The 56,312-nt window shown below is 63.7% G+C and carries 58 protein-coding genes (1 of these 58 cut by a window edge); 51 read left to right on the top strand and 7 right to left on the bottom strand.

The genetic code is table 11. The features are described 5' to 3' along the window. The first annotated feature begins 7 nt into the window (after positions 1 to 7). The 6 genes from BS38_RS0103810 to BS38_RS0103785 all read left to right on the top strand — a co-directional run bounded on the left by BS38_RS0103810 (position 8) and on the right by BS38_RS0103785 (position 6,718). Positions 8 to 1,099, top strand: coding sequence for a GNAT family N-acetyltransferase (locus tag BS38_RS0103810; protein ID WP_028269594.1), 1,092 nt, complete (start codon positions 8 to 10; stop codon positions 1,097 to 1,099). After that, positions 1,081 to 2,187, top strand: coding sequence for a GNAT family N-acetyltransferase (locus BS38_RS0103805; protein ID WP_028269593.1), 1,107 nt, complete (start codon positions 1,081 to 1,083; stop codon positions 2,185 to 2,187). The genes BS38_RS0103810 and BS38_RS0103805 overlap by 19 nt, the downstream gene beginning before the upstream one ends. Before the next feature lie 8 nt (positions 2,188 to 2,195). Next, entirely contained in the window at positions 2,196 to 3,308 is a 1,113-nt protein-coding gene (locus tag BS38_RS0103800; RefSeq protein ID WP_028269592.1) for a GNAT family N-acetyltransferase, read from the top strand. A 298-nt stretch (positions 3,309 to 3,606) separates the two neighbouring features. Then, entirely contained in the window at positions 3,607 to 4,197 is a 591-nt protein-coding gene (rplJ, locus tag BS38_RS0103795; protein ID WP_028269591.1) for a 50S ribosomal protein L10, read from the top strand. A gap of 78 nt (positions 4,198 to 4,275) precedes the next feature. Further along, positions 4,276 to 4,650, top strand: a complete 375-nt coding sequence (gene rplL / locus BS38_RS0103790; protein ID WP_028269590.1) for a 50S ribosomal protein L7/L12 — start codon at positions 4,276 to 4,278, stop codon at positions 4,648 to 4,650. 226 nt (positions 4,651 to 4,876) lie between these two features. After that, the gene (locus BS38_RS0103785; RefSeq protein WP_028269589.1) at positions 4,877 to 6,718 is read left to right on the top strand and encodes a bifunctional metallophosphatase/5'-nucleotidase; all 1,842 of its coding nucleotides are present in this window, start codon (positions 4,877 to 4,879) and stop codon (positions 6,716 to 6,718) included. Positions 6,719 to 6,728: 10 nt separating this feature from the next. Here the strand turns inward: BS38_RS0103785 and BS38_RS0103780 are convergent, their stop codons facing one another. Further along, positions 6,729 to 7,244 (bottom strand): aminoacyl-tRNA deacylase, encoded by a 516-nt coding sequence (locus BS38_RS0103780; protein ID WP_028269588.1) that lies wholly within the window; start codon positions 7,242 to 7,244, stop codon positions 6,729 to 6,731. Positions 7,245 to 7,246: 2 nt separating this feature from the next. Next, the gene (locus tag BS38_RS0103775) at positions 7,247 to 8,446 is read right to left on the bottom strand and encodes an acetyl-CoA C-acetyltransferase (RefSeq protein ID WP_028269587.1); all 1,200 of its coding nucleotides are present in this window, start codon (positions 8,444 to 8,446) and stop codon (positions 7,247 to 7,249) included. A 288-nt stretch (positions 8,447 to 8,734) separates the two neighbouring features. On the opposite strand from BS38_RS0103775, the gene BS38_RS0103770 reads away from it, so the two are divergent. The 9 genes from BS38_RS0103770 to BS38_RS27805 all read left to right on the top strand — a co-directional run bounded on the left by BS38_RS0103770 (position 8,735) and on the right by BS38_RS27805 (position 26,289). Beyond that, positions 8,735 to 9,187 carry a hypothetical protein gene (locus BS38_RS0103770; protein ID WP_028269586.1) on the top strand — a complete coding sequence of 151 codons (453 nt, stop codon included), beginning with the start codon at positions 8,735 to 8,737 and terminating at the stop codon, positions 9,185 to 9,187. 302 nt (positions 9,188 to 9,489) lie between these two features. Next, positions 9,490 to 13,005, top strand: a complete 3,516-nt coding sequence (rpoB, locus tag BS38_RS0103765; RefSeq protein ID WP_028269585.1) for a DNA-directed RNA polymerase subunit beta — start codon at positions 9,490 to 9,492, stop codon at positions 13,003 to 13,005. 109 nt (positions 13,006 to 13,114) lie between these two features. After that, positions 13,115 to 17,014 (top strand): DNA-directed RNA polymerase subunit beta', encoded by a 3,900-nt coding sequence (locus tag BS38_RS0103760; protein WP_011692815.1) that lies wholly within the window; start codon positions 13,115 to 13,117, stop codon positions 17,012 to 17,014. Between the two features lie 381 nt (positions 17,015 to 17,395). Continuing rightward, a complete protein-coding gene (rpsL, locus tag BS38_RS0103755) occupies positions 17,396 to 17,770 on the top strand; it encodes a 30S ribosomal protein S12 (RefSeq protein ID WP_009358312.1) in 375 nt (124 codons plus the stop codon). Position 17,771: 1 nt separating this feature from the next. Next, positions 17,772 to 18,242: a 30S ribosomal protein S7 gene (gene rpsG, locus BS38_RS0103750; protein ID WP_026531948.1), complete on the top strand. Its 471-nt coding sequence runs from the start codon at positions 17,772 to 17,774 to the stop codon at positions 18,240 to 18,242. Between the two features lie 69 nt (positions 18,243 to 18,311). Then, positions 18,312 to 20,426: an elongation factor G gene (gene fusA / locus BS38_RS0103745; RefSeq protein WP_028269584.1), complete on the top strand. Its 2,115-nt coding sequence runs from the start codon at positions 18,312 to 18,314 to the stop codon at positions 20,424 to 20,426. A 231-nt stretch (positions 20,427 to 20,657) separates the two neighbouring features. Further along, a complete protein-coding gene (gene tuf, locus BS38_RS0103740) occupies positions 20,658 to 21,848 on the top strand; it encodes an elongation factor Tu (RefSeq protein WP_028269583.1) in 1,191 nt (396 codons plus the stop codon). Positions 21,849 to 22,030: 182 nt separating this feature from the next. Next, positions 22,031 to 26,122, top strand: a complete 4,092-nt coding sequence (locus BS38_RS24285) for a hypothetical protein (protein ID WP_051628708.1) — start codon at positions 22,031 to 22,033, stop codon at positions 26,120 to 26,122. A gap of 41 nt (positions 26,123 to 26,163) precedes the next feature. Beyond that, on the top strand, positions 26,164 to 26,289 hold the full coding sequence (locus BS38_RS27805) for a hypothetical protein (RefSeq protein ID WP_268760402.1): 126 nt from the start codon (positions 26,164 to 26,166) through the stop codon (positions 26,287 to 26,289). An 8-nt stretch (positions 26,290 to 26,297) separates the two neighbouring features. Here the strand turns inward: BS38_RS27805 and BS38_RS0103725 are convergent, their stop codons facing one another. Further along, entirely contained in the window at positions 26,298 to 27,725 is a 1,428-nt protein-coding gene (locus BS38_RS0103725) for a GH1 family beta-glucosidase (protein ID WP_028269582.1), read from the bottom strand. 412 nt (positions 27,726 to 28,137) lie between these two features. Here BS38_RS0103725 and rpsJ point away from each other — a divergent pair, with 412 nt between their 5' ends. The 28 genes from rpsJ to map all read left to right on the top strand — a co-directional run bounded on the left by rpsJ (position 28,138) and on the right by map (position 47,025). Beyond that, complete coding sequence (gene rpsJ, locus BS38_RS0103720; RefSeq protein ID WP_003803825.1) at positions 28,138 to 28,446, top strand: 30S ribosomal protein S10; 309 nt, start codon at positions 28,138 to 28,140, stop codon at positions 28,444 to 28,446. Positions 28,447 to 28,463: 17 nt separating this feature from the next. Next, positions 28,464 to 29,114 (top strand): 50S ribosomal protein L3, encoded by a 651-nt coding sequence (rplC, locus tag BS38_RS0103715; protein ID WP_011692809.1) that lies wholly within the window; start codon positions 28,464 to 28,466, stop codon positions 29,112 to 29,114. A 4-nt stretch (positions 29,115 to 29,118) separates the two neighbouring features. Next, positions 29,119 to 29,736 (top strand): 50S ribosomal protein L4, encoded by a 618-nt coding sequence (rplD, locus tag BS38_RS0103710; RefSeq protein ID WP_028269581.1) that lies wholly within the window; start codon positions 29,119 to 29,121, stop codon positions 29,734 to 29,736. Beyond that, the gene (gene rplW, locus BS38_RS0103705; RefSeq protein ID WP_018773664.1) at positions 29,733 to 30,038 is read left to right on the top strand and encodes a 50S ribosomal protein L23; all 306 of its coding nucleotides are present in this window, start codon (positions 29,733 to 29,735) and stop codon (positions 30,036 to 30,038) included. The genes rplD and rplW overlap by 4 nt, the downstream gene beginning before the upstream one ends. Before the next feature lie 29 nt (positions 30,039 to 30,067). After that, the gene (rplB, locus tag BS38_RS0103700) at positions 30,068 to 30,907 is read left to right on the top strand and encodes a 50S ribosomal protein L2 (protein ID WP_028269580.1); all 840 of its coding nucleotides are present in this window, start codon (positions 30,068 to 30,070) and stop codon (positions 30,905 to 30,907) included. 12 nt (positions 30,908 to 30,919) lie between these two features. Further along, a complete protein-coding gene (gene rpsS, locus BS38_RS0103695; RefSeq protein WP_011692805.1) occupies positions 30,920 to 31,201 on the top strand; it encodes a 30S ribosomal protein S19 in 282 nt (93 codons plus the stop codon). Between the two features lie 38 nt (positions 31,202 to 31,239). Beyond that, positions 31,240 to 31,605, top strand: coding sequence for a 50S ribosomal protein L22 (gene rplV, locus BS38_RS0103690; RefSeq protein ID WP_003803798.1), 366 nt, complete (start codon positions 31,240 to 31,242; stop codon positions 31,603 to 31,605). Further along, a complete protein-coding gene (gene rpsC, locus BS38_RS0103685) occupies positions 31,606 to 32,439 on the top strand; it encodes a 30S ribosomal protein S3 (RefSeq protein WP_028269579.1) in 834 nt (277 codons plus the stop codon). Next, positions 32,440 to 32,856 carry a 50S ribosomal protein L16 gene (gene rplP, locus BS38_RS0103680; protein ID WP_011692803.1) on the top strand — a complete coding sequence of 139 codons (417 nt, stop codon included), beginning with the start codon at positions 32,440 to 32,442 and terminating at the stop codon, positions 32,854 to 32,856. A 2-nt stretch (positions 32,857 to 32,858) separates the two neighbouring features. Beyond that, a complete protein-coding gene (gene rpmC, locus BS38_RS27800) occupies positions 32,859 to 33,188 on the top strand; it encodes a 50S ribosomal protein L29 (RefSeq protein ID WP_011692802.1) in 330 nt (109 codons plus the stop codon). Then, entirely contained in the window at positions 33,185 to 33,493 is a 309-nt protein-coding gene (rpsQ, locus tag BS38_RS0103670; protein ID WP_051628707.1) for a 30S ribosomal protein S17, read from the top strand. Before rpmC ends, rpsQ begins: the two co-directional genes overlap by 4 nt. 532 nt (positions 33,494 to 34,025) lie before the next feature. Further along, the gene (gene rplN / locus BS38_RS0103665) at positions 34,026 to 34,394 is read left to right on the top strand and encodes a 50S ribosomal protein L14 (protein WP_003803789.1); all 369 of its coding nucleotides are present in this window, start codon (positions 34,026 to 34,028) and stop codon (positions 34,392 to 34,394) included. A gap of 3 nt (positions 34,395 to 34,397) precedes the next feature. After that, positions 34,398 to 34,757, top strand: coding sequence for a 50S ribosomal protein L24 (gene rplX / locus BS38_RS0103660; protein ID WP_028269577.1), 360 nt, complete (start codon positions 34,398 to 34,400; stop codon positions 34,755 to 34,757). Next, positions 34,757 to 35,338, top strand: coding sequence for a 50S ribosomal protein L5 (gene rplE / locus BS38_RS0103655; protein ID WP_011692799.1), 582 nt, complete (start codon positions 34,757 to 34,759; stop codon positions 35,336 to 35,338). The genes rplX and rplE overlap by 1 nt, the downstream gene beginning before the upstream one ends. 86 nt (positions 35,339 to 35,424) lie before the next feature. Continuing rightward, a complete protein-coding gene (gene rpsH / locus BS38_RS0103650; protein ID WP_011692798.1) occupies positions 35,425 to 35,823 on the top strand; it encodes a 30S ribosomal protein S8 in 399 nt (132 codons plus the stop codon). An 18-nt stretch (positions 35,824 to 35,841) separates the two neighbouring features. After that, positions 35,842 to 36,378, top strand: a complete 537-nt coding sequence (gene rplF / locus BS38_RS0103645; protein WP_028269576.1) for a 50S ribosomal protein L6 — start codon at positions 35,842 to 35,844, stop codon at positions 36,376 to 36,378. 2 nt (positions 36,379 to 36,380) lie between these two features. Beyond that, positions 36,381 to 36,764, top strand: a complete 384-nt coding sequence (rplR, locus tag BS38_RS0103640; protein ID WP_028269575.1) for a 50S ribosomal protein L18 — start codon at positions 36,381 to 36,383, stop codon at positions 36,762 to 36,764. A gap of 26 nt (positions 36,765 to 36,790) precedes the next feature. Beyond that, positions 36,791 to 37,471, top strand: coding sequence for a 30S ribosomal protein S5 (gene rpsE / locus BS38_RS0103635; RefSeq protein WP_197024890.1), 681 nt, complete (start codon positions 36,791 to 36,793; stop codon positions 37,469 to 37,471). Between the two features lie 3 nt (positions 37,472 to 37,474). Further along, on the top strand, positions 37,475 to 37,681 hold the full coding sequence (gene rpmD, locus BS38_RS0103630; protein ID WP_028269574.1) for a 50S ribosomal protein L30: 207 nt from the start codon (positions 37,475 to 37,477) through the stop codon (positions 37,679 to 37,681). Continuing rightward, complete coding sequence (gene rplO / locus BS38_RS0103625) at positions 37,682 to 38,176, top strand: 50S ribosomal protein L15 (RefSeq protein ID WP_051628706.1); 495 nt, start codon at positions 37,682 to 37,684, stop codon at positions 38,174 to 38,176. A gap of 187 nt (positions 38,177 to 38,363) precedes the next feature. After that, positions 38,364 to 39,674, top strand: a complete 1,311-nt coding sequence (secY, locus tag BS38_RS0103620) for a preprotein translocase subunit SecY (RefSeq protein WP_028269572.1) — start codon at positions 38,364 to 38,366, stop codon at positions 39,672 to 39,674. Between the two features lie 5 nt (positions 39,675 to 39,679). Further along, positions 39,680 to 40,249, top strand: a complete 570-nt coding sequence (locus tag BS38_RS0103615) for an adenylate kinase (protein WP_197024889.1) — start codon at positions 39,680 to 39,682, stop codon at positions 40,247 to 40,249. Positions 40,250 to 40,456: 207 nt separating this feature from the next. Next, a complete protein-coding gene (locus BS38_RS0103610; RefSeq protein ID WP_028269570.1) occupies positions 40,457 to 41,491 on the top strand; it encodes a 3-oxoacyl-ACP synthase III family protein in 1,035 nt (344 codons plus the stop codon). Continuing rightward, positions 41,488 to 42,288, top strand: a complete 801-nt coding sequence (locus BS38_RS0103605; RefSeq protein ID WP_231511035.1) for a glycosyltransferase — start codon at positions 41,488 to 41,490, stop codon at positions 42,286 to 42,288. Before BS38_RS0103610 ends, BS38_RS0103605 begins: the two co-directional genes overlap by 4 nt. Beyond that, positions 42,285 to 43,514, top strand: a complete 1,230-nt coding sequence (locus tag BS38_RS0103600) for a cytochrome P450 (RefSeq protein ID WP_231511033.1) — start codon at positions 42,285 to 42,287, stop codon at positions 43,512 to 43,514. Before BS38_RS0103605 ends, BS38_RS0103600 begins: the two co-directional genes overlap by 4 nt. After that, positions 43,504 to 45,252 carry a class I adenylate-forming enzyme family protein gene (locus tag BS38_RS24280; protein ID WP_051628705.1) on the top strand — a complete coding sequence of 583 codons (1,749 nt, stop codon included), beginning with the start codon at positions 43,504 to 43,506 and terminating at the stop codon, positions 45,250 to 45,252. Before BS38_RS0103600 ends, BS38_RS24280 begins: the two co-directional genes overlap by 11 nt. Further along, entirely contained in the window at positions 45,249 to 46,160 is a 912-nt protein-coding gene (locus tag BS38_RS0103590) for an NAD-dependent epimerase/dehydratase family protein (protein ID WP_028269567.1), read from the top strand. The genes BS38_RS24280 and BS38_RS0103590 overlap by 4 nt, the downstream gene beginning before the upstream one ends. Positions 46,161 to 46,197: 37 nt before the next feature. Beyond that, on the top strand, positions 46,198 to 47,025 hold the full coding sequence (gene map, locus BS38_RS0103585; RefSeq protein WP_028269566.1) for a type I methionyl aminopeptidase: 828 nt from the start codon (positions 46,198 to 46,200) through the stop codon (positions 47,023 to 47,025). Positions 47,026 to 47,218: 193 nt separating this feature from the next. Here the strand turns inward: map and BS38_RS0103580 are convergent, their stop codons facing one another. The 3 genes from BS38_RS0103580 to BS38_RS0103570 all read right to left on the bottom strand — a co-directional run bounded on the left by BS38_RS0103580 (position 47,219) and on the right by BS38_RS0103570 (position 50,445). Then, a complete protein-coding gene (locus BS38_RS0103580) occupies positions 47,219 to 48,565 on the bottom strand; it encodes an ABC transporter substrate-binding protein (protein ID WP_028269565.1) in 1,347 nt (448 codons plus the stop codon). Positions 48,566 to 48,643: 78 nt separating this feature from the next. Beyond that, positions 48,644 to 49,498: a carbohydrate ABC transporter permease gene (locus BS38_RS0103575; RefSeq protein ID WP_028269564.1), complete on the bottom strand. Its 855-nt coding sequence runs from the start codon at positions 49,496 to 49,498 to the stop codon at positions 48,644 to 48,646. Next, entirely contained in the window at positions 49,495 to 50,445 is a 951-nt protein-coding gene (locus BS38_RS0103570; RefSeq protein WP_028269563.1) for a carbohydrate ABC transporter permease, read from the bottom strand. The genes BS38_RS0103575 and BS38_RS0103570 overlap by 4 nt, the downstream gene beginning before the upstream one ends. Positions 50,446 to 50,702: 257 nt before the next feature. Between BS38_RS0103570 and BS38_RS0103565 the strand changes: the two genes are divergently transcribed. From BS38_RS0103565 to truA, 8 genes are all read left to right on the top strand, one after another. Next, on the top strand, positions 50,703 to 51,785 hold the full coding sequence (locus tag BS38_RS0103565; RefSeq protein ID WP_028269562.1) for a P1 family peptidase: 1,083 nt from the start codon (positions 50,703 to 50,705) through the stop codon (positions 51,783 to 51,785). A 153-nt stretch (positions 51,786 to 51,938) separates the two neighbouring features. Further along, positions 51,939 to 52,160 (top strand): translation initiation factor IF-1, encoded by a 222-nt coding sequence (gene infA, locus BS38_RS0103560; RefSeq protein WP_009358723.1) that lies wholly within the window; start codon positions 51,939 to 51,941, stop codon positions 52,158 to 52,160. Between the two features lie 69 nt (positions 52,161 to 52,229). Then, the gene (gene rpmJ / locus BS38_RS0103555) at positions 52,230 to 52,343 is read left to right on the top strand and encodes a 50S ribosomal protein L36 (protein ID WP_009358722.1); all 114 of its coding nucleotides are present in this window, start codon (positions 52,230 to 52,232) and stop codon (positions 52,341 to 52,343) included. Between the two features lie 181 nt (positions 52,344 to 52,524). Beyond that, positions 52,525 to 52,899, top strand: a complete 375-nt coding sequence (gene rpsM, locus BS38_RS0103550) for a 30S ribosomal protein S13 (protein WP_003803743.1) — start codon at positions 52,525 to 52,527, stop codon at positions 52,897 to 52,899. Between the two features lie 50 nt (positions 52,900 to 52,949). Next, positions 52,950 to 53,351, top strand: a complete 402-nt coding sequence (gene rpsK, locus BS38_RS0103545) for a 30S ribosomal protein S11 (protein ID WP_011692779.1) — start codon at positions 52,950 to 52,952, stop codon at positions 53,349 to 53,351. A 132-nt stretch (positions 53,352 to 53,483) separates the two neighbouring features. Further along, the gene (locus BS38_RS0103540; protein ID WP_011692778.1) at positions 53,484 to 54,494 is read left to right on the top strand and encodes a DNA-directed RNA polymerase subunit alpha; all 1,011 of its coding nucleotides are present in this window, start codon (positions 53,484 to 53,486) and stop codon (positions 54,492 to 54,494) included. A gap of 77 nt (positions 54,495 to 54,571) precedes the next feature. Then, positions 54,572 to 55,288 (top strand): 50S ribosomal protein L17, sunset domain variant, encoded by a 717-nt coding sequence (gene rplQ / locus BS38_RS0103535; protein ID WP_028269561.1) that lies wholly within the window; start codon positions 54,572 to 54,574, stop codon positions 55,286 to 55,288. A 32-nt stretch (positions 55,289 to 55,320) separates the two neighbouring features. Next, positions 55,321 to 56,211: a tRNA pseudouridine(38-40) synthase TruA gene (truA, locus tag BS38_RS0103530; protein WP_197024888.1), complete on the top strand. Its 891-nt coding sequence runs from the start codon at positions 55,321 to 55,323 to the stop codon at positions 56,209 to 56,211. Positions 56,212 to 56,220: 9 nt separating this feature from the next. Here truA and BS38_RS0103525 read toward each other — a convergent pair whose 3' ends face one another. After that, positions 56,221 to 56,312 carry the 3' portion of a sensor histidine kinase gene (locus BS38_RS0103525; protein WP_028269559.1) on the bottom strand. 1,594 nt of this gene lie beyond the right edge of the window, so the window shows 92 of its 1,686 coding nt (coding positions 1,595-1,686); its start codon lies off the right edge, out of view — the gene reads right to left on this strand; its stop codon occupies positions 56,221 to 56,223.

Here is a 56,312-nt window from a genome sequence, read left to right as displayed (position 1 = left end):
TGTCCCCGTGAATGCAGCGGCTTACGTCATCGAACCCCTTGTCCTGCCCGACGCAATCGATTCCCCGGAGGCCGGCGAGTTCCTGGAGTTCGGAGCGCTCAGCGATGCCCTGGTGCTCGAAACCTGGGGTAACGCGGACCGCCTGGCACCGTTGGCCACGAGGCTTCATTATTGGCGGGACAGCCCCTACGCACAGGTGAGGCTCTTCTTCGTGCGGCTGCGCGGTCGGATGGTTGCGAGGTCCTGGATCCGCATGGGGGTCCAGGAAAACCTCCAGACCGCACTCCTGCACGTGACTGTGCTGAAGGAGTTCCGGGGCCGGGGGATCGGCCTGGCGCTGCTGGGCCACGCCGAGCAGCTGGCAGCATTGCACGGGCGCACCATACTTCAGACATTCACGGAGCACCCGGCAGACTTCGACGCCGACGGGTCCGGGCTGCTCCGGCCGGCAACGGGAACGGGCGGAGTGCCCGCAGACGCGGACGGTGTGCGTTTCGCCCTGCAGGCCGGCTACCGGCTGGAACAGGTGGAGCGCTTCAGCGCCCTGTCCCTCCCCACGGCGGACAGCAAGCTTTCTGCACTGGAAAGCGAAGCGGGGAAAAAGGCGGCGCAGCAGTACGAGTTGCTGCATTGGACGGACCGTTGCCCTGAGGAACATGCGGAACAACTCGCAGTCCTGATGTCCCGCATGAGTACGGACACGCCCGCGGGTGGCCTCAACTACGACGAGGAAACCTGGGACGTGACCCGGGTCCGGCACGTGGAGAAAACGTGGAAGAAGGCCGGCCTGAACTCCCTGGTGGCAGCCGCCCGGCACCGTTCGACCGGGGAACTGGCCGCGTACACCGTCCTTCAGGTGTCAGACGGGAAGCCGTGGCTGGCCAACCAGGACGATACCCTCGTGGCCCGCCATCACCGGGGGCACCGCCTGGGAATGCTGGTCAAGATCCTCAACATCCGCCGGCTGCTGGCCGGTTATCCGGAGGTGGAGCGAATCATTACGTTCAACGCCGCCGAAAACGACCACATGCTCTCCATCAACGTGGCGCTCGGCTTCCGTCCCGCGGGGTACGACGGTGAATGGCAGAAGACGCCGTGACCGGCCTGGCGATCACCGCCGTCGCCATCCCGCAGCCCGGGGACGAAGGGACGGAACGGGCCGCCAGCCTCCTGGCGTGCCGTGCGCTCCGCGACGGGCACCATCTGGCCAAGTGGGGAAACCTGGACCGCGGATCCACACTCCGGGAAGACCAGGAATATTGGCGCGGAACCGATTACGAGGAACGCCTGCAGTTCCTGGCAAGGCTGGATGGCGTCCCGGTGGGTACCTGTGCGGTGGTGCTGCCGCTCAAGGAGAACATGTCAGTGGCCTGGATCGACGTGCTGGTTGCTGCCCCGTATCGGCGGCGGGGGATTGGCAGGCGGCTGCTCGCGGTTGCAGAGGAAGCGGCCCACAGCCGCGGACGCAGGGTATTCGAAGGCTACTGCGAGGAGCCCGTCCAGGAGCAGCAGCCGGGCACGGAAGAACTCCCGGCGAAATCCGGGAGCGGCGGTGTTCCGCTGAACCTTGCCTCAACGTGCTTCGCCCTGGCCTCCGGTTATGAACTGGAGCAGGTGGAAAGGTCCGGCAGGCTGCGGCTGCCTGTGGACCCGGAGCTGCTGGACGGACTGGAAGCCGACGCCAGGAAGCACGCGGACGGCTACCGGGTGGTGGCGTGGCAGGGCAGCTGCCCGGAATCCCTCGTGGATGCCTACGCCGCCCTGAAACGGAGGATGAGCGCGGACGTGCCGACCGCCGGGCTGGAAGCCGAGGTCGAAGACTGGGACGCGGCGAGGGTGCGCGTTGAGGAACAAGGCTGGGAGCGCAGCGGTGTGGTGGCGCTGGTGGCCGCGGTCCAGCACTCGGGGACAGGAGACCTGGCAGCCTTTACGGTGCTGAGCTACCGTCCGGAGCGGCCCCGCGTTCTGATCCAGGAAGACACGCTGGTCGCGGCACCGCACCGCGGCCGCCGGCTGGGAATGCTGGCCAAGATCGCCAATATCAGGCTCGCCCTGGAGGCGTGCCCGGCTGCGGAGTCGGTCATTACATGGAACGCCAGCGAAAACCGGCATATGCTGGCGATTAATATTTCGCTTGGATTCAAGCCCGCCGGCTTTGAAGGTGAGTGGCAGAAACGACTGGAATGACGCCCTCTATGGTTAAAGACGTACGGATCGAACAACTCTGGATTCCCGATTCCCTCGACGGGCCCGACAGCGCCGATTTCCTGGCCGCCGTCGAAGTGAGCCGGAAGGTCCGGATGCAGACATGGGGGAGTGACGATCTCGCCTACACCCCGCTGGAAAAGCTCCTCGAACTTGCCGATCCCTACGAACGCCAGATCATCCTCGTTGCCAGGGTGGACGGCGAAATCGTGGGCACGGCAGACATCGCCCTGCCCCTGGCCGATAACCTGGACCTCGCGGAATTCACGCTGGACATCCTGCCCGAGTTCCAGCGCCAGGGAGTGGGACGCCAGTTGCTGGAAGCGGCGGAGCAGTTTGCCCGGGCTGAAGGCCGGACGTCGATCCTGATCGACACCAACCATCCCGGCGTCTCATTGAACAGCGAGGTCGATGACCAGCTGGTCCCGGGCTCCGGCCTTGGCTTCGTTCCGATGGGAAGCCGGGAAGTGGAGTTTGCCCGCAAGACCGGCTACACCCTGCAGCACATCGAGCAGTTCAGCTCGTGCCTGCTGCCGCTGGACACCAAGCTGGTCGCGGAACTGTCGGACGAAGCGGAGCAGGCCAACGCTGGCCGCTACCGGTTGCATCACTGGACGGACCGGTGCCCGGACCAGTGGCTGGACGCGGTGGCCGCCCTCGAAAACCAGGCAGGCGAGGACACTGAACCGTCGTCAAGGACCGACGAGCAGATGGTGTTCGACGGCGCCATGATCAGGAAAGCGGAAGAGGCCACCATTGCGCAGGGACGGCGCACGGTGGTCACCGCCGTCGAACACATCGCCACCGGGATGCTCGTGGGGCTGACCACCATCAGTGTCCTTTCGCAGCGGCAGGACGTGGTGTTCCAGGACGACACAGTGGTGATGCAGGAACACCGGGGCAACAAGCTGGGCCTGCTGATTAAGGTGGCCAACATGGAACGGCTCACCGAGCAGTTCCCTGATGCCAGGGTCATCTACACCTGGAACGCCCCGGAGAACAGGTACCTGCTCAAGGTGAACCAGCAGCTGGGGTTCACCACGGCGGGCGTCACGGGGATCTGGCAGAAGGACCTCCCGGACCTCGGGCCCAGCAGCAGCTGAGCCGCCCGATTTGGAGTACGGGCAGCCTTGCCCGTAAGCTTGAACTACCAAAGACCGTCGGTTGTTGGAAATCCACTCTCCTGAGCATCGCTCAATTCTGCAGTTGTGTGCGGGAGAGCCAGTGGATTTCCGGACGAAGGACCCTGAACATAGGGCGGCCGGCGCAGGTGAACGAAGCAAAGCTCCGCGGTTAGAACTGCGTTGAGCCAAGCCCCGTGCATCTGCGCGGGGCGTTTTTAGTTTTAGCTCACCTTGAGCGGGGACCCGGAATACCGGCACTATCCCCGGAAGGAGGGTTATGGCAACGCCTGCAAAGGTTTCAGCAGTAGCTGAGATCACAAACGATTTCAAGGAATCGAACGCCGCTGTCCTGACCGAATACCGTGGGCTCACTGTTGCACAGCTCAAGCAGCTGCGTGTTTCTCTCGGCCAGGACACCAAGTTCTCGGTCGTCAAGAACACCCTGACCGCCATTGCAGCCAAGGAAGCTGGTGTCGAAGCATTCGACGGACAGCTCGCCGGCCCCACTGCAATCGCGTTCATCAAGGGTGACGCAGTTGCGGCTGCCAAGAGCCTGACGGATTTTGCCAAGACCAACAAGCAGCTGGTCATCAAGACCGGTTACTTCGAGGGCAAGGCCCTGAACGCCAGCGAAGTTGCTGCCCTGGCAGCACTCGAGTCCCGTGAGCTGCAGCTCGCCAAGGTTGCAGGGATCCTCAAGGCTCCTGCTGCCGCCGCTGCACGCATCATCGACGCCCTGCGCCTCAAGCTTGAAGAAGAGAACGGTGCACCGGCAGCTGCCGAAGCGCCCGCCGCTGAAGAAGCACCGGCCGCAGAAGCAGCAGAGACCGAAGCTCCGGCCGAAGCCGCAGCCACCGAAGAGAACTAATTCTCTTTTAGACCAGACTCCGGTGCGAGGACTACGGCCCAGGCCGCCAAGCACCACCTATAGGAAGGACGCCACACCATGGCGAAGCTCACCAACGAAGAGCTCATTGAAGCTTTCAAGGAACTGACCATCATCGAGCTCTCCGAGTTCGTCAAGCTCTTCGAAGAGACCTTCGAAGTTACCGCTGCTGCTGTTGCCGTTGCTGGCCCCGCTGCCGGTGCTGCTGAAGAAGCTGAAGAGAAGACCGAATTCGACGTCGTTCTCGAATCTGCTGGCGACAAGAAGATCGCAGTGATCAAGGAAGTTCGCGCCATCACTTCCCTGGGCCTCAAGGAAGCTAAGGACGTTGTTGACAGCGCTCCGAAGGCCGTCCTCGAAGGCGTCACCAAGGAAGCTGCCGAGAAGGCCAAGGAGCAGCTCGAAGCTGCCGGCGCCACCGTTACCCTCAAGTAACACACGCTGCTTCACGGAAACCCCGTCCACTCCGGTGGGCGGGGTTTTCTGCGTCCGGAGCGGCATCAACAGCCGCACCAGCCGCCCCGCGGACACCCCGCACCACCCCGCACCAACAACCGGTGAAGTTCAGAAAAAGATTGTGGACTCTCCTTTTCATGCACTTCCCGCAGCCCTAGACTTTGGCTTTGTGCCCACCGGCCACCAACGTCAAGGAGCTCACACGATGACCGATCCGACCCCCTCGCCTTCCCGCCGCGCCATGCTTACCGCAGCCCTGGTCGGCGGGACCGCCGCCGCCACCACCTTCGCCGGAGCCCCCGCGGCGCAGGCCCGCCCGGCCCTCCGGCCAGAGGACAAGAAGCAGTTCACCCTGACCGTGCTCGGCACTACCGACCTGCACAACAACGTCTTCAACTGGGACTACTTCAAGAACACCAGCTACGCCGACGCTGCGGGCAACAAGATCGGCAACGCCCAGGCTTCCACCCTCATCAAGGCCATGCGGGCTGAATGCGGCGCAGCGAACACGCTGACCATCGACGCCGGCGACACCATCCAGGGCACGCCCCTTGCCTACTACTTCGCCAAGATCAGGCCCGTCTCCGATTCGGTCACCCACCCCATAACCCTGGCAATGAATGCCGTGGGCTACGACGCCGTCGGACTCGGGAACCACGAATTCAACTACGGCATCCCGCTGCTCCGCACCTGGGAGAAACAACTGGACTTTCCGCTGCTCGGCGCCAATGTCCACGACGCCGTGACCGGCCAGCGTGCATTCACTCCCTACGTACTCAAGCGCATCAAAACGGACAACGGGTGGCTGACCGTGGGACTGGTCGGATTCGTGACTCCCGGCTGCGCGCTGTGGGACCGGGACAACGTCCAGGGGAAGCTGGACTTCAACGGCATTGTGGAGGAAGCCAGGACCGTCATTCCGCAGATGAAGGCTGCCGGAGCCGACGTCGTGATCGTCTCCAGCCATTCAGGCGCGACGCCGGGATCCTCCTACGGCGACGCCCTGCCTTTCCCGGAAAATGCCTCCACCCTTCTTGCCGAGGAGGTCCCGGGCATCGACGCCATCCTGGTGGGCCACGCGCACGTGGAGATCCCGGAACGCTTCGTCACCCACAAGGCCACCGGCAAGCAGGTGCTCCTGACGGAGCCCCTGAAGTGGGGCATGCGGGTTTCCGTGATGGACCTCCGGCTGACCAAGGAGAGGGGCCGGTGGAACGTCACCTCGGCGTCCTCCCACCTGCTGGACGCCAAGACGGCTGAGCCGGATCCCGCCGTCGTCCGCGCTGTGCAGGCCGGGCACGAAGCGACCGTGAAGTATGTGAACGAGGTGATCGGCACGTCGACGGCGGCGCTGAGCACCGGAACCGCCTGCTGGCAGGACACTGCGGCTATCGACGCCATCAACTTCGTCCAGGCGAGCACCATCAAAGCAGAGCTTGCGGGTGGCGCAAACGCCGGCCTCCCCGTCTTGTCCATTGCCGCGGCGTTCTCCCGCGCCGTGGATGTAAAGGCGGGACCGCTGACCATCCGGGACGTCGCCGGGCTCTACATCTTCGACAACACCCTGCTGTCCATCAAGGTCACCGGAGCGCAGGTGAAGGCCTACCTCGAATGGTCGGCGCAGTACTTCAAACCGGTCACCGGCACCACTGCCGCCGCTGCCGACGTCACCAATTCCGTCACCCCGACGGCACCGGGCGGAACGCCCGACTACAACTACGACGTCGTCTATGGCCTGGACGCCCCGCTCACCTACGACATCGACCTGGCCCGGCCCGTGGGAAGCCGGATCTCGAACCTCAGCTACGGGGGAGAGGCCTTGCGCGCGGACCAGGAATTCGCGATGGCCATCAACAACTACCGCCAGAGCGGCGGCGGGAACTTCCCGGGCGTCAAAACCGCGCCCGTGCTCTCCAACAGCCAGCAGGAGATCCGGCAACGGATCATCGACTACGTTGTGGACAGCGGCACCCTTGACGCGGCACTGTTCAGCCGCAGCGACTGGCGGCTGGTGGTCAACGGCCAACCATTGACGGTCATTCCCTAAACGGTGCGGGCTAGGCGGGGTCGCTGATGTCCGCGACCACGGCGCCCAGCGCCGTGGTCAGGGCGTCGGCATCCACGAAGGCGCTGTATCCGTGCTGTCCGGCCCCCATGGAAATCCGGCGCCCTGCGATGGTCGCGTCCGCGTAGACGGGCCACGCCCTGATGCTTCCCAGCGGGGTGATGGTGCCGCGTTCATAGCCGGTGGCTTCCAACGCGACGTCCGCCGGCGGCAGCGAGAGCTTGTTGACGCCCAGCAGCCCCCTCAGCTTGGGCCAGGAGAACTGCCGGTCCCCGGGGACCAGGGCAAAGAGGAAACTGCCGTCCTTGTGTTTGACCACCAGGGACTTCACGATGTCCGCCGGCGTTATGCCCAGGATGCCGGCGGCCTCCTCAAGGCTCTTCGCTGCGAGCCGCTCCACTATCTCGACCTCGAGCCCGCGCGCGGCGGCGTCGGCCAGGAAACGCTCCCTGCCGACACCGCCGGAGGTGGTGCTGCTGCTGGTGGCCGCGTCTGGGGATGAGGCCACGGTCAGTCCCGGTACAGCAGGAGAGCTTCGCCCTGCCCGCCGCCGCCGCACAGGGATACGGCGGCCCTTCCGGTGCCCCGGCGTTTCAGTTCATGGGCTGCATGCCCGGCCAGGCGCGCACCGGAGGCTCCGATGGGGTGGCCCAGGGCGATGGCTCCGCCGTGGATGTTGCACTTCTCCAACGGGTACTTGAGGTCCTTGAGCGACTGCACCGCAACGGATCCGAAGGCCTCGTTGATCTCGATGAAGTCGAGGTCCGCGGTGGTCCATCCCGCCCGGTCGAGGGCATTCCTGATCGCGTGTGAAGGCTGCGAATGCAGCGAATTGTCCGGCCCCGCCACCTGGCCCGGCTTGCCCACCACCGCGAGGTAGTCCAGGCCGTTTTCTTCCGCGAACTTCCGCGTGCTCAGCACCAGGGCCGAGGCGCCGTCGGAGAGGGGAGAGGAGTTGCCGGCCGTGATGGTGCCGTCGCTGACGAATGCCGCCCGCAACCCGGCCAGCGATTCCACCGTGGTGTTGGGGCGCACGCCTTCATCCTCGGAGACAACAATGGGATCGCCCTTGCGCTGCTTGACGCTGATGGGTGCGATTTCGTCGTCGAAGACGCCGTTCTTGGCCGCCAGCGCGGCCCGCTGGTGCGACTGGGCCGCCACGTTGTCCTGCGATGCCCGGTCGATGCCAAGAACCAGGTTCTTGCTCTCGGTGGACAGCCCCATGGACTGTCCGTCGAACGCGTCCGTCAGGCCGTCGTGCGCGGCCACATCCAGCGCCTGGACGGTCCCGTAGGTCCAGCCCTGCCGGGACCCCGGCAGGATGTGCGGGGCCCGGGTCATGGATTCCTGCCCGCCGGCAACGACGACGGCGGCATCACCGCTGCGGATCATGCGGGCGGCGTCGATGACAGCCGTCAGGCCGGAAAGGCACACCTTGTTGATGGTGACAGTGGGGACGTTCCAGCCGATGCCAGCGCCGATGGCGCTCTGCCGTGCCGGGTTCTGGCCGGCTCCCGCCTGCAGCACCTGGCCCATGATGACCGCATCCACCTTGTCGGCGCCGACGCCGCTTGCGGCGAGGGCCGCCTTGATGGCATGCGCCCCGAGTTCCACCGCCGTGAAGCTGGCCAGCTGGCCGTTGAGGCGGCCCTGCGGCGTGCGTGCCGCAGCGAGGATGACAACATCGTTGTTGTCTGGGGAGTTGCTCATGGTTATCTCTTCCGATCTGTGACGGTGTAGGCCAAGGCTATCGTGAGCCGAATCACCTATCCATTCAAACGCACCTGGCGCAGGGTCCATTCCACCCGCCTTTCCTGCCGCCCGCCCCTCATCCGGCAGGGCGCCCCTCATCCGGCCGCCCGCCCCTCATCCGGCCGGGCGCCGGGTGCCGGCGGGGGTGACGACAGGGGAGAACTCCCCATGCACCGGAAATGCGGGTGCCCGCGGCGTTGCGTAGGGTGGAAGGAGTTTCAGCAACGGAAAACAGGGAGCAGCATCTTGAAGAACGTCCTCGCCGCGGCAGCCATGCTAAGCCTCGCCGGGCTCACGGCCTGTTCCGTGTCCACCCCGGCCCCGGGGGGCACATCGTCGTCGGCCGCAGCGACGTCCGCAACATCCGCGCCGTCTCCGTCCTCCAGCCCGGCGGCTCTCCAGTCCGGGGGCGCCAAAGAGGCCTGCGAGTTGTTCAACTCGCTGTACGCGGAGTATAGGGCCAGCGAGCCCACGTCCAACGCCTATGAAGCGATCTACTCCAAGGCATGGAAGGCCAAGGACGCCTACACAGGAAACCTGAGGGGACTGTTTTCGTCGCTAAGCGCTCTCACTATCAGCCACTCTGCCGTCGTCGAGAAGGGCGGCCAGCCGGACCAGTCGGCCAAGGACGCCGTGCGTGATGCTGTCTTTGCCAACGCCGGCGACTGCACCGCCGAGGGCGTGACGCTCACGCTGTAAAACCCAACTAGGTGCCTCCGGCAACAGTGCTTGCAATAACCGGGGAAGTGGGGTAGACACGCGCGCCGCTTTGCCGTATCGTAGATATTTGCGTCTTCCCTGTTTACCTTCAGCCTTCATATAGCGGTGGGCTTTGCCTAGCAGCTGTTCCATCGACGTGCCGTCCGAGACGTGCATCAACATGAACAGCCTGGGTCCCGGGTCATATAGCGGAACCGGACTGGTAGCGCTGCGGAGTCATTCTGCAGGGCTTGCAACGGGGGAGATCTGAAAACGCCTGAAGGTCTGTGGAAGGATCCCTCTTGGTCGCCTCGAGCACCTCTAATGTAAACAACGCTACCGCTATCAATGCCGACAGCACCGATGGTGCCACTCGCCGGCTCTCATTCGCAAAGATTCACGAACCTCTTGACGTTCCGAATCTGCTTGCCCTGCAAACGGACAGCTTTGACTGGCTGGTCGGAAACGAACGCTGGCAGGCACGCGTTGCGAAGGCTGTCGAAGAAGGCGACCTCAGCGTCGCCACTAGCTCCGGTCTGTCTGACATCTTTGAAGAGATCTCCCCGATCGAGGATTTCCAGGGCACCATGTCCCTGAGCTTCTCCGACCCGGAGTTCGCTGATCCCAAATACACCATGGCCGAGTGCAAGGACCGGGACGCTACGTACTCGGCTCCGCTGTACGTTAAAGCCGAATTCATGAACAACAACACGGGCGAAATCAAGCAGCAGACCGTGTTCATGGGTGACTTCCCGCTGATGACCGAGAAGGGCACCTTCGTCGTCAACGGCACCGAGCGTGTCGTTGTCTCCCAGCTGGTCCGTTCCCCGGGCGCCTACTTCGAGCGCACCGCTGACAAGACCAGCGACAAGGACATCTTCACTGCGAAGATCATCCCGTCCCGCGGTGCCTGGTTCGAGCTCGAGATCGACAAGCGCGACCAGGTCGGCGTTCGCCTTGACCGCAAGCGCAAGCAGTCCGTCACGGTGCTGCTGAAGGCCCTCGGCTGGACCGAAGGCCAGATCCTCGAAGAGTTCGGCCAGTACGACTCCATGCGCGCAACGCTGGAGAAGGACGCCACCGAAACCCGCGAAGACGCTTTGCTGGACATCTACCGGAAGCTGCGACCGGGCGAGCCGCCCACCGTCGAGGCTGCCCAGTCCCTGCTGGACAACCTGTACTTCAACTCCAAGCGCTACGATCTGGCCAAGGTCGGCCGTTACAAGATCAATCGCAAGCTTGGCATCGACCGCTCCCTTGGCGACAAGGAAGCTTCGGTCCTGCACGTTGAAGACATCGTTGCAATGATCAAGTTCCTGGTTGCCCTGCACGCCGGCGAGAAGACCCTCACGGGCAAGCGCGACGGCCAGGACCACGAACTGCGCGTCGAGATCGATGACATCGACCACTTCGGCAACCGCCGCATCCGCGCCGTCGGCGAGCTCATCGAGAACCAGGTCCGCACCGGCCTGTCCCGTATGGAGCGCGTCGTCCGCGAGCGTATGACCACGCAGGACGTCGAGGCCATCACGCCGCAGACACTGATCAACATCCGCCCCGTTGTGGCAGCCATCAAGGAGTTCTTCGGAACTTCCCAGCTGTCCCAGTTCATGGACCAGAACAACCCGCTGTCGGGTCTGACCCACAAGCGCCGTCTGTCCGCGCTTGGCCCGGGTGGTCTGTCCCGTGACCGTGCAGGCATGGAAGTCCGAGACGTTCACCCGTCCCACTACGGACGTATGTGCCCCATCGAAACCCCTGAAGGCCCGAACATTGGTCTGATCGGTTCGCTGGCTTCCTACGGCCGCATCAACCCGTTCGGCTTCATCGAGACGCCTTACCGCCTCGTGTCCGAAGGTGTCGTTTCCGATGAGGTCCAGTACCTGACGGCCGACGACGAAGCAGAGGTCCTGATTGCACAGGCCAACGCTCCGCTGGACGAGAACAAGAAGTTCGCCGAGGAGACCGTCCTGGTCCGCGCCCGTGGTGGTGGAGGCGAGCCCGTGCTGGTTCCCGCCGCCGAGGTCGAGTTCATGGACGTTTCCCCGCGCCAGATGGTGTCCGTGGCTACGGCCCTGATCCCGTTCCTCGAGCATGACGATGCTAACCGCGCACTCATGGGTGCCAACATGCAGCGCCAGGCTGTGCCGCTGGTCCGTTCCGAGGCGCCGTTCGTCGGTACCGGCATGGAGCGTGCCGCCGCCGTCGACGCCGGTGACGTTGTCATCGCGAAGAAGGCCGGTGTGGTCACCGAGGTGTCCGCTGAACTCGTCATCATGCTCAACGACGACGGCACGGAAACCAACTACCGCATCAACAAGTTCGCCCGTTCCAACCAGGGCAACTGCTATAACCACCGTGTCCTGGTGAGCGAAGGCCAGCGCCTGGAGGTCGGCGGCATCATCGCTGACGGCCCGGCAACGGACCAGGGTGAACTCGCCCTCGGTAAGAACCTGCTCGTGGCATTCATGTCATGGGAAGGCCACAACTTCGAGGACGCCATCATCCTCTCGCAGCGCATCGTTGCCGAGGACGTCCTTTCCTCCATCCACATCGAGGAGCACGAGATCGATGCCCGCGACACCAAGCTTGGTGCCGAGGAAATCACCCGTGACATCCCCAACGTGTCCGAGGAAGTCCTTGCAGGCCTGGACGAGCGCGGCATCATCCACATCGGTGCCGAGGTTGAAGCCGGCGACATCCTGGTCGGAAAGGTCACCCCGAAGGGTGAAACCGAACTGACCCCGGAAGAGCGCCTGCTGCGCGCCATCTTCGGCGAGAAGTCCCGCGAAGTCCGCGACACGTCCCTGAAGGTTCCGCACGGCGAGTCCGGCACCGTCATCGGCGTCCGCGTCTTCGACCGCGACAACGACGACGAGCTGCCCCCGGGCGTCAACCAGCTGGTCCGCGTCTACGTGGCCGCCAAGCGCAAGATCACCGACGGCGACAAGCTCGCCGGCCGTCACGGCAACAAGGGTGTTATCTCCAAGATCCTTCCGATCGAGGACATGCCCTTCCTTGCCGACGGTACCCCCGTTGATATCGTCCTGAACCCGCTGGGTGTTCCGGGCCGTATGAACGTCGGCCAGGTGCTCGAAACGCACCTCGGCTGGGTTGCCAAGACCGGTTGGAAGATCGAAGGCGAGCCCGAGTGGGTCAAGCAGCTGCCGAACCTGCCGCGCGAGAGTGGTTCGACCACTGTTGCAACGCCGGTCTTCGACGGTGCGCGTGAAGAAGAAATCACGGGCCTGCTCGACTCCACCAACGTGACCCGCGACGGCGACCGCCTGATCAACTCCTCGGGCAAGACCCGCCTGTTTGACGGCCGCTCCGGCGAGCCGTTCCCGGATCCGATCTCGGTCGGCTACATGTACATCCTGAAGCTCCACCACCTGGTGGACGACAAGATCCACGCGCGCTCCACCGGCCCGTACTCCATGATCACGCAGCAGCCGCTGGGTGGTAAGGCACAGTTCGGTGGCCAGCGCTTCGGTGAAATGGAAGTGTGGGCGCTCGAAGCTTACGGCGCCGCGTACACGCTCCAGGAACTCCTCACGATCAAGTCGGATGATATCCACGGTCGTGTGAAGGTCTACGAAGCCATCGTCAAGGGCGAGAACATCCCTGAGCCGGGCGTTCCTGAGTCCTTCAAGGTCTTGATCAAGGAAATGCAGTCGCTGTGCCTGAACGTGGAAGTGCTTTCCACGGACGGAACCACAATTGAAATGCGTGACTCTGATGACGCAGTCTTCACGGCTGCGGAAGAACTGGGCATCGATCTGTCTCGTGCAGAGCCCAGTTCCGTAGAAGAGGTCTAGAGTCCTCCGGAGCAGGGCAGCCGGCACGCCGCGCTGCCTTGCTCCGGGGCTCCCTCTTCCCGTAACCCAAGACTTCAGAATTTAGAGAACAAGAGAGAACAGGGACCATATGTCCAGCGAATCCTCCTTCGGCCTCATGCAGATCGGCCTCGCCACCGCGGAAGACATCCGTGGCTGGTCTTACGGCGAGGTTAAGAAGCCGGAAACCATCAACTACCGCACGCTCAAGCCCGAGAAGGACGGCCTCTTCTGCGAGAAGATCTTCGGCCCGTCCCGCGACTGGGAATGCTACTGCGGCAAGTACAAGCGCGTGCGCTTCAAGGGCATCATCTGCGAGCGGTGTGGCGTTGAAGTCACCCGCGCCAAGGTCCGCCGTGAGCGCATGGGCCACATCGAACTGGCCGCACCGGTCACGCACATCTGGTACTTTAAGGGTGTTCCGTCCCGCCTGGGCTACCTCCTTGACCTTGCACCGAAGGACCTCGAAAAGGTCATCTACTTCGCTGCCTACATGATCACGAGCGTCGATACCGACAGCCGCCACGAAGAACTGCCCAACCTCCAGGTTGAGCACGATATCGAGAAGAAGCAGCTGGTCGACAACCGCGACTCGGACATCGCCACGATCGCCCGCGACCTTGAGAACGAGCTTGCCCGTCTCGAAGGTGAAGGCGCCAAGGCTGCCGACAAGAAGAAGGCCCGCGACTCCGCGGACCGTCAGATGGCCAACGTGCGTAAGCGTGCCGACGCCGACATCGAGCGCCTTGAGCAGGTCTGGGACCGTTTCAAGAACCTGAAGGTCGCAGACCTCGAAGGTGATGAAGGCCTCTACCGCGAACTGCGTGACCGCTACGGCATGTACTTCGAAGGCTCCATGGGTGCCGAAGCCATCAAGAAGCGTCTTGAGAACTTCGACATGCAGGCCGAGTCGGACCTGCTGCGCGACATCATTGCCAACGGCAAGGGCCAGCGCAAGACCCGTGCACTGAAGCGCCTGAAGGTGGTCAACGCGTTCCTGACCACCAACAACAGCCCGCTCGGCATGGTGCTGGACGCCGTCCCGGTGATCCCGCCGGAACTGCGCCCGATGGTCCAGCTGGACGGTGGCCGCTTCGCGACCTCCGACCTCAACGACCTCTACCGCCGTGTGATCAACCGCAACAACCGCCTCAAGCGCCTGCTTGACCTCGGTGCTCCGGAGATCATCGTCAACAACGAGAAGCGCATGCTTCAGGAAGCTGTTGACAGCCTCTTCGACAACGGCCGTCGTGGCCGTCCGGTAACGGGTCCGGGCAACCGTCCGCTGAAGTCCCTGAGCGACATGCTCAAGGGCAAGCAGGGTCGTTTCCGCCAGAACCTGCTCGGCAAGCGCGTTGACTACTCCGGCCGTTCGGTCATCGTCGTCGGCCCGCAGCTGAAGCTGCACCAGTGTGGTCTGCCCAAGCAGATGGCCCTGGAGCTCTTCAAGCCGTTCGTGATGAAGCGCCTGGTTGACCTCAACCACGCCCAGAACATCAAGTCGGCAAAGCGCATGGTCGAGCGTTACCGTCCGCAGGTCTGGGACGTGCTGGAAGAGATCATCACCGAACACCCGGTGCTGCTCAACCGTGCACCTACCCTGCACCGCCTCGGCATCCAGGCCTTCGAACCGCAGCTTGTGGAAGGCAAGGCAATCCAGCTCCACCCGCTGGTTTGTGGCGCCTTCAACGCTGACTTCGACGGCGACCAGATGGCAGTGCACCTGCCGCTGAGCCCCGAGGCCCAGGCTGAAGCACGCATCCTGATGCTGTCCTCCAACAACATCCTGAAGCCGTCCGACGGCCGCCCGGTGACCCTTCCTTCGCAGGATATGATCATCGGCCTCTACCACCTGACCACCAAGCGTGTCGGTTCAGCTGGCGAAGGCCGCATCTTCTCCTCGGTTTCGGAAGCCATCATGGCGTTCGACCTGCACGAGCTGCACCTGAACTCCCAGGTCAAGATCCGTCTTGAGGGCTTTGTTCCTTACGCCGGCTGGGAAGCTCCGGAAGGCTGGGAGCCGGGTCAGACCGCGCTCGTCCAGACCTCCCTGGGCCAGGTCATCTTCAACCAGACCCTGCCCGAGGACTACCCGTGGGTTGAGGCTGTTGCCGACAAGGGCGAACTGTCCCGCATCGTCAACGACCTCGCCGAGCGCTACCCGAAGGTTGTTACCGCGGCAACGCTGGACAACCTGAAGGACGCCGGTTTCTACTGGGCCACCCGCTCAGGCGTCACCGTCGCCATCTCCGACATCGAGGTTCCGGCCGAGAAGCCGGTCATCCTTGCCGGTTACGAAGAGCGCGCTGCCAAGATCCAGGGACAGTACGACAAGGGCCTGATCGACGACGACGAGCGTCGCCAGGAACTGATCGAGATCTGGAACAAGGCAACCAACGAAATCGCCCAGGTCATGCGTGACAACCTGTCGCCCATGAACACGATTAACCGCATGGTTTCCTCCGGTGCACGTGGTAACTGGATGCAGGTCCGTCAGATCGCGGGTATCCGTGGCCTGGTGGCCAACCCTAAGGGTGAGATCATCCCGCGTCCGATCAAGTCCTCCTACCGCGAGGGCCTGTCGGTGCTGGAATACTTCATCGCCACGCACGGTGCCCGTAAGGGTCTGGCTGACACCGCGCTGCGTACCGCCAACTCGGGTTACCTGACCCGTCGTCTGGTGGACGTCTCGCAGGACGTCATCGTCCGTGAAGAGGACTGCGGCACCGAACGCGGCCTCGTCACCCCGATCGCCGTGGCTGATGCCAACGGTGAGCTGGTGCTGGACGAGAACGTTGAGAACAGCGCGTACGCCCGTACCCTGGCCGTGGATGTCGTTGACTCCAAGGGCAAGGTCCTGGCTGCCGGCGGCACCGACTGCGGCGACGTCGTCATTGCCGAACTGTTCGCAGCCGGTATCACCGAGGTCAAGGTCCGCTCTGTACTCACCTGTGAGTCCAGCGTCGGCACCTGCGCCCTGTGCTACGGCCGTTCGCTGGCCACCGGCAAGACCGTGGACATCGGTGAGGCAGTGGGCATCATTGCCGCACAGTCCATCGGTGAGCCCGGTACCCAGCTGACCATGCGTACGTTCCACACCGGTGGTGCTGTTTCCGCCAGCGGTGGCGACGACATCACCCAGGGTCTGCCCCGTATCCAGGAGCTTTTCGAAGCCCGTACTCCGAAGGGTGTCGCACCGATTGCAGAAGCAGCCGGCCGCATCGCCATCGAAGAGTCCGAGCGCCAGATGCGCCTGGTCATCACTCCGGACGACGGCAGTGAAGAGATCGCTTACCCGGTCCTTCGCCGCTCACGCCTCCTGATTGAAGACGGGCAGCACGTCGCGGTGGGCCAGAAGCTCATCAACGGCCCGGTCGACCCCAAGCAGGTTCTGCGCATCATGGGCCCCCGTGCTGCACAGAAGTTCCTGGTGGACGAAGTCCAGGGCGTGTACCGCAGCCAGGGCATCGGCATCCACGACAAGCACGTCGAGGTTATCGTCCGCCAGATGCTGCGCCGCGTCACGGTCATCGAATCGGGTGAATCCGACCTGCTCCCCGGTGAGCTGGCCGAGCGCAGCCGCTTCGAAGACGCCAACCGCCGCGTGGTGTCCGAGGGCAAGACTCCGGCTTCCGGACGTCCTGAGCTCATGGGTATCACCAAGGCATCCCTGGCCACCGAGTCCTGGCTGTCGGCAGCTTCCTTCCAGGAGACCACCCGCGTCCTGACGCAGGCGGCCATGGAAGGCAAGAGCGACCCGCTGCTCGGCCTCAAGGAGAACGTCATCATCGGTAAGCTCATCCCCGCCGGCACGGGTCTCCCGCGCTACACGGAGGTCACGGTGGAGCCGACTGAAGAAGCAAAGGCAAACCTGTTCACGGGTCCCAGCGCTTTCAGCGACTTCTCCTACGACACGCTTGGCGGCGACGGAGCTCCTGAGTTCCACGCCATCCCGCTGGATGATTACGACCTCGGCAGCGACTTCCGCTAGACCGCAGTCATAGCCTGATCAAGGGATGGTCCCGCACCGCAAGGTGGGGGACCATCCCTGTTTAACCCGCCGATTAAGGCTTGGCGGCCGTCCATGTTAGACTGGATACCAATTGTTATTGTGGCAGTGGATGAGTGCGCCGGCTGAGCTGAAAGGCTAGCCAGAGCGACGTTTCCGGTTTGCAGGGTTCTTGTGCAACGTATGCCACATTTTTGCATGCCTAGGGACCGATCAGGACGCAAGTCCGGGTCCCGGTCTGCGATCCGACTATTAAGGCTTCGCCTCAGCTGCTCTGGAGATTCTTCAAAGCTCGGGCGGCGGGGCAAAGCAAAAGGAGAGCGGCTGTCAGCGGCCGCTCCGGATAAAACGGAGAACACGAGAGTGCCTACGATTAACCAGTTGGTCCGTAAGGGCCGCACGCCTAAGGTCTCAAAGACCAAGGCTCCCGCGCTTAAGGGCAGCCCGATGCGCCGCGGTGTTTGCACCCGCGTCTACACCACCACCCCGAAGAAGCCGAACTCGGCTCTGCGTAAGGTTGCACGTGTGCGCCTTAACGGTGGCGTTGAGGTTACCGCTTACATCCCCGGTGTAGGCCACAACCTCCAGGAGCACTCCATTGTGCTCGTCCGTGGCGGTCGTGTGAAGGACCTCCCGGGTGTCCGTTACAAGATCGTCCGTGGCGCCCTCGATACCCAGGGTGTGAAGAACCGTAAGCAGGCACGCAGCCGCTACGGCGCAAAGATGGAGAAGAAGTAATATGCCTCGCAAGGGTCCGGCCCCCAAGCGGCCGCTAGTACTAGATCCCGTTTACGGCTCCCCGCTGGTCACCCAGCTGATCAACAAGGTGCTGGTAGACGGCAAGAAGTCCACCGCTGAGCGCATCGTTTACGGTGCCCTCGAAGGCGCCCGCGCCAAGTCCGGCGGCGACCCCGTAGCAGCACTCAAGAAGGCCATGGACAACGTCAAGCCTTCCCTCGAGGTCCGCTCACGCCGCGTCGGTGGCGCAACCTACCAGGTTCCGGTTGAGGTCAAGCCGGGCCGCTCCACGGCACTCGCCCTTCGCTGGCTGGTCGGCTACTCCAAGGCCCGCCGCGAAAAGACGATGACCGAGCGTCTCCAGAACGAAATCCTGGATGCCTCGAACGGTCTCGGTGCCGCTGTGAAGCGTCGCGAAGACACCCACAAGATGGCCGAGTCCAACAAGGCCTTCGCACACTACCGCTGGTAATACTTCCCGGACGCCGCCGGCTCACTCGAGCCGGCGGCGAACGTGCAGTCCATCCGAAAGGGAGACACCGTGGCACAGGACGTGCTTACCGACCTTAGTAAGGTCCGCAATATCGGCATCATGGCCCACATTGATGCCGGCAAGACCACCACCACCGAGCGCATTCTGTTCTACACAGGTGTGAACCACAAGATCGGCGAAACGCACGACGGCGCTTCGACCACCGACTGGATGGAACAGGAAAAGGAACGCGGCATCACCATCACGTCTGCCGCCGTGACCTGCTTCTGGGAAAACAACCAGATCAACATCATCGACACCCCCGGCCACGTGGACTTCACGGTTGAGGTTGAGCGCTCCCTGCGCGTCCTCGACGGTGCAGTCGCCGTGTTCGACGGCAAGGAAGGCGTGGAGCCGCAGTCCGAGACTGTCTGGCGCCAGGCTGACAAGTACAACGTCCCGCGTATCTGCTTCGTCAACAAGATGGACAAGCTGGGCGCTGACTTCTACTTCACCGTAGACACCATCATCAGCCGCCTCGGTGCCAAGCCGCTCGTCATGCAGCTGCCGATCGGTTCCGAGAATGACTTCATCGGCGTCGTCGACCTGCTCTACATGCGCGCACTGGTGTGGCCCGGCGATGCCAAGGGTGACGTCACCATGGGTGCCAAGTACGAGATCCGCGAGATCCCGGCTGACCTCAAGGAAAAGGCCGAAGAGTACCGCGCAACGCTCGTTGAGACTGTTGCAGAGGCCTCCGAAGAACTCATGGAGAAATACCTTGAGGGCGAAGAGATCTCCATCGACGAGCTCAAGGCCGGCATCCGCAAGATGACGATCAACTCGGAGATCTACCCGGTCTTCTGCGGTTCCGCATTCAAGAACCGTGGCGTTCAGCCGATGCTGGATGCCGTCGTTGACTACCTGCCGAACCCGCTCGACGTCCCCCCGATGATCGGTCACGATCCTCGCGACGAAGAGAAGGAACTCACTCGCAAGCCGTCCTCTGAAGAGCCGTTCTCCGCACTGGCATTCAAGATCGCCGCGCACCCGTTCTTCGGTCAGCTCACCTTCATCCGCGTGTACTCCGGTCACGTGGAAGCAGGCGCCCAGGTGGTTAACTCCACCAAGGGCAAGAAGGAGCGCATCGGCAAGCTGTTCCAGATGCACGCCAACAAGGAAATGCCCGTTGAGGGCGCTACCGCCGGCCACATCTACGCAGCCATCGGTCTGAAGGACACCACCACGGGTGACACCCTGTGCGATTCCGCCAACCAGATCGTCCTCGAGTCCATGAGCTTCCCGGAGCCCGTGATCTCGGTTGCCATCGAGCCGAACACCAAGGGTGACCAGGAGAAGCTCTCCACGGCCATCCAGAAGCTCTCCGCTGAGGACCCGACCTTCCAGGTCTCCCTCAACGAAGACACCGGTCAGACCATCATCGCCGGCATGGGCGAGCTCCACCTGGACATCCTGGTGGACCGCATGCGCCGCGAATTCAAGGTCGAGGCAAACGTTGGCAAGCCGCAGGTTGCTTACCGCGAAACCATCAAGCGTGCTGTAGAGCGTCACGACTACACGCACAAGAAGCAGACCGGTGGTTCGGGCCAGTTCGCAAAGATCCAGATCGCGATCGAGCCGCTGGACACGTCCGAAGGCGAGATGTACGAGTTCGAGAACAAGGTCACCGGTGGCCGCGTTCCGCGCGAATACATCCCGTCTGTTGACGCCGGTATCCAGGATGCACTGAACGACGGCGTCCTGGCCGGTTACCCGGTTGTCGGCATCAAGGCCACGCTGATTGACGGCGCGTACCACGATGTTGACTCCTCGGAAATGGCGTTCAAGATCGCCGGCCGTATGGCTTTCAAGGAAGCTGCACGCAAGGCGAACCCTGTCCTGCTCGAACCGCTGATGGATGTCGAGGTCCGCACCCCTGAGGAATACATGGGTGAAGTTATCGGTGACCTCAACTCCCGCCGTGGCCAGATGCAGTCCATGGAAGATGCCCAGGGCGTCAAGGTCATCCGCGCGCACGTCCCGCTGTCCGGCATGTTCGGCTACATCGGTGACCTGCGCTCGAAGACCCAGGGCCGCGCTGTGTACTCCATGACGTTCAACAGCTACGCCGAGGTCCCGAAGGCTGTCGCCGACGAGATCATTCAGAAGACCCGCGGCGAGTAGTCCACCGGACTTTCAAAGCGACAAACTCGGGTGCGTTTCCAAATTTGGAAACTAGCCCTGTGCAGATGGTCGGTTTCCGGCCATCTGCACGAACAGGCTCGAGGGACTAGTATTAGTTCCTGAATCTGCAATTTCACCAATCCAAAGCCCCCCAAGTAGACTTACTGAAGTTTCGGCCGCGACAAGCGCGACCGGAGGGTAAGTCATTTGAAAACGTTCTAGGAGGAACCTGTGGCAAAGGCAAAGTTCGAGCGGACTAAGCCGCACGTTAACATCGGTACCATTGGTCACGTTGACCACGGTAAGACGACGTTGACGGCCGCCATTTCCAAGGTGCTGTACGACAAGTACCCGACTCTCAACGAGAAGCGTGACTTCGCGTCGATTGACTCTGCTCCCGAAGAGCGTCAGCGCGGCATTACCATCAACATCTCCCACGTTGAGTACCAGACCGAGAAGCGCCACTACGCACACGTAGACGCTCCGGGTCACGCTGACTACATCAAGAACATGATCACCGGTGCGGCTCAGATGGACGGTGCAATCCTCGTGGTTGCCGCCACTGACGGCCCGATGGCTCAGACCCGCGAGCACGTTCTGCTCGCCCGCCAGGTTGGTGTTCCCTACCTGCTGGTGGCACTGAACAAGGCTGACATGGTCGATGACGAAGAGCTCCTCGACCTCGTCGAAATGGAAGTTCGTGAGCTCCTGAGCTCGCAGGGCTTCGACGGCGACGAAGCTCCGGTCGTTCGCGTTTCCGGCCTGAAGGCCCTGGAAGGCGACCCCGAGTGGGTCAAGTCCGTTGAGGACCTGATGGCTGCTGTGGACGAGTCCGTTCCGGACCCCATCCGCGACCGCGACAAGCCCTTCCTGATGCCGATCGAAGACGTCTTCACGATCACCGGCCGTGGCACCGTTGTAACGGGCCGCGCCGAGCGTGGAACCCTCGCGATCAACTCTGAGGTCGAGATCGTCGGCATCCGTCCGGTCCAGAAGACCACGGTTACCGGTATCGAGATGTTCCACAAGCAGCTCGACGAAGCATGGGCCGGCGAGAACTGTGGCCTGCTGCTCCGCGGTCTGAAGCGTGATGACGTAGAGCGTGGCCAGGTTGTCGTCAAGCCGGGTTCAATCACCCCGCACACCGACTTCGAGGCTAACGTCTACATCCTCTCCAAGGACGAAGGCGGACGTCACAACCCGTTCTACTCCAACTACCGCCCGCAGTTCTACTTCCGCACCACGGACGTAACCGGCGTTATCACCCTGCCGGAAGGCACGGAAATGGTTATGCCTGGCGACAACACTGAGATGACCGTTGCGCTCATCCAGCCCATCGCTATGGAAGAGGGCCTCGGCTTCGCTATCCGCGAAGGCGGCCGCACCGTTGGTTCGGGACGCGTCACCAAGATCATCAAGTAGTAATACTGGATGATCAGGGATCGGAAGGCCTGACGGCCGTCTGAGACTTATCAACAGCCCCGCTGCGTGCATATCGCAGCGGGGCTGTTTTTTGCTAGAGTTATTCCAATCGCTGGATAAACCATGGAGTGCTCCGTCGGAGATATTCCGTTGGTGGCGATGACACCGAAAGGAATAACTCGATGTGGTCTGCCCTCATGACGCCACTGGTCATCATTGCCGCCGTCCTTCTCATCTCGTCCCGCCGGTCCATCCGTCAACTTAAGGCTGCGAACCATGATGCCTACGGCAGCGGCTTTAGGGCCGGGCATGTCCAAGGCTGGCATGAAGGCGTTGCCGCGGTGTCAGCCCGGCATGCGGCCGGCACCGGGTCCCCGACTTCGCCCGAAAGTGCGGCAAGCCTTGACGGGCTGGCAGTGCAACAGCCCCTCGAAGCGGTCCATCATGTGACGGTGGCCGCGCGCCCCGCTGCTGCGGAGCCGGCTGCCGAGGAGCTTCCCTTGATGGAGTCGCCCGCGGAACGCCTGGCCAGAAAGGACAAACGTGAACGGCAGAACATCAACACCACGCTGTATGTCGCCAGCCTGTTGCTGGTGGCGGCGGGGGCACTCTTTGTGGGCACCAGCCTGCCGGCCGCCCTGCGTTTTGCTGGCGTTTGCCTGATCACGGCTCTCTTCTACGGTGTTGGGCTAGCGCTTCATGCCAAAGCGCCGAGGCTTCGGCCTGCCGCCGTTGCCTTCGCCGGCACCGGGCTGGCGCTGGTGCCCGTCGCTGGCCTGGCGATGTACAACTTTGGCGTGCAGGATGCCGGCCTGGCATGGCTCCTGACGTCGCTGGCTGGAACGCTGGCATATGTGGTTGCCGCCATCCGGCTCGAAAGCCGGGTGCTGGTGTACCTGTCGTTCACCTTCGTAGCCTCGACGGCGTGGTCCGGGGTGTCCGTACTCGGCGCTCCGCTGGTGTGGTACTTCGCGGCCGTGATCGGTTTAGCGGTGGCGTTCACAGTGGTGACGCTGGTCAAGCCCGGGTGGATGGCACCCTTGTTCCTGCGTCCGATCATCATCCTCGACCCATTCCTGGTTCCTGCCGTGGCCTTGGCAACTGTGGTTCTGCCGTTGGGTCTGGAGCGCAGCGACTTCGCCCTGATCATGGCACTCTGTGGAGCGTACTTCGCCACAGCCGCATTGGTGCGCGGCGCCAGCCACCGGCTATTGAAGATGCACGGTGCGCGACTGGCCATGACCGTTGCGGCGTCCGCGTGGGCCTGGCATCTCACAGGTGCTGCCGCCTGGGGACTGTTCACCGCTGCGTCCCTTCTGGCTGTGCAGTCCGTGGCCGTTGCCGCGGCCTCGGTGCCTCTGCAGCGCTGGTCCCCGGCCCGGGGAGGCAAGCAGCACTGGAACGCGGACTCGTTCATCACACTCGGGTCCCAACTGGTCCTGGCGTTCGCCATGCTCGTTCAGGTTCCCGGCAACCTGGAGGACCTGCTGCTCTGGGTAGTCGTGACCGGCGCCGCCGCTGGGATGTACATCGCAGTGAAAGCCGGGGGAGCCGCCGAATGGGCACCGCCGGCAGCACTGGCAACGGGCATGGCGGCCGGGGTGCAGCTGGGCCCCTGGCTGGTCTTCAACCTGCTCGCCGCAGCAACACTTTTCTGGGCTGTGCGCTCGGTTGCTTCCCATTCACCGCTGCTCCCGCACTTCATCCTTGCCGCACGGATAGCCGGGACCCTGGCCGTTCCTGTGCTGACCACCGCACTGATGGACGGGAGCCGCGACGCGCCCGCTGCGGCCTTCTTCTGCCTGTCGCTCGCCCTGGTGGTCCAGCAGCTGGCATCCGCCGCGGCCGAGCGGGCGGGTGCAGCGGCTCTGGTACCCGTCCCAACCCTGGTAGGTTTCACTGCTGCCGGTGCCTTGTGCCTGATCGCTTTGGCCATCACGGACGCCACGGCAGGGAATCTGTTTTCGACCATTGCCCTGGTGGTCCAGACACTGGTTTCACTGGCCGTGGGCGTCCTACTGCTTCCGGTGTCCGCCACGGACGTTCCCTGGCAGCCAACGGTAGCCGAGTGGCTGCCCCTGGCAGTGTCGGCAACAGCCTTCCTGACGGCCAACGCCGGCGTCTCATCAGGCCTGGCCACCGGCCTCCTGTTCCCCCTTTTCCTCTACTTGGCAGCCTCAGGGATGAGGTCTGCCGGCATTGACCGGCGCTGGGCCTACTGGTGGATGGCCAGGGCAGCGGCAACCCTCCTCGTGGCGATGGCATACCGCGAGCTTCAGCAGTCATCCGGACCGGTGGTGTTCGCTGGCGAGGACATCTCACTGGCAAGCGTCCTGATCGCCGCACTGGCGGCCCAGCTCGTGTTCCCGCTTGTCGCCGCAACGCGCCGTCGCGCCCCCGATGCGGTGGTTGCCGACGTCGCACTGGTCCTCGTGTTGCAGACCGTCATCCTTGCCCTGGCCCGGATCCTGCAGCCCGGGGCGGCTGCCGGAAACACGGGGGACTGGCAACAAACCCTGGCCTTGGCCGTTATGGCACTCAGCGCTGCTGCGTCCGGTTATGTGTTCCGGGAACTGCCTGCCGCGGCGGCCTTCGCGCCGTCTGTGCTGGCAGTCCTGCTCGTCTGCAGCGGCGGCCGTTGGGCCGACGTCGAGCTTGTGCTGGGGATCTTCGCTGTTTACAGCGCGGTCATGGTTGCCGCAGCGGAACCGAGGCAGGCGAAGGGGGCATACTTTGCCTTCGCCCGCATTCTCACGGCGGCGCTAGCGATTGTCTTCACGTACGACGTCACCGCCTCCGGCACGGCCGTATCACTGAGTTTCGCTGGCGTCCTTGCCTTCCAGCACGTGGTCCGTTGGGTCATGCGGCACCGGCTGGAGCAGGTTCCCTTCCAGGAAGCGGCCGTGTGGTTGACCCTGGGGGCGCAGGCACTGCTTCCCGTGGCCTACATACTCCAAGGCGCCGGGGTGTCCGCCATCCAGGATGCCGAGGGCGGGCGGGGCGTTGTCCTCGCCGAGCTGGTGTTGTTGCTTCTGAGTGCGGTCGCGGCCCACCGGCTGTTCGGCGCACGCGGCGCCCTCTACCTTGGTGTTTACGGGGGCGTGTTCGGCGTCGTGGCGGCGGGACCGGCGCTGAAGTTCGGGGCCGGAACCCTCCTGGAGGCTCCGCTGCTGAGCTGGGACGGAGTCCCCCTGACGCTGCTCGCGGCGTCACTGGCATTCAGCGCCTGGGAGATCGGCCGACGATTGCGGCGCGCCGAGCGGCAAGGCGCAGATCCGGTGGCCCGCTGGTTCTGGCTGGCAGGGGCGGCCGTTCCTGTCACAACGGCTCTGCTGACCGCCGGTCCGGCGGCGGAATGGATTATCGGCGCTGCCCTCCTGGTTTTGGCCGTTACCGGATTCACGTCCTCGCACACGGAACGCGCACCGCTCCTCTACCTGCCGGCCGCGGCGCTTGTGCTGGCAGGCGCCACGTTGATTGCCGGCACCCTGTACCCCGGCGTGCAGGGGGTGTGGGCGGCTTATCTCCCGTGGCTTGCGGGTTGCGGGCCGGCAGCGCTGGTCCTCTACGGGGCCAGCTTCGCGTTCAGGAAACAAGATGGAGTGCGGCGGCGGGCATTGGTCAGCGCCGGGGCGCTTGGGCTGGCAGCGGCTGCCCTAGCCGGCTTCAAGAGCGATGCGACCTCTCTCATGGCGGCCCTGCTGGTTGCCGTGACCGTGGCTGCGATCGTGCGGGAAGTTCCGGACGGGATGCGGAGAGTGGCCTCTGAAATCGGCGCATTCGTGGTGACCGTTGCAGTGCAGCGTGCAGTGCTCGTCACGGATGGCCACCTGCAGGCCCCGTTCTGGGCCGTGCAGTGGTACGTCGGACTGGCCGCAGGATTGGCGGCGCTTCGCTTCGCAGCCGGATCCAGGACGGCGGGACGCACCCTGTTGGCTTCCGGCGCCACGCTGCTTGGGCTCAGCGGTCTGGGCATACTGTGGAGCGGGTCGGGGAGTCAGCAACTGTGGGTTTTGGCCTTGCACGCTGCACTGCTGTTGTCCGGGCTGCTCATGGCGGAGCGGATGTTCGTCTGGTGGGGTGCGGCCGGAGTGTCCCTGTGCCTGGTGTGGGCCCTTCGGTCCTACACCTTCGTTCTCCTGGCGCTGATCGCCGTCGGACTGATCGCCTTCGCACTGTGGAAGCTGGCACGGGCCGAGCCCGTGGAGCCTGCCCATGAATCGCCGCTGCCGGAAGGGCCGCCGGCTCCCGACCGGCGGCAGGAAATTTCCTAGCAAAGCCTTGGTAGGGTTGCTGACAACGAAAGGACAGCATCATGGAATGGTTAATCTTCCTTCTGGTCGCCGCGGCAGTCGTTGCCGGCGTGTTTTGGGCGAAGAAGCACTTCCGCCAGGAAATCGAGCGGGCAAAGCGCATCAACCGGGCCAACAAGAACAAGTAGGCCCTAAATCAGGCCTTTCGTGCCCTGCTGAGAGCCTGGAACCAGTAGAAGGATTCCTTCGGCGTCCGCTCCAGCGTGTCAAAGTCCACGTGGACCAGCCCGAAGCGCTGCGAGTAGCCGGCGGCCCACTCAAAGTTGTCCAGCAGGGTCCACACGTAGTAGCCCAGAAGTTTTACGTCCTCGGCGAGGCCGCCGGGTGACGTGGCGGCCAGTGCATGGTTCAGGTGGCCCGCCAGGTAGTCGATCCGGTTGGTGTCCGGAATGGGACCGGACACGTGTTCCGGTTCCGGGAAACTTGCGCCGCTCTCGGTGATGTACAGCGGCGGCAGTGCGTCGCCGTACCGGTCCTTCATCTCGCGCAGCAGCACCCCGATGTGGTCAGGGGCCACGGGCCAGCCGAAGCCGGTCAGGTCATACTCGGGGAACGCCGCCAAATGGAAGGGCACCCGGGCCATGGCTTCGGCCGTGCCGGCAGGGCTGTCGGCCGGCCCCCGCCCCGTGGCGACCTTGACCGGGTAGTAGTAGTTGAGGCCGTAGAAGTCGATGGGTTGGTGGATGTTCCGGAGGTCGGCATCCTTGGCCCCGGACAGGATCCGGAACCATGGCCTGGCGAGCAGCGGCGGCTTCGGATACTTGCCGAGCAGGATGGGGTCCGCATACACCCGGTTCAGCATCAGGTCGAAAACCTTGGCCAAAAGCCTGTCGGTGAGTTTGCCTGAAGCAGGGCGCACGGGGGAGTGCAGGTTGGTCACCCCGACAGTACCGACCACACCGGCTGCGCGCAGGGCCTGCACGGCAAGTCCGTGGCCCAGCAACTGGTGGTGCACCGCCGGCAGCGCATCAAAGAGCAGGTCATGGCCGGGAGCATGCACACCCAGGGCGTAACCGTTGAGCGTCACCGACACCGGTTCGTTCAGCGTGACCCATTGCGCCACGCGATCCCCGTAGCGTTCACCGGCCACGGCACTGTATTCGGCGAAGCGTTCCGCGGTTGTGCGGTTCAGCCAGCCGCCACTGTGCTCGAGCGGCAGGGGAGTGTCCCAGTGGTACAGCGTGGCCATCGGTGAGATGCCGGCGTCAAGCAGTTGATCGATCAGCCGGTCATAGAAGTCCAGGCCCTGGCTGTTGAAGGGGCCGCGGCCGTCCGGCTGGATTCGGGGCCAGGAAATGGAGAAACGGTACGAGTCAACGCCCAGGTCGCGCATCAGGGCAACGTCTTCGCCGGAGCGGTTGTAGTGGTCGCAGGCGACAGCAGGGGAATGGCCGTCCATGATGCTGCCCGGTTTCTCGGCGAAGGCGTCCCAGCCGGAGGGTCCGCGGCCGTCCGCCTTGAGGGATCCTTCGATTTGGAACGCGGCGGCGGCCACACCCAGGATGAAATCCGGGTCCAGCCGCTCGGCCAGGCTCTGCAACGCCGCAGAGTTCTGCACAGTCATGCCCCTATCATCCATTCGACCGTTGCTGAAGGCAATGACCCGGGAAGCCGGCGGCCGCACGCTGCCCTGGATGGCGTGATTCGCTTCTGCCCGCAAAATCCGGCATACTAGATGAGTTGTTCAAGCGCTCCTTCGCGTCCCGATCCGGATAATGCCGGGTGTCAGGGTCCAAGTAGGAGCCCAAACATAACTCACTCCCCACGGAACTGCGGACGAGTACGCGTGCACAGCGCGACACGCCCGACCGCGGGGGTCGGTTACGCCGGCAGGTTGAGGAACCCGGATTCTTCCGGATTCAGCTTGTGCGGCGGGTGGTAGTTAAGACTTCAAATGCTTCGGCAGCCACACAACGCGTAAGTAAACAGGGCAGCCCCAAACAGGGGAAGCACAGACTGAAAGAGAGTCAGGCGACATGGCGGGACAAAAAATCCGCATCCGGCTGAAGTCATATGACCACGAGGTCATTGACGTTTCAGCACGGAAGATCGTTGAGACGGTCACGCGCGCAGGCGCAACGGTAGTTGGCCCCGTGCCCCTGCCGACGGAGAAGAACGTGTACTGCGTTATCCGCTCTCCGCACAAGTACAAGGACAGCCGCGAGCACTTTGAAATGCGCACGCACAAGCGTCTGATCGACATCATCGACCCCACGCCGAAGGCTGTTGACTCGCTTATGCGTCTCGACCTGCCCGCCGACGTGAACATCGAAATCAAGCTGTAGGGAGGTGCTGAGAGACTATGACCGCAACCCGTAACGTAAAGGGCCTGCTGGGCACGAAGCTCGGCATGACCCAGGTCTGGGACGAGAACAACAAGCTCATCCCCGTCACTGTTGTCCAGGCTGACTCAAACGTCATCACCCAGCTGCGTAACGCAGACGTTGATGGCTACGTCGCCGTTCAGATCGGCTACGGCCAGATCGATCCCCGCAAGGTCACCAAGCCGCTGGCTGGTCACTTTGAAAAGGCAGGCGTCACGCCTCGCCGCCACGTTGTCGAACTTCGTACCGCAGATGCTGCTGAGTACGAGCTGGGCCAGGAGCTCTCTGTTGAGGTCTTCGAAGCCGGACAGAAGATCGACGTCGTTGGCACCACCAAGGGTAAGGGCTTCGCCGGTGTTATGAAGCGTCACGGCTTCCACGGCGTTGGAGCTTCCCACGGTGCACACAAGAACCACCGTAAGCCCGGTTCAATCGGTGGCGCATCCACCCCGAGCCGCGTCTTCAAGGGCATGAAAATGGCCGGCCGTATGGGCGCCGTTCGTCACACCACGCTGAACCTCACGGTTCACGCAGTTGACGTCGAGAAGTCGCTGCTCCTCATCAAGGGCGCCGTTCCCGGTGCCCGCGGCCAGGTCGTCCTCGTACGCACCGCCGTGAAGGGAGCCTAGTTCAATGACTAGCACTGTCAAGGTTGACCTGCCTGCAGAGATCTTCGACGTACAGACCAACGTGCCGCTGCTGCACCAGGTCGTCGTTGCACAGCTCGCTGCTGCTCGCCAGGGTACCCACAAGACCAAGACCCGCGCTGAAGTTTCCGGTGCAGGCCGTAAGCCGTTCAAGCAGAAGGGCACCGGCCGCGCCCGTCAGGGTTCAATCCGTGCTCCTCACATGACCGGTGGTGGCGTTGTCCACGGCCCGACCCCGCGTGACTACAGCCAGCGGACCCCCAAGAAGATGATTGCTGCTGCACTGCGCGGCGCATTGTCTGACCGCGCCCGTAACGGCCGCATCCACGTTGTCGCTGAACTGGTAACCGGCACCAAGCCGTCCTCCAGCGCCGCACTGGCAACGCTGCGCGGCGTGTCCGAGCGCAAGAACCTGCTCGTTGTCATCGAGCGCGCCAACGATGTTGCTGCACTGTCCGTGCGCAACCTCGCAGATGTTCACGTTCTGTACGCAGACCAGCTGAACACCTACGACGTGCTCGTCTCTGACGACGTAGTCTTCACCAAGGCTGCCTACGAGGCATTCGTTGCCGCCAAGGCAAAGAACGAGGAGGATGCCAAGTGAGTGCAGCCACCATCAAGGACCCGCGCGACGTCGTGCTTGCACCCGTCGTATCGGAAAAGAGCTACGGCCTGATCGATGAGGGAAAGTACACCTTCCTGGTGGACCCCCGCTCGAACAAGACCGAGATCAAGCTGGCCGTGGAGAAGATTTTCTCCGTCAAGGTCGAATCGATCAACACCATCAACCGTGCCGGTAAGCGCAAGCGCACCAAATTCGGCTGGGGTACCCGCAAGAACACCAAGCGTGCAATTGTGAGCCTCAAAGAAGGCACAATCGACATCTTCGGCGGTCCGCTCTCGTAGCGGAGACCACTTTAACGAGGAAATAAATTATGGGAATCCGTAAATATAAGCCGACTACCCCGGGCCGTCGCGGCTCGAGCGTAGCGGACTTCACTGAAATCACGCGGTCGACGCCGGAAAAGTCGTTGGTACGTCCCCTCCCGAAAAAGGGTGGCCGTAACAACACCGGTAAGATCACGACCCGTCACAAGGGTGGTGGCCACAAGCGCCAGTACCGTCTGATCGACTTCCGTCGCCACGACAAAGACGGCGTCAACGCCCGCGTTGCCGAAATCGAGTACGATCCGAACCGCACGGCTCGCATCGCCCTCCTGCACTACGTTGATGGCACCAAGCGTTACATCATCGCCCCGAACAAGCTGTCCCAGGGTGACGTAGTTGAAGCAGGTGCCAGTGCTGACATCAAGCCCGGCAACAACCTGCCGCTGCTCAACATCCCGGTCGGTACCGTAATCCACGCAGTTGAACTGCGTCCGGGTGGCGGCGCCAAGATGGGCCGCTCCGCCGGCGCATCGATCCAGCTCGTTGCAAAGGAAGGCCGCTTCGCCCAGCTGCGTCTGCCTTCCGGCGAAATCCGCAACGTTGACGTGCGCTGCCGCGCAACGATCGGCGAGGTCGGCAACGCCGAGCAGTCGAACATCAACTGGGGCAAGGCCGGCCGCATGCGCTGGAAGGGCGTTCGCCCGACCGTCCGTGGTGTCGCGATGAACCCGGTTGACCACCCGCATGGTGGTGGCGAGGGTAAGACGTCCGGTGGACGTCACCCCGTCAACCCGAACGGTAAGCGCGAAGGCCGCACCCGCCGTCCCAACAAAGAGAGCGACAAGCTTATTGTTCGTCGCCGTCGTACTGGCAAGAACAAGCGATAGGAGCCTGGACACATGCCACGCAGCCTGAAAAAAGGTCCTTTCGTTGACCAGCACCTCTTTGTAAAGGTGGACAGGGAAAACGAAAAGGGCACCAAGAACGTCATCAAGACCTGGTCCCGCCGTTCGATGATCATCCCCGACATGCTCGGGCACACGATCGCCGTTCACGACGGACGCAAGCACATTCCGGTGTTTGTCACCGAGTCGATGGTCGGGCACAAGCTCGGCGAATTCGCTCCCACGCGGACATTCCGCGGCCATGTCAAGGACGACCGTAAGGGCAAGCGCCGCTAGGCGCCTGCACTTACGTCAAAGACGAGAGAAGGAAAGCAATGGAAGCCAAGGCAATTGCGCGTCACATCCGCGTAACGCCTATGAAGGCCCGGCGCGTCGTCAACCTTGTTCGTGGTAAGCAAGCGAACGAGGCTCTGGCAATTCTGAAGTTTGCCCCCCAGGCAGCTTCTGAGCCGGTATTCAAGGTAGTTCAGTCGGCAATCTCCAACGCCCGGGTCCTCGCGGACCGCGACGGCGTGGCGTTTGACGAAGGTGACCTCATCATCAGCGAAGCGTTTGTTGATGAAGGCCCGACCATGAAGCGGTTCCAGCCGCGTGCCCAGGGTCGTGCATTTCAGATCAAGAAGCGCACGAGCCACATCACCGTGGTAGTCGCTACCCCGGAGAAAGAGGAGGCTCGCTAAGTGGGACAGAAAGTTAACCCGCACGGGTTCCGACTCGGCATCACCACCGATCACGTATCGCACTGGTTTGCTGACAGCACCAAGGCCGGCCAGCGGTACAAGGACTTCGTTCGCGAAGACATCCGTATCCGCCAGCTCATGTCCACGGGCATGGAGCGCGCCGGTATCGCCAAGGTCGAAATCGAGCGCACCCGCGACCGTGTCCGTGTGGATATCCACACGGCACGTCCGGGCATCGTCATCGGCCGCCGCGGTGCTGAAGCAGACCGCATCCGCGGCGAGCTCGAAAAGCTCACCGGCAAGCAGGTTCAGCTGAACATCCTCGAGGTCAAGAACCCCGAGATGGAAGCACAGCTTGTTGCCCAGGGCGTTGCAGAGCAGCTGACTTCCCGCGTGGCCTTCCGCCGTGCAATGAAGAAGGCAATGCAGTCCGCACAGCGCGCCGGTGCCAAGGGCATCCGTATCGCTTGCTCCGGTCGACTGGGTGGCGCTGAAATGTCCCGCTCGGAGTTCTACCGCGAAGGCCGTGTGCCCCTGCACACCCTCCGCGCGAACATCGACTACGGCTTCTACGAAGCCAAGACCACCTTCGGCCGCATCGGCGTGAAGGTCTGGATCTACAAGGGTGACGTCACCTCCAAGGAACTGGCTCAGCAGGCAGCTGCTGCTCCGTCCCGCGGCCGTGGTGCCAGCGATCGTCCGGGCCGCCCGGGTGGCGCTGACCGTGGTGACCGCCGTCGTCGTACGGAGCGTCCGGCAGCCGAGGCAGCACCTGCTGCCGAAGCTCCGGCAGCTGAGGCAGCACCTGCTGCTGCAGAAGGAGGACAGGCTTAAATGCTTATCCCACGTCGAGTCAAGCACCGTAAGCAGCACCACCCGGGTCGTTCCGGCGCTGCTACGGGCGGCACCAAGGTCTCCTTCGGTGAGTGGGGTATCCAGGCTCTGAGCCCGGCATACGTCACCAACCGTCAGATCGAGTCTGCCCGTATCGCGATGACCCGCCACATCAAGCGTGGCGGCAAGGTCTGGATCAACATTTACCCGGACCGTCCGCTGACGAAGAAGCCTGCTGAAACCCGCATGGGTTCCGGTAAGGGTTCTCCGGAATGGTGGGTCTCAAACGTCAAGCCGGGCCGGGTTCTCTTCGAACTCTCCGGTGTCAGTGAAGAGGTAGCTCGCGAGGCCCTGCGCCTGGCAATCCACAAGCTGCCGTTGAAGGCACGCATTGTGCGTCGCGAAGGTGGTGAGTAGAAATGGCAGTAGGATCCAAGGAACTTGCATCCGCACAGCTGGACGGTTTCGACAACGAGCGTCTCGTTGAAGAACTCCGCAAGGCCAAGGAAGAGCTGTTCAACCTGCGTTTCCAGTCCGCCACCGGTCAGCTGGAGAACCACGGTCGTCTGCGCGCGGTAAAGAAGGACATCGCCCGCATCTACACCGTTCTCCGTGAGCGCGAGCTGGGCATTCGTGCCGAGGTTGCCGCACCGGTTGTGGAAGCCAAGGAAGAAAAGAAGTCCAAGAAGGCTGCAACCAAGAAGGCTGACAAGGCTGAAACGGTTGAGACCGAGGAGGACGCCAAGTGAGTGAAAAGGACGAGAACGTGACGGAAACTGTTTCCGACGCAGCCAAGGCTGACGAGCGCGGTTACCGTAAGACGAAGCGCGGCTACGTCGTCTCGGACAAGATGGAAAAGACCATCGTTGTCCAGGTCGAAGACCGCGTGAAGCACGCCCTCTACGGCAAGGTCATCCGCCGCAACGCCAAGATCAAGGCACACGACGAAGAGAACAGCGCCGGCATCGGCGACCTCGTGCTCCTCGCCGAGACCCGCCCGCTCTCCGCTACCAAGCGGTGGCGTCTGGTCGAGATCCTCGAGAAGGCCAAGTAACACCTGCAGAAATGCAAGAAACCCCCGTTCCCCCTTGTGGGAGCGGGGGTTTCGCCGTCTGCGGGCGGGTGCGGGTCCGTGCCAGCGTCACGCGGAGCATCCTTTTGGTGACCGTCCGACGGCGGCGGGCCAGATTTCCGGGGGAGTGGGGCCTCGGGCGGGCCAACAGTCTGCCGTGCGTGACGCCGTCGTCCGTTATTGCCGCGGTGCGCCAAAAGAGGGCCGGGTCTGCCTGCGCCGGCACCTCGGCTGTGATATGGGGATTCGCCCAAAACGTGCTAAGATTTTGAGTTTGTATGGCGCCGTTCGTGCGCCGTCATCAACCTCGTAAACAATCGTGCCACGGCATAGTGCCCCCTTGCGCCCCGATCCGTCGGAATCGCCTGGGAAGCAAATGTTTTTGGCACGGGAGTTTAGGCCTGGTCTGGCAAAATCCAGGCAGGTCAAGAGACACCCCGATCAACCGTTCCGCAAGGCTCATTCCGTAGGAAGATTTTCGGTCTGAGAACCAGCGCGACGCAAGGAGTAAATAGTGATTCAGCAGGAGTCGCGACTCAAGGTCGCCGACAACACGGGTGCTAAGGAAATCCTTACCATTCGCGTTCTCGGTGGATCTGGCCGTCGCTACGCAGGCATTGGCGACGTCATCGTCGCTACCGTCAAGGACGCAATTCCGGGCGGCAACGTAAAGAAGGGCGATGTCGTCAAGGCTGTCATCGTCCGTACCAAGAAGGAACGCCGCCGTGCGGATGGTTCCTACATCAAGTTTGACGAGAACGCAGCTGTGATCCTGAAGAACGACGGTGACCCCCGCGGTACCCGTATCTTCGGACCGGTTGGTCGTGAACTTCGTGACAAGAAGTTCATGAAGATCGTTTCTCTGGCTCCGGAGGTGCTCTAGTCCATGGCTAAGATCAAGAAGGGTGACCTCGTTCAGGTCATCACTGGCGCCAAGGCTGAGCGCGGCGGCGACAAGGGCAAGCAGGGCAAGGTTCTGCGCGTATTCCCCGAGACCAACCGCGTGTTGGTTGAAGGCATTAACCGCGTAACCAAGCACACCAAGGTCGGTCAGTCGCAGCGCGGCACCAAGACCGGTGGCATCGAGGTCGTTGAGGCTTCCATCCACATCTCCAACGTGGCCCTGGTTGACCCCTCCACCAAGAAGCCCACCCGCGTCGGTTTCCGTACCGAGACCGTTGAGCGCAACGGCAAGCAGCGTGAAGTGCGCGTACGCGTGGCCAAGAGCTCCGGGAAGGACATCTAATGACTGAGACTCTCGAGACTCCGGCAAGCAAGATCGTTCCTCGTCTGAAGACCAAGTACGCGGATTCCATCAAGAGCACGCTCATCGAGGAATTCAAGTACGAGAACGTCAACCAGGTTCCCCGTCTGGTCAAGGTCGTTGTGAACATGGGTGTTGGAGATGCCGCCAAGGACTCCAAGCTGATCGACGGCGCTGTCCGTGATCTCACCCTGATCACCGGTCAGAAGCCGCAGGTAACCAAGGCCCGTAAGTCGATCGCACAGTTCAAGCTGCGCGAAGGCATGCCCATCGGTGCACACGCAACTCTGCGTGGAGACCGCATGTGGGAATTCCTGGACCGTCTGGTAACGCTGGCACTGCCGCGTATCCGTGACTTCCGGGGCCTCAGCGGCAAGCAGTTTGATGGCAACGGCAACTACACCTTCGGTCTGACCGAGCAGGTTATGTTCCACGAGATCGACCAGGATTCCATCGACCGCGTTCGCGGTATGGACATCACCGTCGTGACCACTGCCAAGACCGACGACGAAGGCCGCGCGCTGCTCAAGGCGCTTGGTTTCCCGTTCAAGACCGAAGCTTAATCTAGCTACATAGAAGGTCCGGCCTTGCCGCGTCCCCACGGGGATGGCAGGGCGGAAACCGTTATGAGGAAGGGCAAGAGCCCAACATGACCATGACAGATCCCGTCGCAGACATGCTTACGCGTCTGCGCAACGCAAACTCGGCATACCACGACACCGTGACTATGCCGTACAGCAAGCTCAAGGCACGCGTTGCCGACATCCTGAAGGCTGAAGGTTACATCGCCTCCTGGAAAGAAGAAGACGCTGAGGTTGGCAAGAAGCTGACCCTCGAGCTCAAGTTCGGTCCGAACCGCGAGCGTTCAATCGCTGGCGTTCGTCGTATTTCCAAGCCGGGACTCCGCGTTTACGCGAAGTCCACCAACCTGCCGCACGTGCTCGGTGGCCTGGGTGTCGCAATCCTGTCCACCTCTTCCGGCCTCTTGACTGACAAGCAGGCCGGCAAGAAGGGCGTGGGCGGCGAAGTCCTCGCTTACGTCTGGTAACGGGAAAGGAAGAGAATAATGTCACGTATTGGACGTCTCCCCATCACCGTTCCTGCCGGCGTTGAGGTCAAGGTTGACGGCTCTGTCGTCAGCGTCAAGGGTTCCAAAGGCGAGCTGAGCCACACTGTGGCCAGCCCGATCGAGGTCACCCTGGAAGATGGCACCCTGACTGTCGCCCGCCCGAACGACGAGCGCGCTTCGCGTTCGCTGCACGGCCTGACCCGCACCCTGATCGCCAACATGATCCAGGGTGTCACCGCAGGCTACGAGAAGAAGCTTGAGATTGTCGGTACCGGTTACCGCGTCCAGGCCAAGGGTTCTGACCTGGAGTTCGCTCTGGGCTACAGCCACCCGGTCAACGTCTCGGCACCGAACGGCATCACCTTTGCAGTAGAGACCCCGACCAAGCTCTCTGTTTCAGGTATCTCCAAGCAGCAGGTCGGCGAGGTTGCTGCCAACATTCGCAAGCTGCGGAAGCCGGACCCCTATAAGGGCAAGGGCATCCGCTACGCCGGCGAAGTCATCCGCCGCAAGGTCGGAAAGGCTGGTAAGTAACCATGGCCATCTCAATTAACAAGAAGCGTACGAACAAGAGCAAGTCTGCCCAGCGCAGCCGCCGCCAGCTTCGTATCCGCAAGCGCATCTCCGGTACGGCTGTACGTCCGCGTCTGGTCGTCAACCGTTCCGCACGCCACGTATTCGTCCAGGTTGTCGATGACAGCAAGGGCCTGACCGTAGCGAGCGCGTCCACTCTGGAAGCCGACCTTCGTGCATTCGACGGTGACAAGACCGCCAAGGCCAAGCGCGTTGGCGAGCTCGTCGCCGAGCGTGCCAAGGCTGCCGGTATCGAAGCAGTTGTCTTCGACCGCGGCGGTAACAAGTACCACGGTCGGATCGCCGCCGTCGCTGACGGCGCACGTGAAGGTGGGCTGTCACTGTGACCGAAAATAACGAAAAGGACATTCAGGTGACTGAAGCTGTAGCTGCTCCGGCAACTGAGACCGCTGCGCCTGCTACCACCGACGACCGCCGTGGTGGCGCTCGTCGTGGCGAGCGTGGCGACCGCGGCCAGGGCCGTGGCGACCGTGGTGGCCGTGGTGGCCGCGATGGTGGCCGCGAAGCCGAAAAGAGCCAGTTCGTAGAGCGCGTTGTAACCATCAACCGCGTTTCCAAGGTCGTCAAGGGTGGTCGTCGCTTCAGCTTCACCGCACTCGTCGTCGTCGGTGACGGCAACGGTATGGTCGGCGTCGGCTACGGCAAGGCCAAGGAAGTTCCCGCCGCCATCGCGAAGGGCGTTGAAGAGGCCAAGAAGTCCTTCTTCCGCGTTCCCCGCATCGGCAGCACCATCCCGCACCGCGTTCAGGGTGAAGCCGCTGCAGGCGTCGTTATGCTGCGTCCGGCTTCCGCCGGTACCGGTGTTATCGCCGGTGGCCCGGTCCGTGCAGTACTGGAGTGCGTGGGCATCCACGACATCCTCTCCAAGTCGCTCGGTTCCTCCAACGCCATCAACATCGTTCACGCGACCGTTGATGCACTGAAGCGCCTCGAAGAGCCGGCAGCAGTGGCAGCACGCCGCGGCCTCCCGCTCGACGAGATCGCTCCGGCCGCAATGGTGAAGGCACTCATGAACCAGAAGGCAGGTGTCTGAGTCGTGGCTAAGAACCTGATTCCCTCCGACACTCAGTTGGAGATCACTCAGATCAAGTCCGCCATTGGCGGCAAGCAGAACCAGCGCGACACCCTTCGGTCCCTCGGCCTGAAGCGGATCGGACACACCGTTGTCCGCACCGCCGACGCCGTGACCGTCGGAATGCTCAACACGGTTCCGCACCTGGTAAAGGTAGAGGAGGCGAAGTAAATGGCAGAGAAGAACACCGCCGAAAAGGCACAGGGCGCCGCTGCTGAGAAGCAGAACGCACTGAAGGTTCACCACCTGCGTCCCGCCCCGGGTGCCAAGACCGCCAAGACCCGTGTTGGTCGTGGTGAAGGTTCCAAGGGTAAGACCGCTGGTCGCGGTACCAAGGGTACGAAGGCCCGCTACCAGATCAAGGCTGGCTTTGCCGGCGGCCAGCTGCCGCTGCACATGCGCCTGCCGAAGCTGCGCGGCTTCAAGAACCCGTTCCGGGTCGAGTTCCAGGTTGTAAACCTGGACAAGCTCAACGAGCTGTTCCCGGAAGGTGGCGCAGTCACCGTGGAGAACCTGGTCGAAAAGGGTGCGGTTCGCAAGAACCAGCCCGTCAAGGTGCTGGGCACCGGCGACATCACCGTCAAGGTTGACGTCACCGCCCACGCATTCTCGGCCAGCGCCGCAGAAAAGATTGCAGCAGCAGGCGGAAGCACCACCGCCCTCTAATAAGAGGCGGCGGAGCATACGCTCGTTGTAGGAACTCCCGGTACCCGGGGCTTCGGCCCTGCGTACCGGGAGTTTTTTCTCATTTGGACCCTCACCGATTGTTCGCACGGCGCATCAACCCGTTAGACTCGGTTGTTGGGTTTATTGACCTATCTCACACGACTTTATTTACTCATCAGGAGGACGCTTGCTTAGCGCATTTGGCCGGGCCTTTCGCACGCCTGATCTGCGACGCAAGTTGTTGTTCACGCTGGGAATCATCACAATCTTCCGCTTGGGTGCCTTCATCCCCTCGCCTGGTGTGAACTACCAGAATGTCCAGCAATGCTTGCAGAGCGGTCAGACCTCGGGCGGGATCTACCAGCTCGTCAATCTGTTTAGCGGCGGTGCGTTGCTACAGGTGTCCATCTTCGCCCTGGGCATCATGCCGTACATCACGGCGAGCATCATCGTCCAGCTGTTGCGCGTGGTCATTCCCCGCTTCCAGGAGCTGTACGAAGAGGGCGCCTCGGGGCAATCCAAGCTGACGCAGTACACGCGTTACCTGACCATCGCATTGGGCCTGCTGAACGCCACGACGCTGGTGTCGCTGGCTCGTTCCGGCCAGTTGCTGCCCAACTGCCAGTTGGACATCATCCCCGATGCGAGCGTCATCACCACGATCCTGATCATCATCACCTTGACGGCCGGCACCGGCCTGATCATGTGGATGGGCGAGCTCGTCACCGAGAAGGGTGTGGGCAACGGCATGTCGCTGCTCATCTTTACCTCGATCGCTGCCAGCTTCCCGACCTCCCTGGGCGCCATCTGGACCTCGCAGGGTCCCGGCACCTTCTTCATGGTCCTGGCCATCGGCCTGCTCACCGTGGCCCTTGTGGTCTTCGTGGAGCAGTCCCAGCGCCGCATTCCGGTGCAGTACGCCAAGCGCATGATCGGCCGGCGCACTGTGGGCGGCACCAGCACGTACATCCCCATCAAGGTGAACATGGCCGGCGTCGTGCCCGTCATCTTTGCCTCCTCGATGCTGTACCTGCCGGGCCTGATCTCACAGTTCAACCAGCCCAAGCAGGGCGAACAGATGGCACCGTGGGTTGAGTGGATCAACAACAACCTCACCCGTGGCGACCACCCCATCTACATGGCACTTTATTTCGCCATGATTGTTTTCTTCACCTACTTCTATGTCGCAATCACTTTCAATCCTGAAGAGGTTTCCGACAACATGAAGAAGTACGGCGGCTTCATCCCGGGTATCCGGGCCGGTAAGCCGACGGCGGACTATCTGCAGTACGTCCTTTCCAGGATCACCCTGCCCGGCGCCCTCTACCTGGGCTTCGTGGCATTGATCCCGCTGGTCGCCCTGGTCCTGATCAACGCCAACCAGAACTTCCCGTTCGGTGGAACCTCGATCCTGATCATGGTGGGCGTGGGCCTGGAAACGGTCAAGCAGATTGACGCGCAGCTACAACAACGTCACTACGAAGGGCTTTTGCGATGACGAGAATGCTGATTATTGGACCCCCGGGTTCAGGCAAGGGAACGCAGGCGGATCGGATCTCCGAGCGCCTCGGCGTCGTTGCGATCTCCACCGGCGATATCTTCCGCGCCAACGTTAAGGGTGAGACGCCGCTGGGCGTCGAGGCCAAGAAGTACATGGATGCCGGCGATTTCGTGCCGGACAGCGTCACCAACAAGATGGTGCGCGACCGCCTGAGCGAGGACGACGTCGAAAACGGCTTCCTCCTGGACGGTTACCCGCGCACCACCGCACAGGTGGACTACCTCGATGAGATCCTCGCCAACGGTGAGCAGAAGCTGGACGTCGTCCTGCAGCTGACCGCCGATGACGAGGAACTGGTTACGCGCCTCCTGGGCCGTGCCAAGGAGACCGGGCGCAGCGACGACAATGAAGCCGTCATCCGCCACCGTCTGGACCTCTACCACGAGCAGACTGAAGCCGTTGTGGCCAAGTATGCCGAGCGCGGCATCCTGACCCAGGTTGACGGCATCGGCGGCATCGACGAGGTCACCGACCGCGTCATGCAGGCCATCAAGGCAGCACAGGCAGCCTGATCCAGGATTTGCCGGATTCCTGCGTCTGACTGCAGACCCGGCTCGCCTCCAGTGCCTTGAAGGGCGCGTCCCGTACCATCGAGTACGGGACGCGCCCTTCCTTGTTTGGAAGGGTGATGGGGGCGGCGCTGCGGGACATTGACGCCGTCAAGCACCCGGGACCGGAGCCGGATGTCACCGGACGCATTGTCTGTGGGGAGATACTGCATGAACCAGACCCTTCCGGGGGCGGCGAGGATCGCCGGCCTCGAAGTCTATGTGCCGCCAGGACGGCTTGGCACCGCGCAGCTGGAGCAGCAGCTCGCTGCCGCCAGTCCAGGTTTCCGCGTCCCGAAGGGCCTGATCGGCAGGCTCACCGGGATCCGCAGCCGGTCCGTCATGGCGGCGAACGAGCAGGCCTCCGACCTTGCGGCAGTAGCCGCCGCGAAACTGCTGGCGGACCGCGGACTCCAGCCCGCCGACGTCGACCTCCTCCTTTTTGCCTCCGCCAGCCAGGACATGGTGGAACCGGCCACCGGGCACATGGTGGCCGCAAAGCTTGGCATGGGCTGCCCGGTGATGGACATCAAGAACGCCTGCAACAGCCTCCTCAACGGCCTGGAAGTAGCCGACGCGCTGATCGGCTCGGGACGCTACCAGCGCGTTCTCCTGGTCAGCGGGGAGTCGCCCTCCAGGGCGGTGCGGTGGTCCGTCCCGGACCAGGAGACGTTCGCCGCGGCCTTCCCTGGCTACACCATGAGCGACGCCGGGTGTGCGCTGCTGCTGGAACCGGCAGACCCCGACGACGACGCCGGGGCCCGGGTGCTGGGCATGGGGTTCACCGCGAAGAGCAGCCACTGGGCTGTGGGAACCCTCGCCACCGGCGGCTCCGTTGCCCCGCGGGACCTCGAGGCGACGTATTTCAACATGGACGGCGAAAAGCTCAAGGACGCCTTCCTTGACCTCGGGCGGGGAATCCTCGACGAGACCCTGGAGCGGGTGGGCCTGGCATGGGCCGACTTCGCAGTGGTGTGCGTCCACCAGGTGAGTGCGCCGTACCGGGACATCTTCGCCCGCGGCGCCGGGGTGCCGCAGGACAAGCTCGTCAGGACCGTGGAGGAGTACGGCAACATGGCCTCGGTCAGCCTGCCCCTGCAGCTGAAGGTGGCACAGGACCTTGGCCGCTGCGGACCCGGCGACCTGGTGGCACTGGTGGGTCTGGCCGGCGGCGTGAGCCTGGGCATCGCCGTGGTGCGGCTGTGACGGCCCCGGGCGGCGAACCGACTGCCCCGGGCGGCCAACCGCCGGTGCGGGCGCTGTGTGTCGCGATGCCGGCGCTCAACGAAGAGAAGCTGATCGGCCAGTCACTGCAGGCGCTTGCCGGCCAGCGGCACAAAGACTTCACGCTCGTGGTAGTGGACAACGGGTCCACTGATGCCACCAGGTCAATCGTCGCCGACTTTGCCAGGCTTCACCCGGCCATGGATATCCGTCTGCTCCGCGAGCCGCAGAAGGGCACCGGAGCCGCCGCGGACACAGGCATGCGCTTCGGCGCCCTGAACGGCGCCCGGTGGCTGGCGCGCACCGACTCGGACTGCCTCCCGGCTGCTGACTGGACACTGCGCATCATGGAAGCGTTCGACGACGGCCTGGAGATGATTGCCGGCCAGCTGAACCCGCGGCTGGATGAAGGCCTGGCCCGGAACAGCCGCTGGTTGATGCTCCTGGCCGTCGAGGTCGCGTCGTTCTTCGGCCGCATCCGCCCGGGAAACAAGGGGGAGGGCTACCTTGGCCCCTACCAGATGCTGCCCGGGTGCAACATGGCCATCACCGCAGAGCTGTATCTGCGCTCGGGCGGGTTCCCGCGCACCAGCATCGAGGAGCTGCACGAGGACCGTGCGCTTTCCAACCGGGTCCGCAAGCTCACGCGCTCCTATGCCCTCCGGCGCAACGTGGTGGTGTTCGGCTCCTCCCGCAGGGTTCAGGCCTGGGGCCTGCCCAACACCCTCGCCTGGTACGCGGACCACCGGTTCCGCCCGGACCACGTGGACATCCGGTGAGTGGCGTTTCGGAACGCGCGGTGACGGGGCAAGCGTCCGCCCGGGAGTCCGGCACCGGCCGCCTGGCCATGTGGGAGCGGCGGCTCCACGTCGGCGCCCATCCTGTGGCCTACCCGCTGATCCGCGGGCTGGGGAAGCTCCGGCCCGTTGTCCGGCTGCCCGGCCTGGGCGTACTCGTCAGCGAGGCCTCCCTGGTCAGGGAAGTGCTGATGGATGCCAGCTACTCGAAGTCCGGGGCCACGGCTTCCGGCGCTCTCTGGACCCCGGTGGTGGGTCCCCGTGCCCTGCTGAACATGCACGGGGAAGAGCACCTTGAGCTGCGCCGCCGCCTCAACGGCCTCTTCACGCCGCGGGCTGTCGAAGCCATCGTTGCCCCGGCGGGCGAGCGGCTGCGCGGGCGGCTGGCCGCAGGGCTGGAGCATGGCGGCTCGGTGGAGTTCGTCGGGCTGGTCAAGGAACTGTCCGGGGGAGTGATCAGCAGGCTGCTGGGCGTCCCGGACGATGCGCCCGGCCGCCTGCCGGACAGCGACCTCTTCACCCTGGGCACCTCCATCACCTCGCTGGTGCGGCTGGGGCGGCCTGGGCTGGCGCCGGCTCAGGTCGCACAGGCGAAGGCCGCCGTCGAAATTCTGGCCGGACCCGTACGGAACGCCTACCGCAGCGACGATCCCTCCACTTTTCCGGGCCGCCTCCGGGTCCTGGGGCTCGGGGAGGACGAAGCAGTGGGGATTGTCAGTGCCTTTGTGATCGCCGGGACCGAAACCCTGGTGTCCTACGTTCCGCGGCTCGCCGCCATGCTGTTCGACGACGGCAGGCTGCCCGCGCTGTCAGCTGACCGCAGCGGGCTCCCCGACGCCGTCACCGAGGGCCTGCGGTACACGGCGCCGTCGCCGATGATGCTCCGTGAGGCCACAGCGGCCGGGCGGCTGGGCGGTGTCCGGATCAACCCGGGGGACCGGATCCTGCTGTCGACGGTGCACGCCGTCAAGCGCCTGGGCGGTTTCGACCCGGGAACGCCCGTCCCGCCGGCGGCCCGCCAGCTGTGGTTCGGGGCGGGGGCCCACTTCTGCATCGGGATGCCGCTGGCTATGGCCGAAATCAACTGCGCCTTGACCGTGCTGCTGGACGAGTACGCGCGCTGCCCGTGGCGCATCCGCTCACGGACCGTGAGCCGGAACGTACTTATTCCGCACTACAAGTCCTTGGAGCTGACCCGTGCCAACTGACCTGCCGGACGACCTCATCGCCGCTGTGTATGACGCTGCTGCGATGTACCCGGACCACCCGGCCATCACGGCACCCGGCAAACGCGGCGGAAAGCCGGGGAAGACCATTAGCTACCGGGACCTTGCCGCCGGGATTGAATCCACCGCGGCGGGCCTGCGGCGCGAGGGATTCGGTCCGGGGGAGCGCCTGCTGTTTTCCGTACGGCCGGGGCCGGCGGCGTTCACGCTCGCCCTGGCCGCAGTCCGGGCCGGCGGGGCCGTCGTATTCATCGACCCGGGGGTTGGCCCCGAACTCTTCCGGAGCAGGACGGCGCTCGCATCGCCGCGCTGGGCGGCCTCCGAGTCGCTGCTTTATGCGCTCAGCGCGCCCGGGCCGCAGCGGCGCCTTGCCCGGCGGCGCGGCCTGCTGCTTCCGGACTACGCCACAATGGAGGTCCGGCACTTCCACTCCGGCCCGTGGCTTCCGGGGGTCCCGTTCACGTCGACCAACATCCGTGCCCTGTCCCGAAACGCTTCCCGTGGAAGCAAGTACGACGGCGGCGCTCACGACGGCGGCATGCCGGACGGTCCCCCGCCGGTCGAAGCCGCACCGGGGCAGGAAGCGGTCATCATCTTCACGTCGGGCACCACCGGGAAGCCGAAGGGCGTGGTGCACAGCCGCGGAACCCTGGCGGCCGGTTTCGGCCAGTTGAGCACACGCTGCACGTTCGCCGCCGGCGACCGCATCCACTCCGAACAGCTGATGATGGGCTTGCCGGCCCTGATCGCCGGCGCCCACTGGACCATGCCGGCGTACGGGTTGTCCGCCACCATCGATCCGGTGCGGTTCGCGGCAGAACTGGGACCGGCGCCGGGCCGGAAGGCGGCCACCCATGTGTTCCTGGTGCCGTCACAGCTGGCGCCGATCCTGGACGCCGTGGAATCAGGACAGCTGGCGTGGCCGGGCACCCTGAAAACAGTGATGCTGGGTGCCGCGCCCGTGCTGGCCCCGTTCCTGGCGCGGGCTGCCCGGCTCCTGCCGGGAGTGCGTTTCCACTGCATCTACGGGATGACCGAAGTCCTGCCCATCGCGATCGCCGACGGACGCGAGAAACTGGACTTCGCGTCCGGACGCACCGCGGAATTCCGGACCGCGGACGGTGCCGGCGAGGGCGACTACCTCGGCGGTCCGCTGCCGGGCGTGCGCTTCCGGGTGGCTGAGGACCATGAACTGATCGTCTCCGGGCCCAACATGTGCCTGGGTTACCTTGGCGAGGACACCATGGACGAGCACGCCACCGGCGACCTCGTGCGCGTGGACCGCGGCCCGGCCGGCTCTACCGGGACGCCGAGGCTCGTCCTACTGGGGCGCAAGAAGGACATGATCATCCGCGGCAAGACCAACATCTACCCGGGCCTGTACGAGCCGGTCATTGCCGGCATCGACGGCGTGGCCCAGGCAGCGATGGTCGGCGTCCCGGACGGCATCGGCGACGAAACGGTGTGGCTCGCCGTCGAACCGCGGCAGGGACAGGACCCGGCGGCGTTGCTCCGGACCCTGCACCGCGAGCTGCCCCTGCTCATTGACGAATCGGCTCTGCCCGACCGGATCGAGGCCATGCCCAGGCTTCCGGCGTCGGGGCGGCACCGCAAACCGGACCGCGTGGCGCTGCGGGCGCTGTTCTCGGACCGCCTGACTCATGGGAGCCCGCCGTACGGGAGCCCGCAGCGAGACCGGCCCTCGGAGGAGACGCCATGAGGATCGCCGTGACCGGGGCCAGCGGATTTGTCGGCGGCGCTGTTGCCGAAGCTGCCGAGGATCGCGGTTGGGAGGTGGTCCGGTACGGCCGGCGCCGGCTCCCGGGCGTAACGGTGTGGGACCTCAGCGCAGGGCCGCTGACAAGCCCGCCGGAAGTGGACGCCGTCGTGCATTCCGGAGCGCATGTGGCGGACTGGGGGCCTCCGCAGCTTTTCCACCGCGTCAATGTCCACGGGACCGAAGCTGTTGCGGCTACCTTTCCCCGTGCGCGGCTGGTCCACATTTCCAGTTCCAGCGTCTATCCATGGTGGCAGCCGTGCGTCGACCGGCCGGAGGAGCCGGTCGCCGGCCGGTACCTGAACGCCTACGCCAGTTCAAAGGCCCTTGCCGAGGCAGCGGCGGCACGGCACGGCAATGCGCTGATCCTCCGGCCGCACGGTGTCTACGGCCGGGGTGACCGGACCCTCCTGCCCCGCCTCATGGGCAACGTGAACAATAACAGGCTGCTCAGCGTCGGCGGCCCGGATGTCCTGCACCAGCTGACATCCATCGGCAACCTGGCCCGGGCAGCGCTCGCCGCCTGCACCGCGGACGCCACCGGTCCCGTCAACGTGGCGGACCAGCGGCCTGTGGCCCTCGGAGGAGTCCTGCGGGAAGTGCTGGACGCTACTGGCCGGTCCGACGTCGAACTCGGCTTTATCCCGATGCGCGCGGCGATGACATTGGCGGCGTCGCTCGAGGCGATGGCGGGCGTGACACGCAGGCCGCCGCGGCTGACGCGCTACGCAGTCAGCCAGCTCGGCTTCGAACGCACTTACTGCACGCGCCGCCTGCGGGACGAGCTGGGAGTTGACCCTGTCCCGAGCAGCTTCGCAAGTGCGGGAGAATGGATCAGAGACCTGGGATGAAACCATCCCGCCAGCGAGACGAAGCACTGAGGTATAAATGGCATTCGGACAGCCCCGGATTGAATACAAGACCAACGCCCAAATGCGCATCATGCATGAGGCCGGCCTGGTCCTGAGCCGTGCGCTGGACGCCGCCGTGGCCGCCGCAGTCCCCGGTACCACCACGGCCCAGCTGGACGCAGTATTCCGCGCAGTCCTCGACGAGGCGGGCGCCAAGTCCAACTTCCTCGGCTACCACGGGTTCCCGGCCACCATTTGCACCTCCGTCAATGAGGAAGTGGTCCACGGCATCCCGGGCAGCCGCATGCTGAACGACGGCGACATCATCTCGATCGATGGCGGCGCCATTGTGGACGGCTGGCACTCCGACTCCGCCCGCACCGTGATTGTCGGGACCCCCGATCCCGAAGACGTCCGGTTGTCCGAGGTCACTGAGGAGGCCATGTGGCGGGGGATTGCCGCGCTGGCCACCGGAAAGTTCGTGGGCGACATCGGGAACGCGGTGGACGACTACGTTTCCTCCGTGCAGGGCAAGCCGCTGGGCATCCTGGAAGACTACGTGGGCCACGGCATCGGCTCCGAAATGCACATGGCGCCGGACGTGCTCAACTACCGCACCAGCCACCGCGGTCCCAAGATCCGTCCCGGGCTGTGCCTGGCCATTGAGCCCATGCTGGTCCGCGGCAGCATTGAGACCGCCGTACTCGAGGATGACTGGACCGTAGTCACCACCGACGGCAAGCGCTCCTGCCAGTGGGAGCACTCCGTTGCCGTGCATGAAAAGGGCATCTGGGTTCTTTCCGCGCCCGACGGCGGTGCGGAGCGGCTTGCGCCGCTGGGCGTGGTCCCGGTCCCGATTCCGTAAGTCCCCGGCACACGGCGTCGCGCCCCGCTCCGGCGTCGCGCCCGCAGCTCCGTCCCGCCCGGCCGCGAGGCGACGCGCAAATACGCCCTCGACGCGCAAAATCCCTGGCGCACCCGAAATAACGGGTGCGCCAGGGATTTTGCGTAGCGCGGGGCTTTTTTCGCGTCGAGTCCGCGAGTCAGGTAAGGATGCGTCAGCTCTTCAGCTTGGGCTTGACGTCCTTCGTGTAGATGCCTTCCAGCGTGGACTTCAGCGCGGTCATGGTGGCCTTAACATCGCCCTGCTGGGTGAGGATCTTCGCCGCGGCCTTGGCCATCTCCTGGTCCGCACCGGGCAGGAACACCCGGGCGTTGTCCTGGACCTTGGTGGCCGCGAGCTGGTCCATGGCCGTCTTGATCTGCGGGGTCTTGGCCAGCACCGAGGTCATGTCGGCGGAGACGCGGGTGGGCATGTAGCCGGTGGCCGCTGAGAATTCCGCGGTGTTTTCCGGCTCGGTCATGAACTTCAGGAACGTGCCGGCCGCCAGCTGCACTTCCTTGCTGACACCACTGGGGATGCCCAAGCCGGCGCCGCCGGTGGGGCACACCCCGCTTTCCACCTTGGGCCCGCCCGGCAGGAAGCCCACGCCCACATTGAACTTGGCCGACTTCAGCACACCCAGCAGTGAGCCGGTGGACGAGATGGTGGAGGACGTGATCCCGGCGGCGAAGTCGTCAGCCGCCTCCTTCGAGGAAACACCCGCCCAGCCGTCCTTGTAGATGGAGTCCTGGGCCCACTGCAGCGCCTCCACGGATTCCGCCGAGTCGCAGTTGATGGTCCACTCGTTGGACCAGCTGCCGCCCCAGCCCCAGAGGTTGTTCTGCAGGGTCCAGCCCGCATAGCCCGCCAGTGCCGGGTAGATGTAGGCGTACTGCGCGCCCGAACTGGCCTTCAGCTTTGGTGCCCACTCGGCGAACTCCTGCCAGGTCTTCGGTGCGCGGTCAGGCAGCCCCGCAGCCTTGAAGTGGTCCTTGTTGTAGTAGAACAGCGGAGTGGAGCGGCCGTAGGGGAGAGCCCACTGCTTGTCGTCGTACTGGTAGTCCGCCACGAGGGACTTCTGGAAATCGTCCACCTTGATGTCCAACTGCTTGACCAGGCCGTCCAGCGGGATGATGTTGCCGTTGGTGAAGTAGCGGAACCACCAGACATCCGAAAGCACCACAACGCCCGGCAGTGCTTCCTTGGCTGCCTGTGAGGTCTGGAACTTCTGCGCGATTTCCTCATAGTTGGCACCTGCCGTCACCAGGTTCACCTTGATCTCCGGGAACTTGGCATGGAACTTCGCGATGATGGACTTCTCCACGTCCTGGGACTTGCCCGGGTGGCTGGTCCAGAAGTCGATCGAGGCGGCGGGCTTCACGCCGCTGAAGTCGATCTCGGCGGCTTCGCTCGCCGGAGTTGTTCCGCCGGTGGACGGGCCGCCGCAGGCTGCCAGCGCAGCGGCGCCGGCTCCTGCGCCGGCAAGCCCCAGGAAATGCCTGCGGTCAAGATTCATACCCATTATGGATCCTCTCAAAGGTGATTGCTCATGCTGACTCGGTGTACGGGTTGGATGACAGGTAGTGCGGGAAAGCGGGCCCTAGCCGGTGACGCTGCCCTGGGTAAGGCCGGCCACGATGTAGCGCTGGAGTGCCGCGAACACCACCAGGATGGGGACGATCACCAGCACGGCTCCCGCCATGAGGATGCCCCAGCCGGAGCCGTTGCCCTCGGAGTTCTGCAGCAGGGTGAGGCCCACAGGGAGCGTCATGGTTTCCGGGCGGTCCGTGATGATGAGCGGCCAGATGTAGTCGTTCCATTCGCTGACGACGGTGACCAGGGCAACCGTGGCGATCGAGGGGACGGACACCGGTACCACGATCCGCCAGAGCCGCCGCCAGTGGCCGGCGCCGTCGATCTCCGCGGATTCCAGGATGGAGGCCGGCAGGGTCATGAAATGCTGCCGCAGCAGGAAGGTGCCGAAGGCGGTTCCCAGGCCGGGCAGGATGATGCCCCAGAGGGTGTTCTTGCCGCCCATGCCGGCGATGAGGATGTAGTTCGGCAGGATGGACACCTGCGGCGGAACCATCAGCGCCACGAGGATCAGCACGAAGATGGCGTTCTTGAACGGGAATCGGACGAACACCAGGGCATAGGCGGTCAGGATGGCCAGCAGCACCTTGATGGTTGCACCCACCAGCGTGACGATGGTGCTGTTCAGGAAGAACTGCGCGAACGGCACCGTGGTCATGGCGATGTTGTAGTTCTCCAGGTTCACGCTCTCCGGGAGGATCTTCAGGTCCATGGTGATGATCTCACCGGGCTGCTTGAACGAACTCAGGATCATCCAGAGCAGCGGCAGGAACACCACCAGGGTGGCCAGGATCAGCGGAACGTAGCCGCCGGCAATCGTTTGGACAATGTTGGCGCGGGACAAGGGGCGGTGCGTGCTCATGAGTAGTGCACCTTCCGTTCGACGAACCGCAACTGCAGCACGGTGATGATCAGCAGGATGGCGAAGAGCACCACTGAGATGGAGGCCGAATACCCGGCCCGGTTGAAGGCTCCGAACGCCTGGAGGTAGGCCTCGTAGATCAGCGTGCTGGTGCCGTTGCCCAGGGGCGTCATGATCCTGATCAGGTCGAACGCCTGCAGCGAGCTGAGCATGGTGGTGATAAGCAGGAAGAACGTGGTGGGGGAGAGCAGCGGGACGGACATGCTCAGGAAGCGACGGAACCCGTTGGCGCCGTCCAGGGAAGCAGCCTCCATAACGTCCTGCGGCAGCGACTGAAGCCCGGCGAGGTAGACCACCGCGCAGTAGCCCAGGTTCTTCCAGACGTACACGATGATCACCATCACCAGGGACAGCTGCGGATCGTTGATCCATTGCGGGCTTTGCTGGCCCAGCCCGCGGAGCACCCAGGCGAGGACGCCGTAGCCGGGATCGAAGATGAACAGCCAGACCAGGCCCACGCCCACGCCGCTGAGCACATAGGGTGCAAAAACCGCGGACCGGGCAAAAGTGGTGCCGCGGACCTTGGAGTTCAACGCGAGGGCGATCAGCAGGCCGAGCACCATCGAGCCGCCCACGGTGACAAGGGTGAAGACAGCGGTGGTCCCCAGCACCTTGGCGGCATCGGCACTGGTGAAGAACGTGACGTAGTTGTCCAGCCCCACCACGGTGGCCGACGCCGATCCCAGCGTCCAGTCCAGCGTGGAGTAGTAGATGTTGTTGATGAGCGGGAGGTACGTGAAGACCCCGATCAGCACAAGGTTGGGCAGTGCGAGGGCCAGGAAGACGAAGAAGTCCCGGCGGGTCCTGCTGGACCATTTCGGTCGGCGCCGCGGGGCCGGAACGGCTTCCACGACGGCGGGTGGCCTGTCAGTCAGTTGTCTTGTCATTCGGTCTCTAACGGATCCGGGCCCGCTCGAGGCAGGCCGGTGGACGTGGGGATTTAGCTTCACTTCACCACATGGTTGGTGGGCAGAATCCCGCACTAGCCCTCGTCAGAGGATTGTTAGTCAAGGCTTCCTTGCCCGTTAACGCCGTGTTGCTGGCAGTATTGCATAACGTTTGTTTTGGAGGCCGGAGTTGCTCCCGCGGGTCGCCGAACTTTTGGGAGCGGACACTCGATTCCGCGCAGGCGCACAATGGAGCCATGGGATCAATTACCGATGTCACCGGAATCCGGGTCGGCCACACGCAGAAAATTGGGTCGTCGGGGTCGTCCGACGGCGGGACGTCCGACGGCGGGACGTCCGACGGCGGCTGGCTCACCGGGGTGACCGTGGTGCTGCCGCCGCCCGGAACCGTCGGTTCCGTTGACGTCCGCGGCGGAGGCCCGGGCACCCATGAGACGGATTCCCTGGACCCCACCACACTCTCGCAGCGCGTGGACGCCGTGGTGCTCACCGGCGGCAGCGCCTACGGGCTGGTGTCCGCCCACGGCGCCAAGCGCTGGTGCGAGGAAGACGGCCGCGGGCTGCCCGTGCCGGGCGGGCTCGTGCCGATCGTCCCGGCTGCCGCCATCTTCGACCTGGGCCGCGGCGGTGACTTCACCGCCCGCCCCGATGAGGAGATGGGTTACACGGCCGCTGCCGCCGCTGCCGCCCAAAAGGACGGTCACGACGTCGAACGCGGCAACGTGGGAGCCGGCACCGGAGCCGTCCTCGGCCGGGGGCAATACAAAGGGGGAGTCGGCACAGCGTCCGTCACCCTCGACAACGGGGTAGTGATAGGCGCCATAGCGGTGGTCAACGCCGTGGGACTGCCTTTTGGCACATCGCCGGAGCGGGCGGAACCCGGCAGCGTGCGTCTAAGCGACGAAGGAGCGAGCACGCCGAGGGTTTCGGCCGTTGCGGCGGAAGCCGGGCACGGCACAGATGCCGAAGCGCCGCCGCTCAACACCACGCTCGTCGTCGTCGCCACGAATGCTGTGCTGTCCAAGGCCGAGTGCAAGCGGACCGCCTCTGCGTGCCATGCCGGACTGGCCCGGGCGCTGAATCCTTCCCATACCCTCGCCGATGGCGACACCGTGTTCGCGCTGGCGACCGGCGCCGTCGAACTTGACCGCAGCACCGATGCCGCCCGGACGTTCAGCCTCATCACGCTGCAGAGCGCGGCTGCCGACGTCGTGACCGAGGCCATCCTGGACGGGGTCTCCCGGGCTGAAAGCGTCACAACCCCGGCAGGGGAATATGCTGCGTACGGCCCGGTAGTGCGCTACCATGGTCCGATTTAACATTCCTGCCAAGATGGCGTAATGTTGTCTGTTGGTTGTCTGCCCTGTTTGCGCCCTTTTGCGGTCGGAAGGCAGAAGCCAATCAATCAAAAACGTTCGCAGTCATGTCCGGTGCCAACCGGAAGGCTGTGACAACAACAGTTAGCGGAGGGTATGGCCAAGAAGGACGGGGTCATTGAGATCGAGGGCGTTGTGACTGAGGCGCTGCCTAACGCGATGTTTCGCGTTGAGCTCACCAACAAGCACATCGTTCTGGCGCACATCTCTGGAAAAATGCGCCAGCACTACATCAGGATTCTCCCTGAGGACCGGGTAGTGGTGGAGCTGAGCCCGTACGACCTGACACGTGGTCGTATCGTCTACCGCTACAAGTAAACACTGGGCGGCCAGAGCATTAGCCGAAGGCCGGGCCAGTAGACCAACTGCAACACGCAAAGGAACGCCATGAAGGTCAAGCCGAGCGTCAAGCAGATCTGCGAAAAGTGCAAAGTGATCCGCCGTAATGGCCGGGTCATGGTGATCTGCGAGAACCCGCGCCACAAGCAGCGCCAGGGCTAATTTCCTTCACAGGAAATCCTGGGTTGCTAACCCACGCAAGTAAATAAAGGCAGCACAAGCTGAACTGGGACATAAGCTCGAAAGAGCCCGGACAGCTAACCCCCGGTCGGAGGCTGGGGCCGCACTGAAAGTGCGGGTGTACTGCCTACGACCTCCGGTTTATACAAGGAGTACCGCCACTATGGCTCGTCTCGCTGGCGTAGACATTCCCCGCGAAAAGCGGCTGGAAATTGCGCTTACTTACATCTACGGCGTGGGCAAGACCCGTGCACACGAAACCCTGGCTGCTACCGGCATCAGCGCTGACGTTCGGGTCAAGGACCTGACCGACGCGCAGCTGGTTGAGCTGCGTGACTACATTGAAGGCAACTACAAGGTTGAGGGTGACCTTCGCCGCGAAGTGGCCGCTGATATCCGCCGCAAGGTTGAAATCGGCAGCTACGAAGGCCTGCGTCACCGCAAGGGCCTGCCCGTACGCGGACAGCGTACGAAGACCAACGCTCGTACCCGCAAGGGCCCGAAGCGTACCGTCGCCGGCAAGAAGAAGGCGCGTTAAATCCCCCGGGATTGACTCGTTTTCCCCCATAACTTTCTGTAGGAGAAATAATGCCCCCGAAGACTCGTGGCGCGGTTCGCAAGCCGCGTAAGAAGGACAAGAAGAATATCGCGCTGGGCCAGGCGCACATCAAGAGCACCTTTAACAACACCATCGTTTCCATCACGGACCCGAACGGTGCTGTCATCTCCTGGGCTTCCGCCGGTGAGGTTGGCTTCAAGGGCTCACGTAAGTCCACCCCGTTCGCTGCCCAGATGGCTGCCGAAGCTGCTGCAAAGCGCGCCCAGGAGCACGGCCTGAAGAAGGTTGACGTGTTCGTCAAGGGACCGGGTTCGGGCCGCGAAACCGCAATCCGCTCGCTGCAGGCCGCCGGCCTGGAGGTTGGCTCCATTCAGGACGTCACCCCCGCCGCGCACAACGGCTGCCGCCCGCCGAAGCGCCGCCGCGTCTAAGACGTATTCAGCAGTTGGAGCTTGCCCGGACCTTCACGGGTCCGGGCAGGCCCAGCCGCGTTAAGTCTTCAGACCGAATTTCCACCACCTGTGTTGCGTCATATAGCGGATGCTCGCCGAAAGGAAACCTAAGTGCTCATTGCACAGCGCCCCACCCTCTCTGAAGAGGTCGTCTCCGAAAACCGCTCCCGTTTCATCATTGAACCGCTGGAGCCGGGCTTTGGATACACTCTCGGAAACTCCCTCCGCCGTACCCTGCTCTCCTCCATCCCGGGCGCTGCTGTAACCAGCATCCGGATCGATGGCGTGCTGCACGAGTTCACCACGGTTCCGGGTGTCAAGGAAGATGTCACCGAGATCATCCTGAACATCAAGAACCTGTCGGTTTCCTCCGAGCACGACGAGCCGGTTGTTGCTTACCTGCGCAAGCAGGGCCCGGGAGTCGTCACCGCCGCGGACATCGCTCCGCCGGCCGGCGTCGAATTCCACAACCCGGATCTGCACATTGCCACGCTGAACTCGAAGGGCAAGTTCGAACTCGAACTGACCATCGAGCGCGGCCGCGGCTACGTTTCGGCAGCTCAGAACAAGTCCGGCGACTCCGAGATCGGCCGCATCCCGGTCGACTCGATCTACTCGCCGGTGCTGAAGGTTACTTTCCGCGTGGAAGCCACCCGTGTTGAGCAGCGCACTGACTTCGACAAGCTGATTGTCGACGTCGAGACCAAGCAGGCCATCGCCCCGCGCGATGCCGTTGCTTCCGCAGGCACCACCCTGGTGGAACTGTTCGGTCTGGCCCGCGAGCTGAACACCGCAGCTGAAGGTATCGAGATTGGCCCGTCGCCGACTGACGCTGCCCTGGCAGCCGACATGGCCCTGCCGATCGAGGATCTGGACCTCACCGTCCGTTCCTACAACTGCCTCAAGCGTGAGGGCATCCACACCGTGGGTGAACTCGTTGCCCGCTCCGAGGCCGACCTGATGGACATCCGTAACTTCGGTGCGAAGTCCATCGACGAGGTCAAGGCCAAGCTGGTTGAACTGGGCCTGTCCCTCAAGGACTCGCCTCCCGGTTTCGACCTGGCAGCACGCGCCGCAGCCATCGAAGAGGACGACGCCGCGTTCAGCGACGACGAGCTCTAACAAGCAGATCTTGGCCGGCTGGCTGGATGCACCACGTTGTGCGCAGCCCACCGGCTTCCATATGAGGAGAAACAATTATGCCTACCCCCACTAAGGGTCCGCGCCTCGGAGGCGGCCCGGCTCACGAGCGTCTTATGCTCGCGAACCTGGCAGCAGCACTGTTCGAGCACAAGCGGATCACCACCACGGTGACCAAGGCCAAGCGCCTGAAGCCGTACGCAGAGCGCCTGGTGACTTTCGCCAAGCGCGGCGACCTCGCTTCCCGCCGTCGTGTACTCGGCCTGATCAGCAACAAGGGCGTCGTCCACGAGCTGTTCACCGACATTGCACAGGCAGTGGAGAACCGCGATGGCGGCTACACCCGCATCACCAAGATCGGCAACCGCAAGGGCGACAACGCTCCCATGGCTGTCATCGAACTGGTCCTCGAGCCGGTTTCCGCAAAGCAGGCTGTAGTGGCTGAAGCTACTGCTGCTGCCAAGCGCGATGCAGACAAGGCTGCTCCGGCCGCCGAAGCTGTTGAGACCGAAGAAGCCGCTCCGGCTGCCGAGGTTGCTGAGACCGAAGCTGCCGAAGCCAAGTACGCCGGCTCGCACCCCGCCACCGCTGACAACGAAGCTCCCGAGGGCTTCCCCGTCAAGGGCAACGAGGACTCCATGAAGTTCCACGTTCCCGGCTCACGCTGGTACGACGCCACCACGGCTGAAGTCTGGTTCGACTCTGCAGAGTCCGCCGCAGCAGCAGGCTTCGCGCCTGCCGGTGGCGACGCTGCGCAGGCTGTCGAAGCTGAGTAATCAGGCTCTGACGCCGCAGTAGACTTATGTCTATGAACCACCAGAAACCCGCTGCCCCCGTTTTGGGGGGCGGCGGGTTTTTGCGTATCCGTTTGGATTTGGCGTACGACGGCGGCCCGTTCAGCGGGTGGGCAGTGCAGCCCGGACTGCGGACCGTTCAGGGTGTGCTGGAGGATGCCCTTGCCCTCCTGGTCCGGCGCAAGGTGCGGGTGACCGTGGCCGGCCGCACCGACGCCGGTGTCCACGCCCGCGGACAGGTGGTCCACCTGGACCTCACCGAAGAGGAGTGGCAGGGACTGAACCGCGGCGTGGAGCTGGATCCCGCCGTCGCCCTCCTGCGGCGCTTGCGCGGAGCACTGAGCAGGGGACTGGGCGACCTCACCGGCGCCATTGAGGTGCACAGTGTCACCGTGGCGCCCGAGGGGTTCGACGCGCGGTTCTCGGCGCTGTGGCGCCGGTACAGCTACCGCATCGCTGACGGTCCGGCGCTGTGGGACCCGCTGGGCAGGTACTCCACGCTCTGGCACAAGGAACAGCTCGATGTGTCGTTGTTGAACGAGGGGGCGTCCAAGCTCCTGGGGCTGCAGAACTTCCGTTCCTATTGCAAGCCCCGCGAAGGATCCACTACCATCCGTGAACTGCAGCGCTTTGAGTTCGCTCGGGGGAGCGACGGCGTCATCGTCGCCACCGTGCAGGCTGACGCGTTCTGCCACAACATGGTGCGGGCGCTGGTGGGCTCGGCCCTGTACGTCGGTTCCGGAGTGGAGAAGCCGGGGTGGCTTTATGAGCGGCTTCTTGAGCAGAAACGCGATGCGAAGTCCGTGCTGTCCGCCCCGCACCCCCTGGTGCTCGAGGAAGTGGCTTATCCCTCGGACAGCGAACTTCTGGCCCGGGCCGAACTGACCCGGGCGCTGCGGAAGTAGGCGTGGCCGCTAGTAGCCCGGGGGAGGGTCTTCCGCCGGCAGGACCACAGTGAAACTACTTCCCTCGCCTGGCCGGCTGGTGCACGTAATGGAGCCGCGGT

The sequence above is a fragment of the Arthrobacter sp. UNC362MFTsu5.1 genome (assembly GCF_000685965.1).
Classification (GTDB): Bacteria; Actinomycetota; Actinomycetes; order Actinomycetales; family Micrococcaceae; genus Arthrobacter.
The sequence above is the reverse complement of the archived record's forward strand: the minus strand, read 5'-3'. Positions and strand labels throughout refer to the sequence as shown.

What these genes read in the sequence shown, in the direction of transcription:
- rpmJ (WP_009358722.1), top strand. Translation starts at nt 52,230, where the DNA reads ATGAAGGTCAAGCCGAGCGTCAAGCAGATCTGCGAAAAGTGCAAAGTG.
- rpmC (WP_011692802.1), top strand. Translation starts at nt 32,859, where the DNA reads ATGGCAGTAGGATCCAAGGAACTTGCATCCGCACAGCTGGACGGTTTC.
- BS38_RS0103610 (WP_028269570.1), top strand. Translation starts at nt 40,457, where the DNA reads ATGAACCAGACCCTTCCGGGGGCGGCGAGGATCGCCGGCCTCGAAGTC.
- rplC (WP_011692809.1), top strand. Translation starts at nt 28,464, where the DNA reads ATGACCGCAACCCGTAACGTAAAGGGCCTGCTGGGCACGAAGCTCGGC.
- rplQ (WP_028269561.1), top strand. Translation starts at nt 54,572, where the DNA reads ATGCCTACCCCCACTAAGGGTCCGCGCCTCGGAGGCGGCCCGGCTCAC.
- BS38_RS0103615 (WP_197024889.1), top strand. Translation starts at nt 39,680, where the DNA reads ATGCTGATTATTGGACCCCCGGGTTCAGGCAAGGGAACGCAGGCGGAT.
- rpsJ (WP_003803825.1), top strand. Translation starts at nt 28,138, where the DNA reads ATGGCGGGACAAAAAATCCGCATCCGGCTGAAGTCATATGACCACGAG.
- BS38_RS0103805 (WP_028269593.1), top strand. Translation starts at nt 1,081, where the DNA reads ATGGCAGAAGACGCCGTGACCGGCCTGGCGATCACCGCCGTCGCCATC.
- BS38_RS0103570 (WP_028269563.1), bottom strand. Translation starts at nt 50,445, where the DNA reads ATGACAAGACAACTGACTGACAGGCCACCCGCCGTCGTGGAAGCCGTT.
- infA (WP_009358723.1), top strand. Translation starts at nt 51,939, where the DNA reads ATGGCCAAGAAGGACGGGGTCATTGAGATCGAGGGCGTTGTGACTGAG.
- rplX (WP_028269577.1), top strand. Translation starts at nt 34,398, where the DNA reads ATGGCTAAGATCAAGAAGGGTGACCTCGTTCAGGTCATCACTGGCGCC.
- truA (WP_197024888.1), top strand. Translation starts at nt 55,321, where the DNA reads ATGAACCACCAGAAACCCGCTGCCCCCGTTTTGGGGGGCGGCGGGTTT.
- BS38_RS0103580 (WP_028269565.1), bottom strand. Translation starts at nt 48,565, where the DNA reads ATGGGTATGAATCTTGACCGCAGGCATTTCCTGGGGCTTGCCGGCGCA.
- rpsS (WP_011692805.1), top strand. Translation starts at nt 30,920, where the DNA reads ATGCCACGCAGCCTGAAAAAAGGTCCTTTCGTTGACCAGCACCTCTTT.
- BS38_RS27805 (WP_268760402.1), top strand. Translation starts at nt 26,164, where the DNA reads ATGGAATGGTTAATCTTCCTTCTGGTCGCCGCGGCAGTCGTTGCCGGC.
- rpsM (WP_003803743.1), top strand. Translation starts at nt 52,525, where the DNA reads ATGGCTCGTCTCGCTGGCGTAGACATTCCCCGCGAAAAGCGGCTGGAA.
- BS38_RS0103725 (WP_028269582.1), bottom strand. Translation starts at nt 27,725, where the DNA reads ATGACTGTGCAGAACTCTGCGGCGTTGCAGAGCCTGGCCGAGCGGCTG.
- BS38_RS0103785 (WP_028269589.1), top strand. Translation starts at nt 4,877, where the DNA reads ATGACCGATCCGACCCCCTCGCCTTCCCGCCGCGCCATGCTTACCGCA.
- rplB (WP_028269580.1), top strand. Translation starts at nt 30,068, where the DNA reads ATGGGAATCCGTAAATATAAGCCGACTACCCCGGGCCGTCGCGGCTCG.
- BS38_RS24285 (WP_051628708.1), top strand. Translation starts at nt 22,031, where the DNA reads ATGTGGTCTGCCCTCATGACGCCACTGGTCATCATTGCCGCCGTCCTT.
- rplO (WP_051628706.1), top strand. Translation starts at nt 37,682, where the DNA reads ATGGCAGAGAAGAACACCGCCGAAAAGGCACAGGGCGCCGCTGCTGAG.
- rplP (WP_011692803.1), top strand. Translation starts at nt 32,440, where the DNA reads ATGCTTATCCCACGTCGAGTCAAGCACCGTAAGCAGCACCACCCGGGT.
- rplV (WP_003803798.1), top strand. Translation starts at nt 31,240, where the DNA reads ATGGAAGCCAAGGCAATTGCGCGTCACATCCGCGTAACGCCTATGAAG.
- rplF (WP_028269576.1), top strand. Translation starts at nt 35,842, where the DNA reads ATGTCACGTATTGGACGTCTCCCCATCACCGTTCCTGCCGGCGTTGAG.
- rplD (WP_028269581.1), top strand. Translation starts at nt 29,119, where the DNA reads ATGACTAGCACTGTCAAGGTTGACCTGCCTGCAGAGATCTTCGACGTA.
- rpsH (WP_011692798.1), top strand. Translation starts at nt 35,425, where the DNA reads ATGACCATGACAGATCCCGTCGCAGACATGCTTACGCGTCTGCGCAAC.
- rplE (WP_011692799.1), top strand. Translation starts at nt 34,757, where the DNA reads ATGACTGAGACTCTCGAGACTCCGGCAAGCAAGATCGTTCCTCGTCTG.
- BS38_RS0103775 (WP_028269587.1), bottom strand. Translation starts at nt 8,446, where the DNA reads ATGAGCAACTCCCCAGACAACAACGATGTTGTCATCCTCGCTGCGGCA.
- BS38_RS0103760 (WP_011692815.1), top strand. Translation starts at nt 13,115, where the DNA reads ATGTCCAGCGAATCCTCCTTCGGCCTCATGCAGATCGGCCTCGCCACC.
- BS38_RS0103800 (WP_028269592.1), top strand. Translation starts at nt 2,196, where the DNA reads ATGGTTAAAGACGTACGGATCGAACAACTCTGGATTCCCGATTCCCTC.
- BS38_RS0103590 (WP_028269567.1), top strand. Translation starts at nt 45,249, where the DNA reads ATGAGGATCGCCGTGACCGGGGCCAGCGGATTTGTCGGCGGCGCTGTT.
- map (WP_028269566.1), top strand. Translation starts at nt 46,198, where the DNA reads ATGGCATTCGGACAGCCCCGGATTGAATACAAGACCAACGCCCAAATG.
- BS38_RS0103575 (WP_028269564.1), bottom strand. Translation starts at nt 49,498, where the DNA reads ATGAGCACGCACCGCCCCTTGTCCCGCGCCAACATTGTCCAAACGATT.
- rpsG (WP_026531948.1), top strand. Translation starts at nt 17,772, where the DNA reads ATGCCTCGCAAGGGTCCGGCCCCCAAGCGGCCGCTAGTACTAGATCCC.
- rplJ (WP_028269591.1), top strand. Translation starts at nt 3,607, where the DNA reads ATGGCAACGCCTGCAAAGGTTTCAGCAGTAGCTGAGATCACAAACGAT.
- BS38_RS0103565 (WP_028269562.1), top strand. Translation starts at nt 50,703, where the DNA reads ATGGGATCAATTACCGATGTCACCGGAATCCGGGTCGGCCACACGCAG.
- rplL (WP_028269590.1), top strand. Translation starts at nt 4,276, where the DNA reads ATGGCGAAGCTCACCAACGAAGAGCTCATTGAAGCTTTCAAGGAACTG.
- rpsK (WP_011692779.1), top strand. Translation starts at nt 52,950, where the DNA reads ATGCCCCCGAAGACTCGTGGCGCGGTTCGCAAGCCGCGTAAGAAGGAC.
- rplR (WP_028269575.1), top strand. Translation starts at nt 36,381, where the DNA reads ATGGCCATCTCAATTAACAAGAAGCGTACGAACAAGAGCAAGTCTGCC.